Raw genomic sequence first — 55,544 nt, 5'->3', positions numbered from 1 at the left:
GCTGCCCGAGGCGCCCGGCCAGCAGCCCACCACGCTGATGGTGGAGGGCTCCACCGGCGGCGCCGGGCTACGCGGCCTGGAAGGTGAGAAGCCGACTCCGCTGTCAATGAGCGTGCTCTACTTCGACCAGCAGAAGTTGCTCCAGGCGTACGACGACATCACCGTCGGTGGCACCGGGCAGGCCCAGGTCAACCTGGAACGCCACATTGTCGAAGCCCCGGCCGTCGGGCCGTCCGCCACCCCCACCCCGACCCCGACCCGCTGAGCGCGGGGCAGGGGCCGGGGTCGGTAGGGCAGGTCAGCGTAGGGCGAGGGCGGCCAGGGCGGCGTTGACGATGCTGCCGGGCTGCAGGTCGTGCAACTCGTACAGCTCGGTCACGCTGCCGGACTGGCCGAACTCGTCCACGCCCAACGGCACCGCCGGTGCCCCGACCGCGGACCCCAGCCAGGCCATCGCGTGCGACGCGGCATCGTGCACTGTCACCACGGGCACCCGGTCGGCGAACGCGGACCGCAGGGCGCCCGGCACGCTGGGCACGGTTGCAGTGCGTACGCCCTGCCGCAGGGTGCGCTGCCAGGCCCGGTAGAGCCTGTCGAGACTCGTCACGTCGACAACGTGCGCGGCGACACCTTCCTCGGCCAACTCGGCGGCGGCGGCCAGCACCTCGGGCAGCACCGCCCCGGAGGCGGCCAGCTGCACCACTGGGGCGTCGGCCAGGTGTGGGTACGCCTGGTGCGCGTCGACAAGCCGGTACGCCCCGGCGACCACCTGTCGGCGCAGCACCGCGTCGCCGAGCCGGGCGCGGGCCGCCTCGAACGGCGACTGGTCCAGCGGCCGGGTGCTCAGTCGGAAGTAGTACGCCCCGTCCTCGGTGGGCGCGGCGGTCGCGGCCGGCGACGAACCCCCGGCGATCTGCCCGAGCGCGTCGCAGAGCAGCCAGTCGAGGCTGCCCGCGTACGCCGGTTCGAGGAATGTCACCCCGGGCAGCTCCAGGCCGACCGACGCGGTGATCGTGGACTGGTGTGCGCCGCCCTCAGGGGCGAGGGTGATGCCCGACGGGGTGCCGGCCACCACGAACCGGGAACCGGAGTACGTCCCGTACAGGAACGCGTCCAGGCCGCGCAGCACGAACGGGTCGTAGACGGTGCCCACCGGCAGCAGCGGCTGCCCGGACAGGTCCCACGACAGGCCGAGCTGACCGAGCAGCAGGAACAGGTTCATCTCCGAGATGCCCAGCTCGATGTGCTGCCCGGCGGGGCTCTCGGTCCAGCGCAGCATCCGGTCCTCGGTCCAGGAGCGCTGCTCGGTGGGGGCGAACACCCCGGTCTTGTTGATGAACCCGGCCAGGTTTGTGGAGGTGGCCACGTCCGGGGCGGTGGTGACCAGGTAGCGGCCGACCTCCCGGTCCCGCGCCAGGTCCACGAGCACCCGACCGAAGACCTCCTGCGTGGAGATCGGCTTGTTGGCGCGTACTCCGGTGCTTTCCGGGACGGTGACCCCCAACGCGCGCTCGCGGGGCGCGCGGGACAGCGCCTCACGGCGGGCGCCGGCCCGGATGCCCGCCGGCGACGCCGGGTCCAGACGGTCCCACTCGGTTTCCGGGGTCAGGCCGTGCGCGGCCCGCAGCGTGGCCACCTGCTCGGTGCTGAGCAGCGCCGAATGGTTGCGCGGGTTGCCGGCAATGGGCAGACCCCAACCCTTGACGGTGTACGCGAAGACGACGCTGGGCCGGTCGGTGACCGCGTCGCACTGGGCGTAGGCGTCGAGCATCGCCTGGAGGTCGTGCCCGCCCAGGTCGGTGACGAGCGGGCGCAGTTCCTCGTCGTCGATGCCCTCGGTGAAGGCGCCCACCTCGGCCGGCGCGCCGTCCAGGAACTGCTCGCGCAGCGCCGGGCCGGTCAGCCCGAACAGCGACTGGTACTGCTCGTTGGGCATCGCGTCGATCCAGTCGCGCAGCGCCTCGCCACCCGGTTTGGAGTACGCCTCGGCGAGCCGGCGGCCGTACTTGACCTCCACGACGTGCCAGCCGGCCGCCTCGAACTGGCCCCGCCACTGGTTGATCCGGATGCCCGGCACCACCCGGTCCAGCGACTGCCTGTTGAAGTCGACAAGCCACATCACGTTGCCCAGGCCGGTGGTGGCCGGGTCGGCGACCGCCTCCCAGATGTTGCCCTCATCCAGCTCGGCGTCGCCGATCAGCGCCACGAACCGGGAGTGCGGGCGGGCGCCGAAGTGCGCGTCGACGTAGCGGCGGGTGGCGGCGGCGAACAGCGGCGCCGCCGCGCCGAGGCCCACCGAGCCGGTGGAGAAGTCCACCTCGTCCGGGTCCTTGGTGCGCGACGGGTACGACTGGAGACCGCCACGGGCCCGCAGCCGGGGCAGGTAGGAGCGGTCCAGGTTGCCCAGCAGGTACTGGATGGCGTGGAACACCGGAGAGGCGTGCGGCTTGACGGCGACCCGGTCCTCGGCGTCCAGGTGGGCGAACCACAGCGCTGTCATCGCCGTGACGAGGGACGCGCTGGACGCCTGGTGGCCGCCGACCTTCACCCCGTCTCCGGTTACCCGGTCGTGGTTGGCGGCGTCCACGATCCGGGTGGCGAGCCACAGCACCCGTCGCTGGATCTCGTCGAGGACATCGAGGTCGTGCTGGTTCACGGTGCTCCATCCGGGCGTCGCCGTTGACGCCCTAGCAACAAGGGGTGCAGAGGTGCATGGGGTGCATGGGGTGCAAGGAAGGGCCCCTTCTTAACGCCTGGTGCATAAGAAGGGGCCCTTCCTAACCGATCAGCCCTGGACGCCGAGACGCTCCAGGATCAGCTCGCGGACGGCCTTCGCGTCGGCCTGTCCACGGGTCGTCTTCATGACCGCGCCGACCAGGGCGCCGGCCGCCGCGACCTTGCCGCTGCGGATCTTGTCGGCGATGCCCGGGTTGGCGGCGATCGCCTCGTCCACGGCGGCGGTGAGCGCGCCGGTGTCCGACACGACCTCAAGCCCTCGGTTGGTCATGACCTCGGTGGGTGAGCCCTCACCGTCGACCACGCCCTCCAGGACCGTACGGGCCATCTTGTCGTTGAGCTTGCCGGCGTCGACCAGGCCCTGAAGCTCGGCGACCTGCGACGGGGTGGCCCCGATGTCGGCCAGTTCCACGCCGCTCTCGTTGGCCCGGCGGGACAGCTCGCCAAGCCACCACTTACGGGCCGCCGCCGGGGTGGTGCCGGCGGCCACCGTGGCCTCGATCAGCTCGACCGCGCCGGCGTTGAGCACCGACTGCATGTCCAGGTCCGACAGGCCCCACTGCTCCTGGAGCCGACGCCGGTGCACCCGCGGCAGCTCCGGCAGGGCGGCCTTCAGCTCGGCGACCCAGGCCGGGTCCGGCGCGATCGGCACCAGGTCCGGCTCCGGGAAGTACCTGTAGTCGGTGGCCGTCTCCTTCGAGCGCCCCGGGGTGGTGTCGCCGGTGTCCTCGTGGAAGTGCCGGGTCTCCTGGGTGATCCGGCCGCCCGCGTCCAGCACCGACGCCTGCCGCAGCATCTCCGAACGAACCGCCCGCTCCACCGACCGCAGCGAGTTGACGTTCTTCGTCTCGGTACGGGTGCCCCACTCCTGCCCCGGCAGGTTGAGGGAGGTGTTCACGTCGCAGCGCAGCGAACCCTCCTCCATCCGCACGTCCGAGACACCGAGGGTACGGATCACGTCCCGCAGTTCGGCGACGTACGCCTTGGCGACGTCGGGGGCGAGCGCGCCGGTGCCCGTGATCGGCTTGGTGACGATCTCGACGAGCGGGATGCCGGCCCTGTTGTAGTCGACGAGCGACTCGGTAGCGCCGTGGATGCGGCCGGTCGCGCCACCGACGTGCAGTGTCTTGCCGGTGTCCTCCTCCAGGTGCACACGCTCGATCTCGATACGCACCGTCTCGCCGTTCACCTCGACGTCGAGGTAACCGTCGACGCAGATCGGCTCGTCGTACTGGCTGATCTGGAAGTTCTTCGGCATGTCCGGGTAGAAGTAGTTCTTCCGGGCGAACCGGCACCACTGGGCGATCGAGCAGTTCAGCGCCAGGCCGATCCGGATGATCGCCTCGATGGCCGCCTTGTTGGCCACCGGCAGCGAGCCCGGCAGGCCCAGGCAGACGGGGCAGACCCGGGTGTTCGGCTCGCCGCCGAAGTCCGTCGGGCAGCCGCAGAACATCTTGGTGTTCGTACCCAGCTCGACGTGGGTCTCCAGGCCGATCACCGGTTCGAAGCGCGCGACGACCTCGTCGTACGCGGGCAGTGTCGTCGTCATCTGAGCTCCAGGCGCGATCCGGACAGAACCGTTCCACCCTAATCGGCTGGTCCGGCCACCCCGCTGCCGGGCTTCGAGATCAACGCGCGAGCCGGGCGCGGCGGCGTGGGAAGACCGGCCCTGGGTCGGGCGTCACTCTGGAGTGGTGAAGCGCCGACGGTTGTAGGCCAGCACGAGCAGGATGCCGCCGATGGAGAACGCCACGACGCCCATCAGCAGCAGCACGAGGGGCGAGCCCGGTCCGGTGACCGGCAGCCACACGCCACTCGCCTTCGACTTCGACGGCGTGGGCTGGGACCCCGCAGGGCTGCTCTCCGACGGTGTGGCGGCCGGGTCGCTCGATGTCGGCGTGGCCGTCGGGCCGGTCGGGGTCGCGGTGGGGGTGCTCGGGGCCGGGGCGGCGACGATCAGCGACACCTCGCTCGTGGCGCTGGTGCTGCGCCCCTTCGCTCCGACGGTGAAGGTGAACGTGCCGACGCTGCCGGGAGTGCCGCTGAGCAGGCCCTCCTTGTCGAGGGTGAGGCCGCCCGGCAGTGCCCCGCCGGCCAGGGCGAAGGTGATGTCCGAATCACCGTCGGCGGTGAACCGGAAGGAGTAGGGCTGGCCGACCGTGCCGGCGGGCGGGTCGCCGGAGGTGAACGCGGCTGCTGCCTTGGCGACGACGATCGTGGCGTCCTGCTCGTCGAAGAGCTTGTTCTTGTCGGTCATCCGCAGCCTGAACGTGTAGGTGCCCGGCGTGTTCGGCGCGCCACCGAGCGACGTACCCACCACCAGCATCCCCGGCGGCAGACTGCCCGACACCACCGACAACGCGTACGGCCCGGTGCCACCGGTCGCCTCGACGGTATGGATCGCGTACACCTGCCCGATGTACATGAGCGACCGGGGCTCGTCCGAGGTGATGACGACCTTCTGTTGGCGTACCTCGATCGTCGCCTTCTGCTGGCCGAAGAGGCCGTTCTTGTCGGTCATCCGCAGCGTGAACGTGTAGGTGCCCGGCGTGTTCGGCGCGCCACCGAGCGACGTACCCACCACCAGCATCCCCGGCGGCAAACTTCCCGACACCACCGACAACGCGTACGGCCCGGTGCCACCGGTGGCCTCGACGGTATGGATCGCGTACGTCTGCCCGATGTACATGAGCGACCGGGGCTTGCCCGAGGTGATGGTGACGGTCTCGGCGGGGGCGGTGGCGGCGGCCGGCTGCGCGGCGCCCAGCAGCATTGCGACAGCCATCGTCAGTGCCATGACCGGGCGAAGTGTCCCCATCGCACATCCAGGTCTTGATCGGAGCCGCTCGCGGCCGCCAGCGGATCAGGTCCAGTCGATCCAGCAGACTCGGAGCTTATTCGACCAGTGCAACCGGACACTGACAATCCACCGACCGGAGATCGTCGTGTCGCCGCGACGACACAGCGCCCGGCGCGGTCGTGGTGACCGCACCGGGCGCGTGACGACTTTCGCTGAGGTCAGAGCGTCGGCGGGGTGAACGTGCCGACCGCGGACTCCAACGCGGCGGCGACCCGGTACATCCGGTCGTCGGCCATCGTCGGCGCCATCACCTGAAGGCCGACGGGCAGCCCTTCGGACAGACCGCAGGGCACCGAGATGCCCGGCCCGCCGTACAGGTTGGTCGGGATCGTGTACAGGTCGGCCAGGTACATCTGGTACGGGTCGGCGGTGCGCGCGCCGATCGGGAACGCAACCGACGGCGTGGTCGGCGAAATCAGCGCGTCGACCTGCTCGAACGCGGCGGTGAAGTCCCGCCTGATGAGCGTACGAACCTTCTGCGCCTGCCCGTAGTACGCGTCGTAGTAACCCGACGACAACGCGTACGTGCCGATCATTATGCGGCGCTTGACCTCGGGGCCGAAGCCGGCCTCCCGGGTCATCGACATGACCTCCTCCAGCGACCGGTTGCCGTCGTCGCCGACCCGCAGGCCGAACCGGACGCCGTCGAACCGGGCCAGGTTGGAGGAGCACTCGCTCGGGGCGATCAGGTAGTACGCCGGCAGCGCGTAGGCGAACGTCGGGCAGGACACCTCGACGATCTCCGCGCCCAGCTTCGCCAGGGCGTCCACCGACTCGCGGAACGCGGCCATCACACCTGGCTCGGCACCCTCGCCGACGAACTCGGAGACGATGCCGAGCCGTACGCCGGTCAGGTCGCCGGTCGCGCCGAGCTTCGCCGCCGCCACCACGTCCGGCACCGGCTGCGGGATCGACGTGGAGTCACGCGGGTCGTGCCCACCGATGACCTGGTGCAGCAGAGCCGCGTCGAGCACGGTACGGGCACACGGGCCGGGGGTGTCCAGCGACGACGAGAACGCCACGAGCCCGTAGCGGGACGTACCGCCGTAGGTGGGCTTCGCGCCGACCGTGCCGGTGACCGCGCCGGGCTGGCGGATCGAGCCACCGGTGTCCGAACCGATCGCCAGCGGCGCCTCGTACGCGGCAAGCGCGGCGGCACTGCCACCACCCGAGCCGCCCGGAATCCGGTCGAGGTCCCACGGGTTGTGCGTCGGGCCGTACGCCGAGTATTCGGTGGAGGAACCCATCGCGAACTCGTCCATGTTCGTCTTGCCGAGCATCACGGTGCCGGCGTCGCGCAGCCGCTGCACGATCGTCGCGTCGTACGGCGGACGCCAGCCTTCGAGGATCTTCGAGCCCACGGTGGTGGGTACGCCCCGGGTGGCGAGCACGTCCTTCACGGCGACCGGCACACCCGCGAGGGGGCCGAGTTCCTCACCGGCTGCCCGACGCTCGTCCACAGCACGGGCCGCGGCGAGCGCGCCCTCGGTGTCGACGTGCAGGAAGGCGTGCACCCGGTCGTCGACGGCGGCGATCCGGTCCAGGTGCGCCTGCGTCACCTCGACGGCGGAGGTCTCGCCACCGGCCACGAGGGTGGCGATCTCCGTCGCGGTCATTCTGGTCAGGTCGCTCATGCCGCCGCCTCGCTTCGCTCACCGGCGCTCTGAGCACCGAGCGCACTGAACTTGCCGATTCGCTCGCTCATGAGGCCACGTCCTCGCTCAGGATCCGCGGTACGCGGAACCGCTGGTCCTCGGCGTCGGGCGCGCCCGACAGCGCCTCCTGCGGCGTGAGGCACGGCGTGACGACGTCCTCGCGGAAGATGTTTGTCAGCGGCACCGAGTGCGAGGTCGGCGGGATGTCCGCGGCGGCGACCTCGCCGACCTGGGCGACCGCCTGGAGGATCACGTCGAGCTGGCCGGCGAACGTGTCCAGCTCCTCCTCGGTGACGGCGAGCCGCGACAGGCGCGCCAGGTGCGCGACCTCCTCGCGGGAGATGGCGGCCATCCGTGCCCCCTTCTGATGTCCTGCTGATCGGGCGGTGTGCCGGCCGCGCGGCGGGTGCAGCGTGACGCGCGGTGACCGGAGCGAGTCTATTGTTCCGCTCCCGCGCCGCGTCCCCCACTCCCCCTCCGCCAGCCGGCGTGCCGTGCCGGCAGGCGGTCAGCGGGTGTGGCGGCGCTCGGCGTCCGGTTCGACCGGACCGCCGCTCGGGCGAACCGGCCGGTACCGGGCCAGCCAGTTGATCAACTCTTCGGCGGGCATCGGGCGGGCGTAGAACCAGCCCTGCGCGGCGTCGCAGCCCGCCGCGTGCAGCATCCGCCAGGTCCGTTCGTCCTCCACGCCTTCGGCGACGACCCGCAGCCCCAGCGCGCCGGCCAGTTCGATCATCGACCGGACGATCGCCGCGTCGTCGGGGTCGTCGGCCATGCCGAGCACGAACGACCTGTCCACCTTCACCTCCGACAGCGGGAGCCGGCGCAGGTGTTGCAGCGACGAGTACCCAGTGCCGAAGTCGTCCAACGCGATTGCCACCCCGATCCGGTGCAGCCGGGAGATCGTGGCCAGCACCCGACGCGGATCGGCCATCAGGGCACCCTCGGTGATCTCCAGTTGCAGCCGCTCGGCCGGCACCCCGTACCGGGCCAGCCGGTCGGCGATCTGGTCGGCGATCTCACCGGTGTGCAGGTCGCGCACGCTGACGTTCAGCGCCGCGCGCAGCCCGATGCCGGCCGCCGACCACTTGGCGAGTTGCTCCACCACGTCGTCGACCACCCGCCGGGTGAGCAGCCGCATCACCGCGCTCTGCTCGGCGACCCGGATCAGCTCCTCCGGGTCGACCATCCCCCGGCGCGGATGCCGCCAGCGCAGCAGGGCCTCGACGCCCACCACCTCGCCTGTCGCGATGGCGATCTGCGGCTGGTAGTACATCGTGATCTCACCGGCGTCGTCGGCCTGCTCGCCGTCGTGCGCCCACCCACTCGACCCGAACGACTGGTCGGTCGAGCCCGGCCCGCTGTCGCGCCACGCACTGTCGACGCGCGGCGCCGGCCCCGCGCCGGCGTTCGGCGAACGTCGCCCCTGCACGCCAGCACGTCGGTCCCGGGACGGACCGGGCCGGGCGCCGTTGACAGTGGCGCGGGCGTTCCGGCCCCGGATCGGGTCGGCGCTTGTGGCGATTTGCTTGATCAGCTCGTCGGCGTGCGCCAAATCGGCGCCCGCCGCGCGCCGACGGCGACCCCACCAGCGCCCGCCTGTCGAGGGCGCCTCCGCGATCACCGGCGCGGTGGCCGGGTGCGGCGCGGCCTCCGCACCGGTGGGCAGCGCCGCGCCGTCACCGCCGCGCACCTCGGCCGGAGCGACAGGGGGTACGCCGGCAGTCCGCTCGGAACCCACCGACTCGACGGCGCCGGAGTCCCCGTCGCCCTGCCCCGCCGACGTGCCGTGCCCCGGAGGCACGCCCTGCCCTGGCGACGCGGCCCGACTCGTGTTGTCGAGCGGGTCGCGCTGCTCCGGTGGTGCGGCGTCGAGCGGCTCGCCCGCCGACGGGCCGGATTCGAGCACCCGGCGCAGGTCGGCGAGCAGGCCGAGACGTTCGGCCGAGTTGTGGTCGGACTCCGGGGCGTAGACGGCCACCGTGTCGTTGCGGTGCTTGGCGTCGTACATCGCGACGTCGGCGTGCCGCATGAGAGTGGCGAAGTCCTCGCCGTGCTCGGGGAAGAGGGCGATCCCGATCGAACCGCCGACGTCCAACGGCAGCCCGTCCAGCGGCACCGGCTCGGCCAGGGCACGGACCACCCGGTCGGCCAGGTCACGTGCCTGACCGACGTCGGTGAGCCCGGTCATCACGATGGCGAACTCGTCACCGCCCAGACGGGCGATCATCTGCGGACGGGGGTTCACGTCGGTGAGCCGGGCGCTGACCTCGACCAGCAACCTGTCACCCACCGCGTGCCCGAGCGCGTCGTTGACGTTCTTGAAACGGTCCAGGTCGATGAGCAGCAGCGCCAGGTGCCCGCCGGGTTCGCCGCGGGCGGTCCGCTCGGCGTGCAGGTGCACCTGCTCGGCCACCTCGGTCAACAACGCCTTGCGGTTGGGCAGCCCGGTGAGCGGATCGGAGGCGGCGAGATGCTGCTGCTCGACGGTCAACCGGGCCATCCGGTACACGGCGAAGAGTGGCACCAGCACCAGCGGGATGAGCGCCGCGCTGAGGCGTGCCGCCGCGACAAGCACTGGAGCGAGCAGCAGCAGCGAACCCGTGGAGAGCAGTTCGAAGCCGAGGCCCTGCCGGACGGTGGGCCACCACCGGTCGCCGAAGCGCAGCCGTACCGCACAGCTGACCAGCCCGTAGTTGACAAGGAACCAGGCCACCATGGCCCCGCCCAGGGCGGCCACGTCGGGCCAGTGCAGGTGCCCGCCCCCGAAGATGGTGCCGGGGCCGAGCTGGATGATCCCGTACGCGGCGGCGAGGGCGCAGGCGTACTGGCCGACGTTGAACGCTGTCCGCCACGCGGCGTGGCGCATCCGCCAGCCCGACACCACCACGCCCAGCGCCTGCACCGCCACCGCCGGGCCGAGCCCCCAGCCGAGCAGGATCGCGAACGTGAAGCAGGTGGACGGGAAGACGGCGGACGACTGCCGCCGACCCGGCGGGACGAACGGGCGCGCGTCGCACAGCACGGCGAGCGCGGCCATCGTCCAGAACGCCACCGGCAGCTCGGACAGCTCGCCCGGAAGCGTCGCGAGTGGACCGGCGGCGGTCAGCGCCGCGACCGCCAGGATGCCGACGACAAAGGCGGTGAACGGCGCCACCCGCCCAGGCGGGAGGGAGTTGCGCGGGTCGGCAACCTCCATCACACCTCCCGACCGACGGTCGACGTGCCGGTGAGCACGTCGTCACCCAATGAAACGCCCTCAGCCCCACGTTCCCCGGTATGACAGTCACGAATCGGTCGTAGTCGTAATTAAGTTGGTATGCGCGGCGAGCCGTTCGCGTCCGCTCGCGGCGAGGTCAGTCCTGCACCTGGGCAACCTCTCGCGCGGCGTCCGGGCCCGCGTCCAGCAGGACCCGAAACCCGTCCTCGTCGAGCACCGGCACCTTGAGACTGGCCGCCTTGTCGGCTTTGGACCCCGGGTTGTCCCCCACGACGACGAAACTCGTCTTCTTGGAGACCGACCCGCTGACCTTGCCGCCTCGGCTCTGCACCGCCTCGGAGGCCTGATCGCGCGAGAAACCGGCGAGCGTGCCGGTCACCACGACCGTCAAGCCCTCCAGCGGGCGCGGCCCCTCGTCGACTGCCTCCTCGGCCATCCGTACGCCCGCCTCGGCCCACTTGCGGACCACCTCGCGGTGCCAGTCCACGGCGAACCACTCCCGGATGCTCGCCGCGATTGTCGGCCCGACCCCGTCGACCGACGACAGTTCCTCCTCGGTGGCCGCGTCGATGGCCTCCATCGAGCGGAAGTGCCGTGCCAACGCCTGGGCCGCGGTGGGGCCGACGTGCCGGATGGAGAGCGCCACCAGCACCCGCCACAGGTCACGTTCCCTGGCGACGGCCAGATTGTCGAGCAGCTTGACCGCGTTGGAACCGAGGCTGCCGTCCTTGTTGACGAAGAACGGGGACCGGGACAGCTGTTCGGGGTCGAGCTGGAAGAGGTCACCCTCGTCGGCGATGATCTGCGCGTCCAGCAGAGCCGCCGCACCCTTGTAACCGAGCACCTCGATGTCGAAACCGCCGCGCCCGGCGAGGTGGAACACCCGCTCACGCAGCTGGGCCGGGCAACTGCGGGTGTTGGGGCAGCGGATGTCGATGTCGCCCTCCTTGGCCGGCGCCAGCGGAGTGCCGCAGGCCGGACAGGTGGTCGGCATGACGAACGGTCGGGCGTCGGCGGGCCGCAGGTCGACCACCGGGCCGAGCACCTCGGGAATCACGTCGCCGGCCTTGCGCAGCACCACAGTGTCGCCGATCAGCACACCCTTGCGCTCCACCTCACGGGCGTTGTGCAGGGTGGCGAGCGCGACCGTGGAACCAGCCACCCGCACCGGCTCGAGCACGGCGAACGGGGTGACCCGGCCGGTGCGCCCCACGTTGACGTCGATGTCGAGCAGCTTGGTGGTGACCTCCTCCGGCGGGTATTTGAAGGCGATGGCCCAGCGGGGCGCGCGACTTGTCGAACCGAGCCGCCCCTGGATGGAGACAGGGTCGATCTTGACCACCACGCCGTCGATCTCGTGCTCGACGGCGTGGCGGTGCTCCGCGTAGTAGGCGATGTATTCCGCCACCCCGGCCAGATCCGGCACGACGCGCCACCGGTCGCTGGTGGGCAGCCCCCACGCCTTGAGCGCCGCGTACGACTCGGACTGGGCAGTGGGCTGGAAGCCCCGGCGTGCGCCGATGCCGTGCACCACCAGGCGCAGCGGACGGGACGCCGTGACGCGCGGGTCCTTCTGCCGCAGGCTGCCGGCGGCGGCGTTCCGCGGGTTGGCGAACGGCGCCCGGCCCTGCTCGACCAGGCCGGCGTTGAGGTCGGCGAACGCGGCGACCGGGAAGTAGATCTCGCCGCGCACCTCCAGCAGCTCGGGAATGACCGGGAACTCGTCGGACGGCGTGAGCTGGCTGGGCACGTCCCGGATGCTGCGCACGTTGGCGGTGACGTCCTCGCCGGTGCGCCCGTCCCCCCGGGTGGCCGCCCGGACCAGCCGGCCCGCCTCGTAGGTGAGGTTGATGGCAAGCCCGTCGACCTTCAGCTCGCACAGGTACGGCACCGGCCCGCCGGCGTCCCGCTCGACCCGCTCGGCCCAGGCGGCCAACTCCTCGTCGGCGAAGGCGTTGTCGAGCGAGAGCATCCGCTCGGCGTGGGCGACCGGGGTGAAGTCGGTGGAGAACGTGCCGCCCACCCGCTGCGTCGGCGAGTCGGGCGTACGCAGCGCCGGGAACTCCTCCTCCAGCGCCTCCAGCTCACGCAACTGCTTGTCGAACTCGGCGTCGGCGATCGTCGGCGCGTCCAGCACGTAGTAGCGGTACTGGTGTTCGGTCAGCTCGCGACTGAGGGTGGCGTGCCGCTCCCGCGCCTGCGGCGTGGGCTCGCCGCCGGCCGCCGCCTCCTGCGCCGGGCTCACCTGCTGGCCGATCTGCTCCTCGGACACTCCCCCACCTTCGGACACGCCGCCACCTTCGGACACCTTGCAACCTTCGGACACCCTGCGACCTTCGGACACCCTGCGACCTCCCTGGTCACGCTACTAAGGCACGGTATCGGTCCGGTCGGACAATCCGTCGACCACGCCCGCCGCCACCAGCGGGTGGTTGGCGGGCGCGGTGGTGGTCGGCGTGCGAGGATCGCCGGACGACGCGGCCGGAGTGCCGCGCTGACGCGGAGGTGGCGATGCCCGAGGCACTGCTCTGGGCGCTGGCGATCCTGCTGGCGGTGGCGGCCGGCTGGGCGTGGAACAGCTGGCGACACCGCGTGGCCAACCGACGTCCGGGCACCCGGCCGGGTAAGGGCAGCACGGCACGTACCGGCCGTCGGCCCGCGCCGCCCCGGCCGCGCGGCGGCGACCGGCCGGCCACCAAGCCCCGGCCACGCGCCGCCGACCGCCAGGTGGGCACGCCGGCGCCGGGTGAGATCTGGTGGGCCGATGTGCCGTACGCCGACGGCACCGGATCTAAGGTCCGGCCGTGTCTGGTGCTGCGGGCCGACTCCCGGGGCGCCGACGTCCTGAAGATCACCAGTCAGGACAAGAGCGACCGCGACGACCACGTACGGATCCCCACCCGCGACTGGGATCCCGGTGCCGAGCACGACAGCTACCTGAGCCTCGCCGAGCCGACGAGGGTCGACTTGGCCGCCTTCGCCGACCGCGCGGGCACCTGCGACGCCGGCCTGTGGCGCAAGGTCCGCAGCCTGCGTCACCTACCTACCAGCTGACCGCCCGGCGGCGGCCCGGCCATCATCGACTCGGGTTCCTGGAAATCGGGGTGTTCCGGAATCTCGGACACCCCGATTTCCTGGAACCCGAGTCGATCAAGCCAGACGCCGACGCAGCGCCGATGACGGCGGGCCCGCGCAGGGAGAGGTCTACCACGGCGGGCCCGCGCAGGGAGAGCTCTGCCACGGCGGGCCCGCGCAGGGAGAGCTCTGCCACGGCGGGCGGCGCGGCGGAATCGGCCGCAGCTGTTCAGTCCCAGGTCGCGCCGAGCGTGACGAGCTGGTCGGCGTACTCGATCCGGTCGGCCCATCCCGACGGCCAGGCGCTCATCCCGGCGGCCGCACCCACGAAGGCCCCGGCCAGGGCTGCGATCGAGTCGGAGTCGCCTGCGGTGGTGGCACCGCGGGCCAGTGCCGCCACCGGGTCGTCGGCGTGACGTACGGCGCAGAGCAGCGCGGTGGCCAGCGCCTCCTCGGCCACCCAGCCCTCCCCGGTGGCCCGACAGGGGTCACCGCCGTCGTCGGGCTCGCCCAGGGCGGTCGTGAGTCGGCCCAGCACCGCCAGGCACTCGTCCCAGCCCTGGGCGATGAACTCCTGCGGCGTGCTGGCTCCCGCGCGTTGCCAGAGGTCGCCAAGCCACTGCTCCCGGTACACCTGGCGTTGCGACAGTGCCCGCTCGGTGAGCAGCGCGGGAAGCTCAGCCAGCGCGGCGCCCTCGCGCAGCGCGAAGACCGCGTACGCGGTGAGCTCGCTGGCCGCCAGCCCGGTCGGGTGGCCGTGGGTCAACCCGGCCTGCAACTGAGCCAGCCCGGCGAGCGTGGCCAGGTCCACATCGAGCAACCCGACGGGGGTGACCCGCATGTTGGCCCCGCACCCCTTCGAGCCGACGACTGTCGCCTCCTGCCAACGCAGCCCGCGACCCAACTCGGCGCAGGCTCGTAGGCAGGTCATCCCCGGGGCACGGTTGTTGTCGGGGCTGACCGCCCAGGCCACGAAACGCTCCCGCAGCAGCGGCTCCACCGCCTCCGGCCGGTACGACGGCGCGTCGTGCAGCGCCCAACCCACAGCCAGGGCCATCTGCGTGTCGTCGGTGACAAGGGCCGGGTCACCGGTCAGTTCACGGGGACCACCAGGCCCGTAGCGGCTCTCGATCTCGGCGACGGTCAGGAACTCCGTCGGTTTGCCGAGCGCATCGCCGTAGGCGAGGCCGAAGAGCGAACCGGAGGCGCGCAGCGCGGAGGCAGAGGTCACGGCGGCCATGATGCCCGGCCGCCGCAACCCCCGGCCGGTCAGTCCCAGCAGAGGCAGAACGGATGGCCGACCGGGTCCGCGTAGACGCGGAAGCCCTCACCCTCGCCCGGCAGCCGGCGGGCACCGAGCGCGAGTGCCGCCTTCTCGGCAGCTTCGATGTCGTCGACCGTCACATCCAGGTGGAACTGCTGCGGACGCTCCGGATCCGGCCAGTCCGGTGCCCGCAGATCGGCTGCCTGCTGGAACGCCAGCCGGGGCTGATGACCGGGCGGGCCGCCCAGCACCACCCACTCGTTGTCCTCAGAGTCGCTCTCGACCAGGTCTATGCCGAGCAGTTCGGCATAGAACGCGGCAAGTGCCCGCGGGTCCGGGCAGTCGATCACCACTGAACGTAGCTGTCCAATCATGGCGGTCATCATGCCCACCGGGTACGACAGAAAACGTCACTCCTCGATGAGTCGCCGGCCCGCGTCCCGGCAGGCGGTGAGCACGGCCCGGGCGTACTCCCCGCTGGCCCCGGCGAGTCCGCAGGCAGGGGTGACGACTACCTGCTCGGCGAGCTGCCGTCGGGGGAAGCCGAGGCGGTCCCACAGCCGACGTACCCGATCGGCCACCTGTGCGGACGTCGGTGCCGAGCCGGCCGGCGGCGGCAGCGTGGGCGCGGCCCCGGCCAGCAGTCCCAGGCCGGCGTCGATCGCCTCGCCGAGCGGGTCCAGTTCGGTGATCAGGCTCAGGTCGAGGGCGACCGCGACGGCCCCGGTGGAGCGGATCAGCTCCAGCGGCACCTCCGGGGCGCAGCAGTGCACCACCGTCGGTACGCCGACCGCGTCGATGATCGTGCGCAGCAGGGCGGCCGCGTCCGCCGAATCCACAGCCCGGTACGCGCCCAGCCCGCTCTCCGTCGGCACCCGCCCGGCCAGCACCGTCGGCAGCGACGGCTCGTCGAGTTGCAGGAGCACCGACGCCCGGGGCAGCCGTCGGGCCACCGCCGCGACGTGATCGCGCAACCCTTCGGCGAGGGAGCCGGTGAGGTCGCGCACGGCACCCGGGTCGCGCAGCAGCCGGCCGCCGATCGGTAGTTCCAGAGCTGCGGCCAGGGTGAGCGGGCCGCCGGCCTGCACCTTGACCAGCCCGGCGTACGCCTCGGCCTGCTCGCCCAACTGGTCCAGATCCCGTTCCATCAGGTCCCGGGCACGGCGCAGGTCGCGGCCCGGACGCGGGGCGACCCGCCAACGCCCCGCGTACAGCTCGACGGGCAGCTCCGCGAGCAGCCCTCCGGTGCGGCCGATCAGCTCGGCGCCGGGGCCACGCGCCGGCAGCTCGGGCAGGTGGGGCAGCGCGGGAAGCTCCCCGAGGACCACCCGCTGGGCCTCGGCGATGTCGGTGCCGGGCAGCGAACCGATACCGGTCGCCGCGCCGGCCGGCCAGGGCCACGCCTGATCTGTCACGGCCGAAGGCTATCCCGGTGGCCACGGCACGCGGGCGGCACCTCGGTAGTGGCCGCGCCTCGGTCGGTCAGCGCATCGGTCGGTCAGCGCCTCGGTCGGTCAGCCGGTGATGGTGGCGGAGCCGAGGACCACGTCGCCGGCCGGATCCGGCCGGTACGCCACCACGGCCTGCCCGGCCGCCACCCCGCGCGCCGGCCGGCGCAGCTCGACGCGGAGCGTGTCACCGTCGAGGTCGACGGTTGCCGGCACCACGTCACCGTGTGCGCGCAACTGCACCTCGCACTCGACCGGCGCGGTCGGACGGGGGCCGCCGGTCCACACCGGGCGGGCGGCCCGTATCTGGGTCACCTCAAGCGCCTCGGCAGGACCGACAGTCACCGTGTTGGTCTTCGGCGTGATCGAGAGCACGTAGCGTGGCCGGCCGTCCGGCGCCGGCCGGTCCAGGTGCAACCCACGTCGCTGACCCACCGTGTACGCGTACGCGCCGGTGTGGCTGCCGACGACCGCGCCGGTGCTGGCGTCCACCACGTCGCCGGGTGCCTCGCCGAGCCGGCCCGCGAGAAAACCACGAGTGTCACCGTCAGCGATGAAGCAGATGTCGTGCGAGTCCGGCTTGTCGGCGACCGCCAGGCCACGCTCGGCGGCCTCCGCGCGGACCTGCGCCTTCGTCGAGTCACCGAGCGGGAACATCGACCGGTCCAGCTGCTCGCGGGTCAGCACCGCCAGCACGTACGACTGGTCCTTTGCCACGTCGACGCTCCGCCGCAGCAGCCCGTCCGGGCCGAGTCGGGCGTGGTGGCCGGTGACGACGGCGTCGAAGCCCAGTGCCACCGCCCGGTCCAGCACCGCGGCAAACTTGATCTTCTCGTTGCAGCGCAGGCAGGGGTTCGGCGTACGGCCAGCGGCGTACTCGGCCACGAAATCGTCCACCACGTCTTCGTGGAACCTGTCGGCCATGTCCCAGACGTAGAACGGAATGCCGATCACGTCGGCGGCCCGCCGGGCGTCCCGGGAGTCCTCCAGGGTGCAGCAACCGCGCGCCCCGGTCCGGTAGGTCTGTGGGTTGCGGGCCAGCGCCAGGTGTACGCCTGTCACGTCGTGCCCGGCCGCTGCCGCCCGCGCCGCCGCAACGGCCGAGTCGACCCCGCCCGACATAGCTGCCAACACCCTCATCGCAACCCCCTCCCAATCCCCCACGACAACCCTATCCACCACCCCAACCCAACCCCCACCCCCGCCCCCGCCCCGTTCCGCCCCCGCTCCCGCTCCCGCTTCCGCTCCCGCTCCCGCTCCCGCTCCCGCTTCCGCTTCCGCTCCGCCAAGCCCTCACGGCCCCTCGCCCTGTTCCCGGACCCAGGAACCGCATCACACCGACCCAGGCCCCGTGCCCACCCACCCCTCTGTCGATCATGGAGTTGTGGTGCCCAAAAGGAGCCGAAAAGTGACTTAGATCCCCCACCACAACTCCATGATCGACCTGCGCCCACCGCGCGGCACACCCTCGCTCTCGCTCTCGCTCTCGCTCTCGCTCTCGCTCTCGCTCTCGCTCTCGCTCTCGCTCTCGCTCTCGCTCTCGCCCGCGCGATCTTGCACTTCCTGCCCGGATAAAGAGGCCTCAAGGGGCAAATCCGCGACCGAAAGTGCAAGATCGCGCGGGAGGGGGAGGCACGGCGCGGGAGGACACGGCGCGGCGCGGCGCGCGCGGGGTTAGCGGGGGGTGCGGGGGGAGGCTGCTCGGCGTGCTCGGTCGACTGCTGCGGGGAGGGCTGCGATGAGGGCGTCCACCTCGGCCTGGGTGCTTGTGTGACCGAGTGTGAAGCGCAGCGAGGAGCGGGCACGGTCGTCGTCGGCGCCCATCGCCAGGAGCACGTGCGAGGGCTGGGCCACCCCGGCCGAGCAGGCCGAACCTGTCGAGCAGGCGATTCCCTGGGCGTCGAGCAGGAGCAGCAGGGCGTCGCCTTCACAGCCCGGGAACGAGAAGTGCGCGTTGCCGGGCAACCGGTCTGTCGGGTCGCCGTTGTAGATCACCTCGGGCACCGCCCGGCGGACCCGTTCGATCAGGTTGTCGCGGAGCGCGGCGACGCGGGCGGCGTACTCCTGTTGGCCCTTCACCGCCGTTTCGACGGCGACCGCGAAGGCGACGATGCCGGCGGTGTCCAGTGTGCCGGACCGGACGTCGCGTTCCTGCCCGCCGCCGTGCAGCAGCGGGGTGGCCGCCACGTCCCGGGCGAGCAGCAGTGCGCCAACCCCGGTCGGCCCGCCCAGCTTGTGCCCGGTCACGGTAAGTGCGGCGGCCCCGCTGGCGGCGAAGTCGACGGGCACCTGGCCGACTGCCTGGATGGCGTCGGTGTGGAACGGTACGCCGTGTTCGGCGGCGACGGCGGCCAGCTCGGCGACCGGCTGCACGGTGCCGACCTCGTTGTTTGCCCACATGGCCGTGACCAGAGCCACCCGATCGGCGTACGTGGTCAACTCGGCTCGGAGGTCCTCCGGGTCGAGCCGGCCGGCGGAGTCCACTGGCAGCCACCCGACCTCTGCGCCTTCATGCTCGGCGAGCCAGTCGACCGAGTCCAGCACGGCGTGATGTTCGACGGCGCTGGACACGACCCGCAGGCGGTCGGGACGGGCACCGCGGCGGGCCCAGAAGATGCCCTTCACGGCGAGGTTGTCGCTTTCGGTGCCGCCACCCGTGAAGATCACTTCGGATGGTCTGGCGCCCAGCACCGCGGCCACCCGCTCGCGTGACTCCTCGACGCGGCGACGGGCATGCCGACCGGCCGCGTGCAGTGACGACGCGTTGCCGACCTCGCGGGCGGTAGCGACGTACGCCTCCAGTGCCTCGTCGAGCATCGGAGTGGTCGCCGCGTGATCCAGGTAAGCCATCACCGTCAGCCTACGGCCGACAAGGTGGCAGCCGGATGCCGGAGGGGACTCGGAACGACGGCCAGCACCGCGAGCAGCACGGCCAGCCCCGCAAGCAGCACCTGCCACCGCCGAAGAACGCCCCTCACCGCCAGCCCTGGAAACAGCGGTGCCGGGGCGGGAGGATGCTCCCGCCCCGGCACCTCGCCTGTCGTACCGATCAGGCCGGCACCGCCGTGACGACGATGTTGTCGCGGTATTTCCGGGCCTTGGCGTCGAACGGCCCACCGCAGGTGATGAGGGTCAGTCGTGCTTCGCCGTCGCGGGCGAAGTACCGGTCCAGCGGGATTTTGGTCTTGTCGTACTCCTCCCGGGCGACGACCCGGTACTTCCGTTCCTTGCCGTCGCGGCCGGTCGCGGTGAGGGTGTCGCCCTGGTCCAGCTCACGCAGCCGGAAGAACGCCCCCTTGCCCTGTTTGGCGCTGTCCACGTGACCGGCGATGACCACCGAGCCGGCGTCCGCCTCGAGGCCGGGACCGTAGCGGTACCAACCGATCTGGTCGACGCTTGGCGGTACCTCGAACTCGTTGGTTCGTTCGTTGATGCCGACCGCGTTGACAGTGGCGGTGACGTCGATCTCGGGGATCACCAGCCGCACCGGCGGGATGACCTTCGCGCCGGACGGCAGGTCACCGGTGGCCACTGGGACGTCCCCGCTGACCGGCGGGGTAGCGGTGGCGGTGGCCAGCGCGTTCGCCTCTTCCTCGCCGACGTTCTCGGCCGGCTGGGAGCCGCAGGCCACCAGGGTGGCGACGGTGAGCGCGGCAACGCCGACGGCCATGGCCGCCAGCGCGCCGCGGTTGCGCACCGTCACTGGCGACCGGTCCGCGCGGTGGCGACCCGCACCCCGCCGCCGAGCAGCAGCAGGACACCGGCGCCGGTGAGCACGTACCACCAGGTGTTCACGCCCGTACCGGCCTGGCCACCGTCACCGCTCGGCACGCCACCCGGGGCGGAGTGCAGGCCGGTGATGGTCTGAGCCACCACGTCGAGGTTCTTGCCCTCGGCGGAGCCGATCGCGTACACGATCGTCGCGGTGCCCTCCTTGAGGTTGAGGTCCGCCGGGCCGATGGCCACGGTGTCGGTGCCGGCCAGCACGACGTCCGCCTTCACGGTGCCGGCGTCGACGTCGGCCTTCGCCTCGTTCGGGTTGGTGAGGCCCTCGAAGACCGGGGTGCCGCCGGCGCGGACGTCCACCTCCGGGGCGGCGGCGGTGTGCCGCACGATGAGGCGGGCCTTGCTGGCGCCGACCTTCGAGACGTCGTTCACGAACGGGGTGATCTTCGGCGTACCGGCGGCGTCCAGGTGCGCGGCGATGCTGATGTTCGCTCCGCCCGGCACCGCGGCGTCGTCGACCTTGAGGATCGCCTTGTCGAGCGCCTCACCCGGCTTGGTGAGGGCGATGTCGTAGTCGCCTTCCTCCAGGTTCAGCGGGCCGGCCACGTCGCCGGGCTTGAAGTTGCCGAGCGTCTTCTTGCCGTTGACGTAGACGTCGACAGGGGTGTCCGGGATGCCGTGCACGACGGAGACCTTCGACGTGGCGGCGAACGCGGGGGTGGCGGTGAGCGCGCCGACACCGGCGAAAGCCAGCGCGGCGACCGCGCCGCCCGCGGCGACCCGACGGATGTACGAGAGCTGCATGTGTCTGCCTCCTGGTGATAACTGCTGATTCGTCAGGCCTGGCTTGCAGAACGGGTTACGCCGGCTGCGCGACGGCTGGATGCGCTCTGGACGCGATTTCTTTTTCGGCGGCTTTCGCATCCGGATCGGGCCCGCGGAGCGAAGAGCAGGTGACATGACATCGACCGGGGAAGTGGGGCGAAGGCTGTGGCAGCTACAGTCGGGTATGCCCCATCGAAGGCGAGCTGCCCGATGACGGCGCCACCACAGAATCCGGACCCTCCGGTGGACGACGTAGCCCTCCGGTTCCGCGCAGGTGACGAGGTGGCGCTCCGCGAGGCGTACGACCGCTATGGCCGTGCCGTGCTTCACCTGGCCACGTCCATGCTGGCCAACCGCGCCGACGCCGAGGACGTGACCCAGGCGACGTTCGTCGCCGCCTGGCTGGGAAGGGACACCTTCGACCCGGCCAAGGGTTCGTTGATCGGCTGGCTGCTCGGCATCGGCCGACGCAAGGTGATCGACCGGATGCGGGCGTCGGCCCGCGAGACCCGGGTGGTGGAGACGGTCCGGCAGCTGCCCGAGCCGGCGCAGACCGGCCCCGACCCGGATCGGGTGGTGGACCGGCTGGTGATCGCCGACGAGTTGGCCCGACTGCCCGACGACCAGCGACGCATGCTGGAGTTGGCCTTCTACGACGACCTGACACATCAGCAGATAGCGACGGTGACAGGGGTGCCGTTGGGCACCGTGAAGAGTCACATTCGACGCGGTATGGCGAGCTTGAAACGCAGATGGGAGGTGGACGGTGCAGCACCTGGACCACGACCGGCTGGTCTTTCTGGCGCTCGGTGAGAGCGAGGCGGCCAACGGGGAGAGCACCCACCTCGACACCTGTGAGCACTGCCGGGCGGAGCTGACTGCCCTTCAGCAGGTGGCCGGGCTCGGTGCGGAGACGCAGGGCCTGGCTGACCTGCCGGACCCGCCCGAGCACATCTGGCAGGGCATCGCCGCCGAGATCAGCGCGGCGCAGGCACTGCCGTCGCTTACCGGGACCCCCCGCCAGCAGAGCGTCGACCAGACACTCGGCGACACGATCGCGCAGCGGCAGATCAGCAGCCCGACACCCGAGCGGCAGATCAACGAGCCGACCGAGCGGCAGATCAACGAGCCGACCACCGAGCGGTCGATCAGCCCGACGGCCGAGCGGCCGATCAGCGGTAGGGCGACGGGCTTCGAGGGGCCGAGTGCCGGCAGTCACCGATCGAACGGCAGGTCACGGGCCCGCCGACGCGGCTGGTCGCGCTGGGCGGCCACTGCGGTGACCGCGGCCGCAGCCGCGGCGGTCGGGGTGGTGGGCACGGTGTCCGTGCTACGGCCAGAGGATCCGCCGCCTGCTCCGACGCCGGCGGTGGTGGCCCGGGCGCCGCTGGCGGCGTACGGGTCGACGCCTCCAACGGCCACCGGTGACGCCCGTGTTCTCGACGGCGGCCAACTACATCTGCATGTGGCGAATCTCCCGAGCGTGCCGGGGTACTACGAGGTCTGGCTCATCAACCCGACGACGATGCAGATGTTCTCGGTCGGCACGCTGGGTGGAGGTTCGGACGCGCTGCTCCCGCTGCCGCCCAACGTCGACCTGAGTGCCTACTCGGTGGTGGACGTCTCCGCCGAGCAGTACGACAACAAGCCCGCCCACTCCGGCGACAGCCTGCTGAGGGGCACCTTGACGGGCTGATCGGCGGGCCGGCTCAGCTCCCCGGCCCGCCGATCAGCTCCCTGAACGACGAAAAGTGGCCGCCCCCGCGAGGGGACGGCCACTTTCGTTTCGCCGGGTGTCACTTGCGCTTGCGGATCTCCTCGGCAGCCTGCGGGACGATCTTGAACAGGTCGCCGACCACGCCGAAGTCGGCCAGCTCGAAGATCGGCGCTTCGCCGTCCTTGTTGACCGCGACGATGGTCTTGGAGGTCTGCATGCCGGCCCGGTGCTGGATGGCACCGGAGATGCCGAGCGCGACGTAGAGCTGCGGGGAGACCGTCTTGCCGGTCTGGCCCACCTGGAACTGGTGCGGGTAGAAGCCGGAGTCGACGGCCGCGCGGGACGCGCCCACGGCACCGCCGAGCAGGTCGGCCAGCTCCTCGACCAGCTTGAAGTTGTCGGCGTTGCCGACACCGCGGCCACCGGAGACGACCACACCGGCCTCGGTCAGCTCGGGGCGGGAGCCCTTCTGCTCGGCGACCCGCTCGACGACCTTTGCCAGCTTGTCGGTGTCGGTGACCGACACGCTGAGCTGCTCGATCGCCGGGGTGGCAGCCGCCGGGCTCGGGGTGACCGAGTTGGGCCGGACGGTGACCAGGGGCAGGCCCTTGGTGACCTTGGACTTGACGATGGCGGAGCCGGCGAAGGCGACCTGGGTGGCGGTGCCGTCGGCGGCCAGGCCGACCACGTCGGTAAGGATGCCGTTGTCGAGCTTGACGGCGAGCCGGGCGGCGATCTCCTTGCCCTCCTGGGCCGACGCGAGCAGCACGGCGGCCGGCTGCACACGCTTGACCAGTTCGGCCAGCACTGTGGCCTTGGGGGCCACCAGGTAGCCGTCGATCTCGTCACCCTCGGCGGCGTAGATCTTCTCCGCGCCGTACTCGCCCAGCTTGGCGCTCAGCGCCTCCGCTGCGCCAGCGCCACCGAGCACGACCGCGCTCGGGGTGCCCAGCTCACGGGCGATGGTGAGCATCTCCAGGGTGACCTTCTTGACGCCGAATTCCTTCGTGGCTTCGACGACGACGAGAACCTCAGACATGTCCAGACCCGCTCTCACACGAACTTTTCGGTGGCGAGGAACTCGACCAGCTTGACGCCGCCCTCGCCCTCATCGGTGATCTTGGCACCGCCGGAGCGCGGCGGACGCTTGCTGTGCTCGACGACGGCGCTGGTGGCACCGTCGAAGCCCACCTCGCTGGGCGCGACGCCGAGGTCGGCCAGCGAGAGCGTCTGCACCGGCTTCTTCTTGGCGGCCATGATGCCCTTGAACGACGGGTAGCGCGGCTCGTTGATGGTGTCCCAGACGGAGACCACGGCCGGCGTGGAGGCGGTGACGACCTCGTAGCCCTCCTCGGTCTGCCGCTCGACGGTCAGGGTGGAGCCGTCGACGGTGAGCTTGCGGGCGCCGGTGAGCGCCGCGACGCCGAGCCGCTCGGCGATCATGTGCGGCATGACCTGGACGCGGCCGTCGGTGGACTCGGCGCCGCAGATCACCAGGTCGGCGTTCAGCTGACCGAGGGCGGTGGCGAGCACCTTCGAGGTGGCCACCGCGCAGGAACCGTGCAGGGCGTCATCCACCACGTGCACGGCCTTGTCCGGGCCCATGGACAGCGCCTTGCGGATGGACTCGGTCGCCCGGTCCGGACCCATGGTCAGGATCGTGACTTCGCCACCGTGCGCTTCCTTGATCTTCAGCGCCTCCTCGATGGCGTACTCGTCCATCTCGTTGATCACGTTGTTCGCCGAACCGCGGTCGACGGTGTTGTCGTCACTGCGCAGGTTGCGGTCCGCGCCCGAATCAGGCACCTGCTTGACGAGTACGACGATATTCATCGCGCTTCGACGACCCTCCTGTGTGGTGGTGCGATTTGGCTCGCCCGGTCTGGGCCGCAGCCTCGCGCGTCGGCTGACGCCAGGTCAACCTCGGGCTGCTGTGCAGTTGCCCACGACGCAATGTTACCTGTCAGTAGGTTGCGACCGCCGGGCACTCAGGGTGACACAGCTCACCCACGGCCGCGCCTCAGGCCGGTTCGGCCAACGCACCCCGGATCTGGTCGATGACAGCGGACTCCGCCCGAGTCACCCCGCCGTGCGCACGGGCCACCCGGTCCGCCGCTGTCAACACCACCGACCGGTACGCCTCGACGTCCGTCGGCGACTTCTCCCGCAGGATCCGCACCGCCCGACCCAGCGCGGGCAGCACCACCGACTCGATCTCCAGTTGGGAGGTGCGGGGAAGTTGGGGCAGCGGGCCGGTGGTCAACGCGTCCTTGACCAGACCGCTGGCGTCGGCAAGCGCGCCGGACGCGGCGAAGCTCTCCCGGAACAGCGCCACCACCCCCGGGTCGGCGTTGGAGACTAGGACGACGGCGCCGAAGACGCCCGTCTTGAGGGTCAGCCGCTCCTCGACCGTCAACCGCTGCTCCATGATCACGGAGTGTAGACGTACGGGGTGGTGGTCGTGACTGGGACCAGACCGAGCCGCTGGAGAATCGGCCGGCTGTCCTCGGAGGCGTCCACCTGCAGCAACGTCCGACCCCGCTGGTCGGCAAGCCGCGCCCGGTAGGTGACAAGCGCCCGGTAGATGCCCTTACGACGCCACTGCGGCAGCGTGGAGCCACCCCAGAGCGTGCCGAACCCGGTGTTCGCGGGGAAGCGCACCCAGCCGGCGCTCACCACCGTCCCGCCCGCCTCGGCCACCACCACGGTGATCGAGTGCGGGTCGGCGTCGATCTCCTTGCCCAGCCCCGTCACAAGGTGCGAGCGGTCCTCCTGCCACACCTCCTCCTCCATGGCGGCGATCCGTTCCAGGTCCTCTCGGGAGGTCACCTCACGCAGGCGTACCCCCTCGGGGGCGACAGGCAGCGCGGCGGCCAGCGGCGCGACCGGCCCGACCACTACGGTCTCCCGCTCCTGCGCGACGAACCCGGCGGCGCGCAGGCGGTCGGCAAGGTCGGCCGGCTCGTCGTGCTCGTTGAGCTTCCACTCCACCGACTGGCCGCGCTCCCGGAACAACTCCACCTGACGGGCGATCAACTCGTCGAGCGCCTCGCCGGTCAGGCCGCCGAGGTCGCGGTAGGTGAGGAACCCGCCGGCGTCGAGCCCGATGATCCGGACCAGCGGGCCGTCCCGCTCCACGGTCACGCCGGCCGGAATCGGGTCGGGGATCTCCGGGCGGAGTTGGTTGTCGTAGGCGGCACGCAGCGTCAGCACGTCGATATCGGTCACCGGCCCAGGCTAAGGCGGATGGGAAGCGGATAATCGACGGCGTGTGGCAGGCCATCAGACGTTGGTTCGACCCGGCGGATCTGCGTGCCGTCGGCGAGACACCGGACTACCGGTTCTCCCTGGCCAACGAGCGGACGTTCCTGGCCTGGTTGCGCACCAGCCTGGCGCTTGTCGGCGGCGGGCTGGCCGCGGCGCAGTTCCTGCCGCCGCTGGCCGTCGACCACCTACGGGAAGCCATCGCTGTCACGCTGCTGCTTCTCGGCGGCGCCGTCGCGGTCCGCGCTGTCGACCACTGGGCACGAACTGAGCGGGCCATCCGGCTCGGCGAGGAGCTACCCGCCTCCCGTTTCCCCGCCATCCTCGCCCTCGCCGTCGGCTCCGGCGCGGTGCTGCTGGTGATCGCTGTGCTCTCCCGGGCGGTCGGGGAGCAGTGAGCGGCGTACGCGACCCTGGGCTGCAACCGGAACGGACCCGCCTGGCCTGGCGGCGCACACTGCTGACGGTGACCGTGGTGACGGCTCTCGCCGTCCGGTTGGCGGCCGACGACGGCCCGGTCGGCGCGCTGCTCGCCGGTGTGGCGGTGCTGCTCTGGGGAGCCCTGCTCACGCTCTGCTGGCCCCGCAGCATCGGTACCGGCGCGGCGCGCACCGGCGGTCGCACACTGCCCCTGGTCGCGCTGGGCACTGTCGGATTCGCGCTGCTGGGAGTCGCCCTGACGGCTCGCGCACTGGGGTGATGCGACGCGGTGCGCCATCATAGGTGCATGGCCCGGCTGTTCATACTCCTATTCCTGGCGCAGGTTGTCCTCGCCGCCTGCGCGCTGATCAGTTGTCTCTCCGCCGAGGAGGACCAGATTCGCAACCTCCCCCGGATCGTCTGGGCGCTGATCATCTTGTTCTTCCCGCTGGTCGGGTCGATCGCCTGGTTCGTCGCCGGACGGCAGCGCACCCCCGGCGGCGCCACCGGCCTCGGCAAGATCTTGTCGGGCGGCAGCGGCACGGCCCAGCGCCGACCGTTGGCCCCCGACGACGACCCGGAGTTCCTCCGGTCCGTGCAGGACCGCGCCAAGAAGCAGGACGAGGAACTCTTCCGCCGCTGGGAAGAGGACCTGCGCCGCCGCGAGGACGATCTGCGCCGCCGCGACGGTGACCCGCCGCGCGAGGGCGAGCGACCCGAGGTTTGAGGCCGACCGCCGTCGCCCCGCTTGGGGCGACGGCGGCGGCTGCGACTCAGGCCAGGTTCGACGACCGGGGGTACGCGTCGGTCGGGTCGGTGAGCACGTTCACCAGGTACGGCACGCCTGCGTCGAACGCCCGCTGGAGCGCCGGCCCCAGGTCGGCTGCCTTGGCGACCGTCTCCCCCGCACCGCCGAGTGCGCTGACCACCGTGTCGTAGCGCAACTCCGGCTGGAGGTCGGCGGCCACGTCGTAGCCGTACATGGCTCGCATCGGGTGCTTCTCCAGCCCCCAGATGCCGTTGTTGCCGACCACGATCACCACAGGCAGCTTCTGGCGTACCAGCGACTCGACGTCCATCAGCGAGAAACCAGCCGCACCGTCGCCCATCAGCACGCAGATCTGCCGGTCCGGGTGGCTGACCCGGGCGCCCATCGCGTAGCCCATGCCGGTGCCCAGGCACCCGTACGGGCCCGGGTCCAGCCAGGTGCCGGGCTGCGCCGGCTCCAGGTAACGGCCGGCGTACGAGACGAAGTCGCCGCCGTCGCCGATGGTGATGGCGTCGCGGGCCAGTACCCGGCGCAGCTCGCCGTAGATCCGGGCCGGGCGGATCGGGTCGGTCTCGGCGGCCATCTCGGCGGCGTCGCGGGCCTTCGCCGCGTCCTCGGCGACGCGCAGGTCGGCGATCCAGTCGGAGTGGTCGGCGCGGTCACCGGCGTGGTCGGCGAGCGCGGAGAGGATCAGGCGCAGGTCACCGGCGGGGGTGGCGGCCGGCTGGACGTGCGTCGCCCGCTGGCTGGGCGCGTCGACGATGTGCACCACCTTGGCGTCGCCGAAGTCACCGAAGCTGAGCCGGAAGTCAAGCGGGGTGCCGACCACCACGACGACGTCGGCGCCGGAGAGCGCGGCGCGGCGGGCCTTGGCGAAGGCGAGGGGGTGCTCCGGCGGCAGCGAGCCGCGGCCCATCCCGTTGGTGAAGACCGGCACCTGCAACGCCTCGGCGGCCTCCCGCAGCGCGGCGACCGCGTCACCGGCGTACACGTCCGAACCGGCGATGATGACGGGCCGTTGCGCGCCGGCGATGAGCGTCGCGGCCCGCCCGACCTCGTCCGGGTCGGGCTCGACCGGGTCGACGCCTGTCGGCGCGGGTACGTCCGCCTCGGAGACCGAGAAGACCGTCTCCAGCGGGAAGTCCAGGAACGCCGGGCCGCGGTGCGGGGTGAGGGCGGCGGTGAGGGCCGTGTCGATCGCGCGCGGGATGTCGTCGGTGCTGAAGACCGTTTCGGCGTGCTTGGTGACCGGAGCGACAAGCGGGAGGTGGTCCATCTCCTGGAGGCTGCCCGAGCCCCAGCGGAACGCCGGTGCCCTGCCCCCGAGCACCAGCACCGGTGAGGCGTTGAAGAAGGCGCTTGTCATGCCCGAGATGCCGTTGGTGACGCCGGGGCCGGCGGTGAGCACGGCGAGGCCCGGACGGCGCTGGAGCTTGGCCACCGCCTCGGCGGCGAACACCGCTGACTGCTCGTGCCGTACGTCGTAGATCGGGAAGTCGCTCTTGTGCGCGGCGTCGTAGAGCGGGAAGACGTGCCCACCGGACAGCGTGAACATCTCCCGTACGCCGTGCGCGCGAAGTGCCGCCAGCGCCAACTCCCCGCCGTGACCCTCGATCCGCTCCGTCATTCGCCGCTTCCCTTCGTGCCTCATGACCGAGGGCCCACGCTACTGGCCGGTAGACAGAATGTGAACCGTTCTCGATTCACGGCTCGATCGACGATCCGCGCACCCCGCGAGGGTCAGCGACCCGTGAAGCCCGGCTTGCGCTTCTCGACGAACGCCGCCATGCCTTCGCGCCGGTCGTCGGTAGCGAACAGCGCCGCGAAGAGCTGACTCTCCCACGCCAGGCCCGAGTTCAGGTCCATGTCCAGGCCGCCGTCGACAGCCAGCTTCGCCGCCCGCAGCGCCTGAGCAGGCCCGTTGAGGTACGGCTTGACGAGCGTCACGGCAGCGTCGTACACCTCGGCAGCTGGGACGACCCGGTCGGCCAGGCCGATCCGCAGCGCCTCCTGCGCGTCCACCATGCGCCCGGACATGATCAGATCCTTGGCACGGGCCGGGCCGACAAGACGGGCCAGCCGCTGCGTACCGCCGGCACCGGGAATGATGCCGAGCTTGATCTCCGGCTGACCGAGCTTGGCGTCCTCGGCCACCACCCGCCAGTCGCAGGCCAGCGCCAGCTCGCAGCCGCCGCCGAGGGCGTACCCGGTGATCGCCGCGACCACCGGCTTGGGAATGCGGGCGATCGCGCCGAGCGCGCTGGACAGTGCAGCCGCCCGGTCGGCCATGTCCACGTAGGACATCTCGGCCATCTGCTTGATGTCCGCGCCAGCGGCGAAGACCTTCTCGCCGCCGTACACGATGACGGCGCGGACCTCGGGGTCGGCGGTGGCGTCCGTCGCGGCCGCACGCAACTCCTCCTGCACCTGGGTGTTCAGCGCGTTCATCGGCGGCCGCTCCAGCCGGATGGTGCCGATGCCGTCCTTGATCTCCAGCCGAACGAACTCGCCCACGCTGCCCTCACTTCCTCGTCGAAGTCGCGTGCCAACCTTACGACCAGGCTCGTTTGGGTAAGTAGTGTGGTGTCAGTCCCGCAGGTGGGAGTACAGCCATGGTCACGTATTACGACGACAAGTCGGTGCAGGTCACCTCCACCGCCGTCCGGGTCGACGGTCGCAGCTACCCCCTGGGCCAGATCACAATGGTGTGGCACCGCCGGGGCAGCCGTTCCTGGCGGGTCCTCGTCGGTCGGGGTGCGATCGGCGCGGCGCTGGCCGGCCCCCTTGTCGCGGCGGTGCTCGGCATCGGCGTGGCCGTCTGGCTGCACCGCTCTCCCACCGTGACGATCGCGATCGTCGGCGCCTCGGTGCTTGTCGGCCTGGCCGTCGGCCCGGTCGCCGACTTCCTCTTCGAACACCTCGACCGCTCGTACGCCAGGGGCAGCCGGCAACTGGAGATCTGGATCCGTTGGCGCGGCCATCCGGTGCGGCTGTTGCAGACCGGTGACGCGCTGCGCTTCGGCCAGATCTACCGGGCGCTGCAACGGGCCGTCGAGCACAGCCAGCCCATCCGCCGCCCCGCCGCCCGCCGCTAGCCCACCCGGGCAGGCGGGCCGCCCTAACGGCAGGCGGCTGTGACGACGACGGGCGCCTGTGTCAGCACCGGCGGTCGGCAGTCGCCAGGTGCCGCCGGCCGCCAGGCGGCGGCCACGTTGTGGACCGGGTCTTCCGGCCGGTACGCGGCCCACCGGGAAAGGTCGTTGCCGCCATTGAGCCCGCTGGCGAGCAGCACACCAGCGGAACCGGTCCGGACCGCGGCCAGCAGCAACCGCATGCCGACCGCCGGATAGCCGAGCGCGGAGCACGCCACGTCACCCTCGCGCCAGCACGTCCATGCGAGAGCCGGATCACCGATCGCCCGGTCCGGGTACGGCGCCGTGAACAGGTCGTACACCACCGCTTCGGTGCCGAGGGTCTGACCGACGCTCTGCCAGAAGTCGATGGCGTACGTGGCGTCGGGCATCGGCTTGGCGCAGACCGCCCGTTCGTCCCGGCACGTCGCACCCGGTCCGGTGTAGCGGCCGTGACTCCAGGTGAGCGCGACGACCGGCGTGATGCCGGCGGCGATCAACCGCTGCGTGTATGCCACGACCTCCTGCCGGTACGGCTCGCCGCCGTAGCGCGGGTCGACGTACGGCAGGCCGAGCCAGCAAGCCTCGTTGAGCGAGATGTACGCCGCCTGGAAGCCACGTGCGACGAGCCCGGCCACGGCGTTCGCGTCGACCGGACCGTCCCAGATGCCCTGCCCGTTCACGCATCGGGACTCGGCACCGGTACGCGCCATCGGCGACAGCGGTCGGGGGGCAACGGCGTCGACGACAGGGGAGATGCCCCAGAGACGATTCCTCACCACGCTGACGTACGGGGCCTGCCGCTCCTCGCCCGGCGTGAGCACCCGGACGAACGGGGCGGTGGCTGCCTGCTTCGCGCCCTGGTCGTCGTACGCCCAGGCGAACACGTTGTACCCGCCGGCAGGCACGTCACGCCACTGGGCGGTGTAGGGCGCCGTCGTGTCGATGCCGAGCGGGACCGGCTCCGGCGTGTTGCCGGTGCCGAAGAACTCGACCCGGGTGATCCGCCGGCCCGGCGCTGGCGTGGCGGCGGCCTCCACGGTGATCGTCGCCGGGGCGAAGAAGTGGTCACCGTTCTCGGGCCGCGTGATCCGCACGACCGGCCTGTTCGGGTCGGGCCCGGGGCTGGCCGACTGGCTCGGCGTCGGGCTGGTCGTCGGGTTGGGCGTGGCCGAGACCGTCGGGGCGGGTGTGGATGAGACCGTCGGGTTGGGCGTGGCAGAGGCCGTCGGGTTAGGTGTGGCCGAGACCGTCGGGGCGGGCGTGGACGACGGCGGCAAAATGGTCCCGCAGGTGACGCCGTTGAGGGTGAAGGCAACCGGTCCGCTGCGCTTGACCCCGTACGTCATGACGTATTCGAAGGACACCTGCCGGTCCGCCGGCAGGACGCTGCCGGGCAGGCTGCGCAGCGTGACCTGCTCGCCGCGCTGCTCCCAGCGCACGCCGTCGACGTGTTTGACCTGCTCGCTCGGGTATCGGACCTGGAACCCGAGCGTCCAGTCCGACAGCGACCGGCCCACGCTCACAACGGTGATGTCGCCGCGGACCATCGACTGGTACTGGTAACTGGTCTGCATCTGCACGGCACACCCACCGGCGGCGGATGCCGGAGGCACCACGGCGAGGGCCGCGGAGGCGGCGGCGAGCGCGGCAATTGCCGAACAGACGATGCGATTCCTCATCAACGATCCCCCGTGATCGAAGTTCATCACTGTCATCCTCGGCGTGGGCAGCGCCGCAAGTCAAGACGCCCTGGGCCGGCGATGTCGTGAACGATGCAGCTCCGGGTTGCCAGCCAATGGTTATGCTTAGTGATGACCCTCTATTACCGGGACGACGCGGTGCAGGTGACCTCCGAGTCGATCCGGGCCGGTGGTCACGTGATCGCACTGTCGGATGTGACGTTCGTCTGGCACGCGCGGGGGGCGAAGACCCTCGCGGTGCGCGGTCGTGTGCTGGGGCGCGGTGTCCTGGTGCTGCTGCTGTCGCTGCCGCCGCTTGTCGCTGTCGTGTGCGTGCTCTCGCTTGCCTGGTCGGCGCAGGACCGGGGCAACTGGCAGTTGGCGCTGATCATCCTGGCCGCCTGCGCGGTGGGGGCGCTGGCGCTGACACCGTTTCTGGAGATCCCGCTCGGCTGGTTGGATCGCTCCTACGAGCGCGGCAGCCATGTGCACGAGTTGTGGGTGCAACACCACGGTCAGGAACAGTTGCTGCTGCGTACACCGGACGCGTTGCGGTTCGGGCAGATCTACCGGGCCGTACAGCGGGCCGTCGAGCAGCAGGGCGACCACCGATAGATCGCCGGTCAGTTCAGCGGCAGGGTGGTGGCGATCGGCCAGCCCACGATGGCGGCACCCACCGTTGCCAACAGCCAGCGTGGGGCCGCGTACCGGCGCAGCACTGCCGCCCAGATGGCGTGCCAGCCGAGCAGCAGCACGAACAACGGCACCACAAGCAGCACGAAGCCCGGTGCCACGCCGACAAGCGCCGCCATGGTCAGCACCGGCACTGTGACGGCGACGACCAGCAGGTGTCGCCACGCCCGGCCGCCGGCGACCAGTTCGACGCCCAGCAGGTACAGCAGACACGCGCCCAGCACCAGCGGGAGCAGCCACCAGCGGGGGCCCACCGGCCACGCCGACGTCAGGCCCAGGTGGATCGGCAGCGCGACGGCGAGGACCGCGTACCCGGTCAGGGCCAACGCCGCGACGGCGGTCCGCGCCCCCGCCGAAGGACCTGCCGCGACGGCGGCCCGGTCCGCAGCCCTGCGACCTGCCGCGACGGCGCTTGATGCCGGAACACCTGCCGCTGGGGAGGGTGGTCGCGGCAGCCACCGATGCCCGGCGGCCACCAGCAGGCCGGTGACCAGCAGGAAGCCTGCGACGTAGCCGCCGACGGCGAGTGGCAGCCGGTTGGTGGGCATCACCGCCGCGGCTACCGCACCGGCCCCGGCGGCGAGAGTCGTCAGCCCGAACAGGGTCAGGCCACCGAGCGGAGCCCTCCGCCCGGACCGCTCCGGGCCGGCGCTCCGCCTCGGCAGGAGTAGCGCCGCGAGCGGAACCACCCCGACGCCGAACGCCAGCACCAGCAGCGCCGCCCCGGCGAGCCGGACGAGCGGCCGTGGAGCGGCCGTCCCGTCGGTGCTGGGCAGCCAGTCGACGATCTCCTGATGGGTACGCGGGGCGAAGAGCACCGAGATGTGCTCGACACCCGGCACCACCGCCGCTGGCCGTCGACTCACCGCCGCGCCCCGTCCGACGGCGTCGTCGGCCGCGCGCCGGAACGCTGGGAACTCCGCGCCGCCGACGATGAGCAGCAGCTCCGCCGGCCGTCCGGGTGGCAGCTCACCGGCGCTGGGCAGCGAGATCGCCACGGTCCGGGCGATCTCCGGGTGGTCGACGGCGTACCTGGTGACGGCACCGGCACCCATCGAGTGCCCCAGCAGCATGATCTGGTTCGGGTCCACGTCGGGCAGTGAACGCACGTGGGCGACGGCGGCATCCACGTCGGCCGCCAGAGTCGCGGAAGACATGTCGGCACCGAGTCGCGCCGGGTTGGCACCGTGACCGGCGAAGTCGAACAGCAGCGCGACGGCCCCTCGACGGGCCACGGTGTCGCCGATCGGGCGCATCAGCCGGGCCGAGCCGGCGAACCCGTGTGCGATCACCACGCCTGGCCGCCGCACGTCCGGTGTCGGCGCACCGGCGCGTACCTCGGTCATCGGCACGCCGCCGACGGTGACCTGCCGGACGGTGAGGCCGTCGTCGGCTCTGACCAGCACCAGCGTGCCGAGCGCGGCGGCGACGGCCGCGAGCACGGCGAGCAGAACTGTGGTCCGGGTGCTCGGCGGGCGGTGCGGCGAGGGTGCCGGCATGCCGGCACCCTACCGTCGAACGGGCCGCCGGCGACTCCGCCGGACGAGCGCTTGTGGCGCTACCGGCGCACACTTGATCCCATGGCGATTCCCCTCCCCACTCCAGCCGCTGTGGTCGGCCTGACCCGCTCCGCTCTCGACCAGGCGATGGGCTCGGCCGTCTCGTTCGCTGCCGTGCCCGCCCGCGCGTTCGCGGTGCTGGACGGGGTGGAGGCGCTGCTGGCTCGGATCAACGGCGTGGTGGACCGGATCGAGACGACCTTGGACCGGACCGATCAGGTGCTCACCGACGCCGAGGGGGCGGTCCGCGAGGTGGCAGTCATCAGCGCCGCCGCGACCACCGCCATCGACACCGCCACCGAGGTGGCGGCGTCCGCCGCCGTGGTGGTCCGGGAAGCCGAGCAGGTCTCCAGGGCCGCGGGCACGGTGGTCACCGAGGCCGGCACGGTGGCCGGCACCGCAGCGGTCACGGTGCGCAGCGCCGCCCAGGCGGCGACGACGGCAGCCGAACTGCTTGCGGCGTACGAGCCGGCGCTGCGCAGGGCCGCCCCGATGGCCGGGCGGTTCGTGGAGGAGCTGAGCCACGAGGAGATCACCGCGGCGATCCACCTGATCGACGAGTTGCCAAAGCTCAAGCAGCACCTGACCGCCGACATCCTGCCTATCCTGTCCACACTGGACCGGGTCGGCCCCGACCTGCACGACCTGCTGGACGTCACCCGCGACCTCAAGCTCGCCGTGGCCGGCATCCCCGGCCTGGGCATGCTGCGTCGCCGGGGCGAGAAGCTCGGCGACGACTCCGCCGGCTGAGCCCGCGCCGGGCCCGAGGGCCAGGTCAGCAGTCGCAGGTGATCGTCGCGGTGGGCGCCGTCAGGTCGTCCACCGGGCGTCGGGTCAGCCCCGTCTCCGTCACCACCGGCAGCCCCTCCCGCACCCAGTACTCGAACCCACCGATCATCTCCTTGACCGGGTAGCCGAGCCGGGTGAACTCCAGCGCCGCCCTGGTCGCGCCGTTGCAGCCCGGACCCCAGCAGTAGGTGACCACCGCCGTGCCGGCGGGGATCAACCCGGTCGCCCGGTCGGCGATCTCGGCGGTGGGCAGGTGCACGGCCCCGGGCAGGTGCCCCTGCGCCCAGGCCGCCTCCCCCCGGGAGTCGACAACCACCAGACCGGAGGTACGGGCGGACAGGTCGGCGTGGACGTCGCTGACGTCGGTCTCGACGCTGAGCCGGGCGAGGAAGTGCGCGGCAGCGGTGGCCGGGTCGGCCGCTGGGACGGCGAAGGCGAAGGTCATGCACCGATCGTGGCCGTCGTCGCCGGATCAGGGCGAGTGGCGAGAACGACAACCTGCGCTAACATCCCGCCATGCCGAACCGCGCCACTGTCACCGACCCGCGCCGGCCGTCGACGCGCCGAGCGCCGGCAGACCGTCACCGCGTCGCGGTGCTCGCGTACCCGGGGATGTCGGTGTTCGAGACCGGCATCGTCACCGAGGTGTTCGGGCTACCCCGGCCGGAGTTCGACGTCGACTGGTACGACCTGGTGGTCTGCGCCGAGCGGCCAGGACCGGTGCCGGTGGTCGGCGGCGCCAGCCTGCACACCCCGTACGGCTTGGCGGAGCTGGCGGCGGCGCGGACGGTGATCGTGCCCGGCGTGCCGGACGTGACAGCGGACCCATCACCTGCGCTTGTCGCCGCGCTGCGTCGGGCACACGGCGACGGCGCGCGGATCATGTCGATCTGCTCGGGTGCGTTCGCACTCGCCGGCGCGGGGATCCTTGACGGCCGTCGAGCCACCACCCACTGGCGGTACGCGGAACTACTGGCCCGCCGGTACCCCCGCGTCCAGGTCGACCCGGACGTGCTGTACCTCGACGACGGCGACCTGCTCACCAGTGCCGGCAGCGCGGCCGGCCTGGACCTCTGCGTCCACGTGATCAGGCGCGATCACGGCGCGGCGATCGCAAACGCGGTGGCCCGGCGGCTGGTGATCCCGCCGCACCGCGACGGCGGGCAGGCGCAGTTCGTGGAGGCGCCAGTGCCCGCCGGCACCGACGACGACCGGATCGCGGGCAGCATCGACTGGGCGCTCGCGCATCTCGCCGAGCCGCTGACCGTCGCCCGGCTCGCCCAGCAGGCGCACATGTCGCCCCGCACCTACCTGCGGCACTTCGCCCAGGCCACCGGGACGAGCCCGATCCGCTGGCTGATCGACAAGCGGGTCCGCGCCAGCCTGGCACTGTTGGAGGAGTCGGACACCCCGGTCGAGCAGGTCGCCACGGCAGTGGGGTTCGACACGGCGGTCACCTACCGCCACCACTTCGGACGACTCATGTTGACGTCCCCGACGGCGTACCGCAGGGCTTTCCGCATCGGCGGCGGGCGCTAGCCCGGGACGTACAGCTCGTCGATCTCGGCGCGTCGCGGCAGCGCCACCGAGGCGCCGAGCTTGCGGACGCAGGCAGCGCCGGCCGCCGACGCCCAGCGCACCGCGTCGACCACGTCCCGGCCTTCGCCCCAGCCCACGGCAAGCGCGGCAGTGAACGCGTCACCGGCAGCTGTCGAGTCGACCACGTCGACGGGTACCGCGGGCACGTGCGCCTCGGTGCCGTCCCGGTCGACGTACCAGGCGCCCGCGTCGCCGAGGGTGAGCACGGCGCGGGGCACCAGGTCGAGCAGAGCCCGCGGCTCCTCCCGGCCCCGGCCGGTGAACGCCTGCGCCTCGCCCTCGTTGACTACCAGCAGGTCGACGGCTGCGAGCAGCTCCGGCGGCAGGTCCCGGGCTGGCGCGGCGTTCAGGATGACACGGGTGCCGGCGGCGCGAGCGGCCACCGCTGCGGCGGCCACCGTCTGCACCGGGATCTCCAGCTGGGCGACCAGGACGTCCGCCGCGCGTACCGCGGCGAGTTCGTCGTCGGTGAGACCGACAAGCGCGTCGTTGGCGCCGGGGGTCACCATTATGGCGTTCTCCCCCTGCGCGTTGACCATCACGAGCGCCACGCCGGACGCGCCGTAGACCACGCGCAGGAGACTGGTGTCCACACCAGCCGCGGTGATCCGGGCCTTGAGGGTGACGCCGAAGGCGTCCGAGCCGATGGCACCCAGGAAGACGCAGGAGGCGCCGGCCCGGACGGCGGCGATCGCCTGGTTGGCGCCCTTGCCGCCGGGCACCATCACGAAGTCGGTGCCGAGCGTCGTCTCGCCCGGCCGAGGTAGCGAGGGCGCCATCGCGACCAGGTCCATGTTGGCGCTGCCCACGACCACCACGCGGGTCTGCGACATGGTCACCCTCCCCGGTCGGCTGTTCAGGCGGCGCGGGCGGTGTAGCGGTCGCCGGACCGCTCGACCACCAGCGGCAGGCCGAAGGTCTTGGAGAGGTTGTCGCCGGTAAGCGTCTCGGCGAGCAGCCCCTGGGCGACCACCGCACCTTCGCGCAGCAGCAGCGCGTGGGTGAACCCGGGCGGGATCTCCTCCACGTGGTGGGTGACGAGCACCATGGCCGGGGCGTCCGGGTCGTACGCCAGCTCGGCCAGCCGGGCGACCAGGTCCTCACGCCCACCCAGGTCGAGCCCGGCGGCGGGTTCGTCGAGCAGCAGCAGCTCCGGGTCGGCCATCAGTGCCCGGGCGATCTGGACCCGCTTGCGTTCGCCCTCGGAGAGGGTGCCGTAGCGACGTTCGGCCAGGCCGCCGATGCCGAGCTGGCTGAGCAGCGCCCGCGCCCGCGCCTCGTCGCTGCGGTCGTAGCTTTCCCGCCAACGGCCGACGACCGACCAGGCGGCGGTCACCACGACGTCGCTCACCTGCTCGTCGGCGGGCACCCGCTCGGCGAGCGCCGCTGTGGAGAGCCCGATCCGGGTACGCAGCTCGTTGACGTCGGTGCGGCCGATCCGCTCGCCCAGGACGTGCGCGACACCCGTGGTGGGGTGCAGGCGGCCGGCGGCGAGGTTGAGCAGTGTGGTCTTGCCCGCGCCGTTGGGGCCGAGCACGACCCAGCGCTCGTCCAGCTCGACGCGCCAGGTCAGGTCCTGCAACAGAGCGGTGCCGGAGCGGCGTACGCCGACGCTGTCGAGGCTGACCACCAGATCCGGGTCCACGGGGGCGGCGGCAGGCGCGGCGCTGACGGCGCCGGGGATCAGGTCACCAGTCACCTGTCCATCCAACCACGCAGCGTGGACGTACCCCCCATGGGCGGCGTCTGGGCCATAGGGTGAGCGCCGTGTCGTTGATCACCATCGCTGGAGGACGGCTCGTGCCAGGTCGACGTACGGAGCCGCGCGGATGAGCGCGGTCATCGAGATCGAGGGTCTGCGCAAGACCTTCCACAGCGTGCGCAACGGCCGGCGGGTGGCGGTGGACGGGTTCGACCTGCTGGTCGAGGCGGGTCAGGTCCACGGTTTCCTGGGCCCGAACGGCTCTGGCAAGACGACCACCCTGCGTGCCCTGCTCGGGCTGGTACGCGCCGACAGCGGGGTGATGAGGGTGTTCGGCGAGCGGTCGCCGGAGCTGTTGCCCCGGGTGGCCGGGCGGGTCGGCGCGATAGTGGAGAGCCCACAGTTCTTCGGCAACTTCACCGGGTACCGGACGCTGCGGCTGCTCGCCCGCGCGGGCGGGGTGCCGGTCTCACGGGTGGACGAGGCTCTGGAGCTGGTGGGCCTGCGTGACCGTGGTGACGAGCGGGTCAAGGGCTACTCGCTGGGGATGAAGCAGCGCCTCGCTGTGGCCTCGGCGCTGTTGAAGGATCCACAGCTGCTGATCCTGGACGAGCCGGCCAACGGTCTGGACCCGGCGGGAATCCGGGAGATGCGGGACCTGATGCGGACGCTGGCGGCGGCCGGGGTGACAGTGCTGGTATCCAGTCACATCCTGGCCGAGATCCAGTTGATCTGCGACCACGTCACGATCATCTCGCGGGGCCGGCGGGTTGCGGCGGGTCGGGTGGACGAGGTACTGGCCGGCTACGACCGGCACGAGTTCCTGGTCCGGGTGGCCGAGCCGGAGCGCGCCGCCGAGGTGTTGCAGGCGGTGGAGCTGACGGCGGTCGTGGACGGCGACGCGCTTGTGGTGAGCGGGGTGACCGATCCGACGGTGGTGAGTCGGACGCTCGGCGAGCAAGGGCTGTGGGTGGGTGAGCTGACTCCGCTGCGGCCGGATCTGGAGAGCGTCTTCCTGGAGCTGACCGGTGCCGGGCACACGTGGATGCCACGCCAGGTCGACGGTTCGGCGTTGCCGGCCGACGACGAGGACCGCGCGATGATCGATCTCGACGTACGGGGAGTGGACTCGTGAACCTGGTCCGGGCCGAGTTGGAGCGGCTGACCGCGCGCCGCTTCGTGCAGCTCATGGTCGTGCTGCTGGCGCTGGCGTTCGCCGTCACCGCGGCGACCACACTTGCCGGCTCACACAAGCCCAGCGCCGTGGAACTGGCCGCGGCGCGGACGCAGGCCATCGACGCGCGGCAGGGCATGGAGGCAGCGTTCCAGGAGTGCCTGGCCTGGAAGGACCGCACGGTCCCCCGCGACACCGGCGACTATCAACCCGCCGACTGCTCGGAGATCGACCCGGCCCGGCAGGACCGGTTGCCTATCGCTTCGGACTATCTGCGCGGGGTGTTCAGCTTCGCCCAGCAGGCTCGCCCGCTGCTGTACTTCCTCATCGCGTTCCTGGCGATGTTCGGGTTCCTGGTCGGCGCCTCGTACATCGGCGCGGACCTGAACTCCGGCGGTGTGGTGAACCTGCTGCTGTGGCGACCGCGCCGGCTCACGGTGCTCGCCGCCAAGCTCGGCACACTGCTCGGCGTGATGCTGGCGTTGTCGGTGGTGGCATCGCTTGTCTACCTGGCCACGTTCTGGGTGATCGGTCAGACGGCAGGGCTGGCCGGCCATCTCGACGGGGAGTTCTGGCGATCGCTCGGCGCCGTCCACGGCCGCGGCCTGGTGCTGGTGTTGCTGACCACCGCCCTGGGCTTCGCCATCGCGACGCTGGGCCGGCACACGTCGGCGGCGCTCGGCGCCGTCGCCGCGTACGCGGTGGTGTGGGAGTTGGGCGCCCGGGTGGTGCTGGAGATCGTGGACGCCCGGCGACCGGACCAGCTGATGCTCTCCAGCCACATCGGGGCATGGCTCACCGGCGAGGCACGGTTCTGGGATCCGCAGCTCTGTTACAACTCGACGGGTGCCTTCTGCGACGGCCTCTACACACTTACGTGGCGGCCTGCGCTGGCGGTGCTGCTCCTGCTCACCGGCGGGTTGACCGCAGCGGCGTTCGCCGTGTTCCGTCGCCGCGACCTGATCTGAGGCGGGCCGTCCCGCCGGGCGGCAAGAGCTTGCAGTGCGACCGTCAGCGGTGAAATATTTCTTCACATGACCGCCACTGCGGAATCAGCCGACGGTGGAGCCGAACACCTCGTCGCGGACGGCGTCCAGTGCGGTGCGCAGCGCGCCGCGCAGGATCGGCTCCTCGGTGAGCCCCGTGGGCACCACACGCGGGCGCACCAGCGTGATGGCCGCGACCTCACGCTGCACCCGCTCGGCGAGCGCTTCCCCGCCGGCCTGGCCGACCTCACCGGCGAGCACCACGAGCGGCGGGTCGAGCACCACGCAGGTGCTTGCCACACCGAGGGCGAGCCGCCGGGCCAGTTCGTCGAGCATCGGGCCGCCGGCAGCGCCGTCGGCGACGGCCGCGCGTACCGCCCCGGCGGCGTCGGTGGCCGGGTAGCCGTGTTCGCGGGCGACAGCGCGCACGGAGTCCGCGCCGATCACCTGCTGGAAGGCCGGCTTGGCGCGGCGGGAGACATCACGTGGGATGGGCGCGCCGGGCACCGGCAGGTAGCCGATCTCGCCGGCCGCGCCGCTGCTGCCGTGGTGCAGCCGGCCGCCCAGCATGATGGCGAGGCCGACGCCGGCCCCGACCCAGACGAGCACGAAGTCGGCCATTCCCTGCGCGGCGCCGGACTGCGCCTCGGCCACGGCGGCCAGGTTGACGTCGTTCTCGAAGACCACAGGGGTGTGCAGGTCGTCGCGCAGCGCGGCGAGCAGGCCGCTGTGCCAGCGCGGCAGGTTGAAGGCGAAGGTGATGTCGCCGGTGTGAGGATCGACCAGACCGGGAGTGCCGAGCACGATCCGCCGGACGCTGCTGAGCTGCGCCTGGGCGCTACTCGCGGCCTGCACCACCGCGTTGTGCACCACGCCCACCGGGTCGTCGGTGTCCCGCGTCGACTGCTCGACGCGGCCGATGACCGCGCCGGTGATGTCGGCGCAGGCGGCGACAACCCGGTCCGGCCCGACGTCCACTCCGACGACGTGTGCACTCCCCGGGCGTACCGCGTAGAGCTGGGCGTTCGGTCCCCGACCGCCGGCCTGCTCGCCGACCCGGGCGACCAGGCCGCGTTCCTCCAGCCGCTCGACGAGCTGGGAGGCGGTGACTTTGGACAGCCCGGTCAGCTCGCCCAGCCGGGCCCGGGTGAGCGGCCCGCGTTCGAGGAGCAGTTCGAGGGCCGCGCGGTCGTTGAGGGCCCGCAACAGGCGGGGGGTGCCGGGCAGCCGGGTCGCACTCATGCCACGTCCTCTAGTTTTAGTAAACTTTGCTAACTGTAAACCGACCTGCGAGCGGGTAGCCGTAGCGTATCGGCCACCCGCAGGTGGAGCGCTCGGCCGACCGTGCAGGGAGATGACCACCACGGGTACGACTTTTCGCAGCCGTGGACGGAGAAGGGGAAGATCACGTGGGGCTGGATCCAGGACTGCGCAGGCTCGCGCTGGGCACGTTGCTCGCCGCGTACCAGGGACCGGTCCCGCCGGAGTGGGCTGTCGAACTGCTAGCCGACGGGCTGGCCGGGCACACCCTCTTCGGCACCAACGTGCAGGATCCCGGCCAGGTCGCGGCCAGCACCGCCGCCCTGCGCAGCGGCCGACCCGACGCGCTGATCGCCATCGACGAGGAGGGCGGCGACGTGACCCGGCTGGCGCACGCCACCGGCAGCCCGTACCCCGGCAACGCCGCCCTCGGCGCGATCGGCGATGTGGCGCTCACCCGGCGGGTCTACCAGGCGATCGGCGCCGAACTGGCAGCGCTCGGCATCACCGTCAACCTCGCCCCGACAGTTGACGTCAACAGCGCCGACGACAACCCCGTGATCGGCACGAGGTCGTTCGGCGCGGATCCGCTCCGGGTGGCCGCCCACTCCGCCGCCGCCGTCTCCGGGCTCCAGTCCGCGGGGGTCGCCGCCTGCGCCAAGCACTTTCCCGGCCACGGTGCCACAGTCACCGACTCGCACCACGAGCTGCCAATGGTGGACGTTCCGGTGGAGCTTCTGCGCCAGCGGGACCTGCCGCCCTTCGCAGCTGTCGTCGCCGCCGGGGCGCGTGCGGTGATGACCGCGCACATCCGGGTACCCGCGTTGACCGGCGACGGCCCGGCCACCTTCAGCCGGGCCGTCCTTGTCGACCTGCTCCGCGGCGATTACGGCTTCACCGGCACCGTGATCACCGACGCGCTGGAGATGAAGGGCGCGGCGGTGGCCGCAGGTGGCGTCGGGCCGGCCGCGGTCCGGGCCCTTGCGGCCGGCGCCGACCTGCTGTGCATCGGCGCGAAGGTCGATGCCGAACTGGTCGAGCGGGTGGCCGCGCACATCGTCGAGGCGCTGACCGACGGCACGCTGGCGACCGCACGGGTCGAGGAGGCGGCCGGCCGCGCCGCAGCACTCGCCGCCTGGACCCGGGCCGCCGGCGACACGACGGCGACGGTCGACCCCGATCTGGGGTACGCGGCGGCGCGCCGGGCTGTCCAGGTGGACGGTGTGCTCACCGGGCTGGACCGGCCGCTTGTGGTGCAGCTGCACACCGAGTCCACGATCGCCGAGGGGCGGGTGCCCTGGGGCCTCGGTCCACACCTGGACGGTGTGCCCGAGATCCAGGTGGTCGCCGCCGAGACCGACCACGCGACGCTGCGCGGGTTGGCCGGTGACCGGTCGATCGTGCTTGTGGGCCGGCACCTGCACCGCCTGCCCGGCGGTCCGGAGCTGATCACCGCCCTGGCCGCGGAGCATCCGGTGACAGTTGTGGAGATGGGCTGGCCGGCACAGTGGCGTCCGTCCGGCGTACGCGCCTTCGTCACGACGTACGGCGCGAGCCACGCCAACGGCCGGGCCGCTGCGGAGGTCCTCGGCCTGGCCGACTGAGCCCTGGCGTCCTCTGTGGCGGGTTGCCCGCCGCCTGCGCGTGCCGGCCCGTGTCGGGGTTCGCCCACCGCGCCCGCTGCGCGTAGCAACCCGTGTCGTGGGTCGCTCACCACACCTACCTCTGCGCGTCCTTTGCTCTGCTTCAATCCACGCAACACTTTCGTCCCAGTTCTGTTGCGTGGGTGTAAGCAGAGCAAAGGACGCGCACCTCACCCTCATCCCGGCGCTCACCGTGCCCCAGCGCATGTCGATCCGCTCGCCGCCGGGGACCAGCTGTTGAACACGTTCAAATATTGCTCTACGCTCATGACATCACCAGTTGAACGTGTTCAAGAAGGGTCTCCGCATGGATACCAAGGTCTGGATGTACCTGATCTATCTGGCAGTGAGCGTCGGCCTGACCATCTGGGTGGCCCGTGCGCTGGCCCGCAACGGACAGGTCTTCCTCGAAGAGGTGTTCGCCGACGAGCGGCTCGCCCGCGCCGTCAACAGCCTGCTCGTGGTCGGGTTCTACCTGCTCAACCTCGGCTACGTGACGGTGTCGATGAAGCACCCCGATCCGGTGGATTCGACGAGCCAGGCGATGGAGGAGCTGTCGATGAAGATCGGCCTGGTGCTGCTGGTGCTCGGCGCGCTGCACTTCTTCAACGTCTTCGCACTGGGTCGGTACCGCCGGAATCGCCTCCGCCAGATGGCCCCGCACCCGCCGCTGGCGCCGATCGGCAGGCTCCCAATGCAATACGCGGCCGCACCGCACCAGCCCGTGCCGCACCAGCCCGTGCCACAGCCCGTCGGAGCGCCGCCCGTCGGACCGCAGCAGGGCGGGCCACACCAGGGCGGGCCGCAGCAGGGCGGCACCGGCCCGGGTACCAACCCCCAGGCCCGATGACCGTCACACCGGCCGGCGGTCCCGACCGGCCTCTGGACCCCACCGCGCACGGGGGTGGTGGGGTCCAGAGGTTCACCGTCCTGTTCGACGCGACGTGCCCGCTGTGCCGGGCCGCCCGCCGGTGGCTCGCGTCGCGCCCCCAGCTCGTACCCCTTGAGTTCGTGCCGGCCGGCTCGGCTGACGCCAGGCGGCGCTTCCCCGGCCTCGACCACGACGCGACGCTGCGTGATCTGACAGTGGTGGCCGACACCGGGGAGGTGTACGCGGGCGACGGCGCCTGGTTCGCGTGCCTCTGGGCGCTGGCCGACCACCGGTCCACTGCCGAGCGGCTGGCGCGGCCGCACCTGTTGCCGCTCGCCCGGCAGGTGGTGGCCACCGCCTCGGCGATCCGGGAGCGGATTCGCGATCCGTTGGCCGAGCCGACGGGTGACCTGGCGGGATACGGTGGCCCCGATGACCGAGCAGCCTGCGCCGACGACCACTGCGGGTGATCCCGCGACCGTCCGGGGGGAGCAGACCCGACAGCTGATCCGGGACACCGCGATGCGGCTGTTCCGGGAGCGGGGCTACGCCCAGACCACGATGCGGGCGATCGCGCAGGAGGCCGGGGTCGCAGTGGGCAACGCCTACTACTACTTCGGCTCGAAGGACCACCTGATCCAGGAGTTCTACGCCCAGTCGCAGGTCGAGCACCGGGCCGCCTCCCAACCGGTGCTCGACCGGGAGGACGCGTTCGCCGCTCGGCTCGCAGGCGTGCTGCACGCCGCCATCGACGTGCTGACCCCGTCGCACGAGTTCGCGGCCAGCTTCTTCAAGATGGCGGCGGAGCCCACGTCGCCGCTGAGTCCCTTCTCCGCGGAGTCCTCGGGCCCCCGGGAAGCGGCCATCGGGCTCTTCGCCGAGGTGCTCAACGGCTCGACGGCCAAGGTCGACCCCGAGCTCCGCCCTCAGCTGCCCGAGCTGCTCTGGCTGGCGTACATGGGCGTGGTCCTCTACTGGGTGCACGACAGGTCTCCCGGGCAGACCAAGACCCGACAGTTGATCGACGGCGCCGTGCCGTTGATCGACCAACTGGTGGGGCTGTCCCGGCTTCGGGTGCTCCGCCCGGCGACGCGACAGGTGCTTGCCCTCATCCGCACGCTACGTCACTGACCCTGCCAATCACCGCTTCAGGCTCCGCCGCAGGTCAAGTCCACAATTCGACACTCCGAGGCGACCGCTTACGCCTTGCACCACACCACTTCGATACGTAGCGTGATCGACACGGACCGGCCCGCCACGGCCGGTCGCCCGTTACCGGGACCTGGGGGGGGGAGGTTGCGGACCGTGGATCCGGCCCGGGATCCACGGTCCGCGCCCTGACGACCGACCGCAGGTCGCGCCGTTTGCCCGCTCACTGGGGATAGACCCCGTACGCCCGCCAGCCCCGATCCGGGAAGCCCGCCGCCTCCGCGACCCGAGCCGAGGCGTGATTGTCCTTCTCGTGCAGGTACGTCGGCACCGCACCCTCGTCGAGCACCCGCCGTGCCGCCTGTGCCACAAGTCGACGCGCGAGACCACGACCCCGGGCGGCAGGCACTGTGCCCACGGCCAACTCCTGCCCGTACGCGTCGTGCCGTTTGATCCCGGCCCCGGCCAGGTACGCGCCGTCCGCGTCCCGCACGACGAGCACCGGCCTGTCGAACAGTCGCAACCAGGGCGGTAGCCCCGGGGCGGTGGACTCGGTCCACTCCCCCACGTCCGGCAGCGGAGCCGGGTTGAGGCTCCACCGGAACGGGCCGTCGTGCAGGCACCAGGCAGGCAGGCCGACGGCGTCCGGTAGCGAGGCGAGCAGGCGGTCCGGTGCGCGTGCGAGCAGCGCCCGGATCGCCGCCACGCGCTCCGGCGCGACCGAGAGCACCGCGCTGTGCCCGGTGTCCACGGCGAGCGCCGGGCGCAGCCGACCGTCCCAGGCTGGCCGGGTCCGCCGGTGGGAGGCGACAACGTGCAACCCGGGCGCCGCCGGCCACTGGCCGAGCCAGGAGGCCAGGTGCAGGTGGAGTCGCCGGTCGAGCATGCGTACCTCCCCGTCACCCGGCCGTCGTGGATCACCGTACGCCGGGTGGCGCGACCGGGCGGGACGATCCGGTACGCGGAGCCGCTTCTCACGTGCGTATTCGGCCCCGGCCCTGGGTATACCGATCGAGCGTCATATGTATTTCCATATCTCGACACCTTTGTCTGGGACGGTAGGGTCATGCCGATACAGCCGAACGACCGCCACCTCCAGGACGCCGAGCGACCCTGGCGGGCAGCGGAGGCCGTGGGTCACCTCCCGGCCCAGCCACGGCACCGGGCGCCGCGCACGACGGGCGCTCTGCCCTGGGCGGCGCTGGACGCGCTGCCGGCCGGCAACTCCAGTCGGCACCGCCTCAACACCCACTGACCAGGTTCCACACCCGGGCGCACGACACACCCGGGCCGTCCAGCGGCGGCATTCGCACACCTGTCGGGTAATTTCTTGTGGTCCGGATTCCGGCAACGACAGGAGAAGCTCCGCGCATGGGCAAGAAGACGATCCACGTCTCCGATTTCACCGGCACCGTTCTGCAGCAGGACGACGAGGTGGTTCGCGTCGTCGTCCTGGAGCACCCGGACCTGGTCGCCGGGCCTGTGCAGTTGGATGCCACCCCGGGCGAGGTGGAGAACATCGACGACGCGGCCCTTGACGTCGCCGTTGTCGAGATCCACGACCAGCACGGCGGCGGCGAGCCCCGGCGGGTGGTGCTCACCGCCAGCGAGTTCGACGCGATGGCCACCGACGTGCCGATGGCGCAGTTGCTGAAGACCGCCGAGCGGGTCCGCCCGCCCAAGGCCCGCAAGAGCGCCGAAAAGGTCGACTACGGCACGTTGGAGCACGCCGGCAAGCCGCACCGGGGTCGGGTCACCGAGGAGGAGGCCCGGCTGGTGCGCGAGCACCTCGACGAGGTCAACAAGCGGCTCGCCGACGCGGGCGTACGCCAGATCGACCCGGCCGATCCGGAGCACGCCCTGCGGTACGGCTTCCCCGACGTCTCCTGAGCCCTCGCCGCCCGGGGGATCACCAGGCGGCTACGGGGTGGTGTCGCCCGAGCCGGCCGCCTTGACCACGGCGGCGAGGGTGGCGACCAGGTCGGCCTCGATCGCTGCCTTCTCCAGGCCGAGGTTGGTGAGCACACCGGCACCGTCCTCCTGCTCCAGCAGGGCGAGCAGGATGTGCTCGGTGCCGATGTAGTTGTGCCCGAGGCGCAGCGCCTCCCGGAAGGTCAGCTCCAGCGCCTTCTTGCCCCGCGCGTCGTACGGAATGAGGTCCGGGATTTGCTCGGCCCGCGGCGGGAGGACTGCGGCGACCGCCTCGCGCACCGCCTCGGGAGCGACCCCGCGAGCGGCCATCGCCCGGGCGGCAAGCGCGTCCGGTTCGGCGAGCAGGCCCAGCACCAGGTGCTCGGGGCCGATCTCGGTGTTGCCGCTGGCACGGGCCTCCTCCTGGGAGGCCATCACCACGTTGCGGGCACGAGGGGTGAACCGGCCGAAGCCGGCGTCGGGGTCGAGCGGGCCCGCGTCGGTCGCCTTCGGCACGAAGCGCTTCTGGGCGGCCTGCTTGGTGACCCCCATGCTGCGGCCGATGTCGGTCCAGGAGGCGCCGGAGCGCCGCGCCTGGTCGACGAAGTGCCCGATCAGGTGATCGGCGACCTCGCCGAGGTGATCGGCGACGAGGACCGCGTCGCTGAGCTGGTCGAGCGCGCCAGTGTGCAGCTTTTTGATCGACTGGATGAGGACGTCGAGCTTCAGGGCGCTGTTCGTCTGGCTGGGTTCCGTCATGCGTCAACCATAAGTTGACGCACCCTTATCGTCAACCCTTAGTTGACGATGCCCGGTCGTTCACACTGCCGTCTCGGCGTACTCCGGTAGGCGGCAGGCGACCTCCGCCGGAGAGGGCATGCGGGAGATCTCCTCCGCGATCTCGCGGGCAGCGTCGCGGTACGCCGCGTTGCCGTACTGCGGCAGCAACGCGTGGACCTGCTCGGCGATGGCGTCCGCCGTCACCTCCCCGGGGAGCAGCCGCAGACCCGCACCGGCGGCGGTAACCGCATCCGCGTTGGAGAACTGGTCGGCACCCTGCGGCACCATCAGCTGGGGTACGCCGGCCGCGAGCGCGCCGAGGGTGGTGTTGCTGCCCCCGTGGTGCACCACCACGTCGACGAGCGGCAGCAACTCCGCCTGCGGCACCCACTGCTGAACAGTGACGTGGCCGGGGATCTCCCCAAGCTCCTCCACCGGCACCCCGCCCGCAGCCACCACCACCTGCGCGTCCAGCGGCGTCAGAGCGGCGATGGCCGTCCTGAACAGCTCTGCCGTACCGAACGCGTTGCCGAGGGTGAGATAGATCAACGGCTGGGACGCCCGACCGCCGGCCCGCACGGGCAGCGGGGCCGGCGTGGAGAAGGGGACCGGTCGCAGCTCGATCCGGCGTTGCGTGGCGAGGAAGCTCCGGTCCTGGAGCGAAGGCGGGCAGATGTCGATGTGCGGCCGACCGCCGACCTCGGCGTTCCTGGTGGGCAGTTCGAGGCCGATGCCGTCCGGGTACATCCGGCCGAACCCGTGCCAGATGCCCGGGACGCCGGCCCGACGAGCGGCGATCGCCGCCCCCGGCACCCCCCACTCGTGCACCACCAGGTCGGGGCTCAGGCGCGCGAACTCCGGTTCGAGATCCTCGGCGTACGCCTCGTAGAACACGTCGCCGGGACGGAACGGCCGCAGGCCGTTCGCGGCGAGCGGCGCGTGCACAGCCGGGCCCGCGGCGAAGTGGACCTCGTGACCGGCGTTCCGCGCGGCGATCGCCAGCGGGATCAGCGGGTAGGTGTGACTGACTGACGAAAGGCTTGCGAACACCACGCGCATGGCCGGGACCATACCTGCCGCACCGTCGGCCGATCGGGCCCGTCGATGCGTATACGGTGGGCTCCGGTCGGCACGGGGAGGGCGGTCATGCGGCTGCACGTGGGATGCGCGATGTGGACCCACCGGGCGTGGCAGGGGCGGCTGGTGGCGCATCCACTGCCGCCCACCGAGCGTCTACGGCACTACGCGAGCTGGTGCGACGCCGTCGAGGGGAACACCACGTTCTACGCCACCCCCGCCCGGGACACTGTGGCGTCCTGGGCCGCGCAGACCGGTCCCGACTTCCGGTTCGTCCTCAAACTTCCCAAGGTCATCACGCACGAGCGGCGGCTGGCCGACGCCGACGGTCCGCTGCGCGCCTTCCTGGACGCCATCGAGCCGCTCGGCCCGCGGGCCCACGCCCTCTGGATCCAACTGCCCGGCTCGTTCGCTCCCGCCGACGTGCCGGCCCTGGGCCGTTTCCTTGGTCAACTCCCGCAGTCCCACAGGTACGCCGTGGAGGTCCGTCACCAGGCGTTCTTCACGGACACCTCCGCGATCCGGCTGCTCGAAGCAACCCTCGCCGGCGTTTCGGCCGAGTGGATCCCCTTCGACACCACAGCGTTCTTCACGAGCCCGCCGACGAGCGACGCGGAGCGGGAGGCCTGGACCAAGAAGCCCCGCCTGCCCCTGCGGTCGTCGGCGCTCACCGACCGCCCGATCGTCCGCTACCTCGGTCGCGACGACGTGACCCGGACGACCGAGGGGTGGCAGGGCTGGGTCGGCATCGTCGCCGACTGGCTGCGGGAGGGCCGCTCCCCGACGGTGTTCATCCACACGCCGGACAACGCCGACGCGCCGGTGCTCGCCCGCCGGTTCCACGACGAGGTACGCGCCCGCGTACCCGGCCTCGACGCGTTGCCCGATCCGATACCTGCCGAACCGCTGACCCTCTTCTGACCAGCGCTGCCGCGCTTCGGACCAGCGCTGGCGTGTCGATCGCGATTGCGGAACGGCATTGTCCGCAATCGTGGATAGCGTGATCGCCGACGACATCGACGAGGGGGACACGATGAGCCTGCGGGGATTCGCCACACTCAACATCTGGGCCGACGACGTGGCAGCGGCCACGCAGTGGTACGCGGAGTTCCTGGGCCAGGAGGCGTACTTCCTGCGGCCGGGCCCGGACGGGCGCCCCGCGTACACCGAGTTCCGTATCGGCGACTACCAGGGCGAGTTGGGCATCATCGACCGCAGGTGGGCGCCACCCGGGGCGACGGCGGGGCCGGGCGGCGTCGTCATGCACTGGCACGTCGACGACCTTGAGGCCACCGTGGCGCGGCTGTTGGCGATGGGCGCGACGGAGTACCAGCCGATCACGCCGCACGGGGACCAGGGTTTCGTCACCGCCTCGGTTGTCGACCCGTTCGGCAACGTGCTGGGCGTGATGACGAACCCGCACTACCTCGACGTGCTCGCCGCACGCGCGACGGCCTGACCGGGCGCTCGATGTCGGTGCCTCGTGGTGCACTGGCGCCGACATCACGGGCCAGGCGGAGGGGCTATCCATGGACACCCGAGAGGCGGCCCGGCGCTGGGCCAGGACGTGGGCCGACGCCTGGCCGATCAAGGACGCCGAGGCGATCGCCGCCCTTCAGAACGAGAGCGGCGACCACTGGGCCTCGATGTTCCGTCCCTACCGGGGGCGGTCCGGCCTGCGTGCCTATCTGACGGAGTGCTTCACCGAGGAGTCCCGCCCGGCGCAGGTGTGGTTCGCCGAGCCACGCGTCGATGGCGACACGGCGGCTGTGGAGTACTGGTCGGTGATCCACGTCGGCGACCAGCCCATGACCATCTCCGGCTGCACGGTGCTGCGCTTCGACGAGGCTGGCCTGGTGGCCGAGTCTCGGGACTATTCGCACGCCACGCAGGGCCGCCACCTGCCACCGGGCGACTTGTTCGGGTGACGTGGGGCGACGCGACTCATTCGTGCCCGTGCCAGCCCCCCGCCCGGCGCACCATCCTGGCCGCACGTTCGGTCTCCACACCGCTGGAGATGAGCAGGTCGTGCGCGGCGGTCCGGAACTCGCCCACCGCGATCAGCCCCGAATAGCCCAACCTGTGCGAGTGCGGGCTGGTGGTGATCCGCGAAACCCCACCCTGTGCCTGCCCTACCAACTCGACGCCCTTCAGGATCTGCTCGCGCGTCTCCCGCGGCTCCGTACCGGCCTGGATCGCCCAGCGCAGGGTCACCCATGCCGCGCCCAGCAGGTCGACGGCCGCCGGGAATTCCTCGGGGATCGGTTCGTCGTCTTTGAGGGCCGTTGTGAGTCGCCGCGTCAGGGACCGGGCGCTGTGTATGGAGCGTTCCAGATGACGGATCGAATCCGCGTGGAAGGCCAGGGAGTCGCGCTCACGCCACCGCAGGGGCGCCAACCGCACCACCTCCTCGGCCGCGCTGAGCCCTTCGTTCAGCGCGTTGATCTGGGAGGTGAGGCTCCGCAACATACCGAGGCTCCGTTCGGCCTCACCGAGGTTACGAATGCGCAGCGCCGCAGACAGCGAGTGCAGGGCCGTGGCCGAGGAGTTGACGACGGGCTCGGCCAGGCGCATCAGCGTCCGCTTCGGGTGGATGGGCACCAGCAGTAGCCCGACCGCAAGCCCGACCAACCCGCCCACCGCAGCGTCGACGAACCGGGGAACGGACAGCTCGTGTACGGGCGGTTCCAGGGTGGCGATCAGCACCGCGGTGCCGCCGGCCTGGGTGATCAGAGAGCCACCGCCCTTGAGCAGCACGGCCACGGTGATCGCCAGAATGACGACGACACCCGTCTGCCAGGGCCCGATGCCGAAGAACGGCATGAGGAGGTCACCGACGGCGAGCCCCAGGGTCACCCCGGCCAGCAGCTCGATCGTGCGCCGCAGGCGTGATCCCATCGAGGCTGCCACGATGCCGACCGCTGTGGTGGGTGCGACGATCGGCGAGGAATCGCCCAGAAACTGGTACGCCACGAACCACGCGATCGCCGCCGCGATGCCCGCCTGGACGATGAGCAGACCGTACAGGCGCAGCCGCCAGGCACGGGCGCGTGCCGAGCGCTGTCCCCGCTCCCGCAGGTCGGCGAGCGTCCGTTGCGCCTGGTCGCGCCCGTGTGGAGGCGGACCGGGTTCGGCTGCCGGCTGCTCGTTGGCGGGCACGGGCGCCGCTTACCCCGCCAGCCCCAAACTATCCGGTAGGTCAGCAGCGGGCGGAAAGGGCGCAACCGGGCCGGGACGGAGGTTCCCGTCCCTGCCCGGGCACCGGGTCACCTGATGGAGAAGTCAGCGATCCGCAACGCGGAGTCGAACACCAGGTACACGTCGTGAGTGCCGGCGGCACCCGCCAGCCTGGTGCTCACGCTGGCGTACCGGTAGTCGTCACCGGTGCTGGACACGGCGGCCGTGCCCAGCAACCGTCCGGTGGGCGAGCCCAGCCGGATCTGGATGGTGCCGGCGCCCGCGCCGGCCCTTGCCACCTTCGCTGTGAAGGTGTGGACGCCAGGGCGCAGAGCGGAGCCGTCGAACGAGATCCACTGACCGGCGGCGGTGGCGCCCACTGCCGTACCGCTGGGTTTCGTCTCGTCGACGAGCCGGACGCCGGCGTACCTGTCGAAGTTCTCTGCCCGGGTGGGTCGGGACAGGTCACGCGCTGGGATCGTCTCGCCGCGCACCTGGACCGCGGTCCGGCCCCGGAGGTCCCCGACGGACGCGCCGATCAGGAGATCGTAGGTGGACGACTCGACCACCCAACGGCTGCGGGTGACGTCCCAATGCGCCAGGTCGGCGGCGGGCAGCCGCAGCGTCGCGGTACGGGTCTGCCCGGCCGGGATCTCCACCCGCTGGAACGCCTTGAGCGCCCGGAGCGGGGTCTTGTCCCGCGAGGTGCGCTGGTGGGTGTAGAGCTGCACCACCTCGGCCCCGGCCCGGTCACCGACGTTGGTCACGTCGACCCGGACACCGATGGTGCCGTCGGCCCGCACCGACCGCGCGTCGACGCGGGGCTGGCCGTACCGGAACCGGGTGTACGACAGCCCGTGGCCGAACGGATAGAGCGGCTTCGCGCTGCTGTACAGGTACGTCTGGTCGGACGAGATGATGTCGTACTCCAGCAGGTCCGGCGGCAGTTGCCGGTCCGAGCGGTACCAGGTCTGGGTGAGCTTGCCGGACGGGTTGCGGTCGCCGAACAGGACGTCGGCGATGGCGTGCCCGGTCTCGGCGCCCGCGTGGGTGGTCCAGACGATTGCCGGAACGTGCTCCTGTACCCAGCCGGTGGTGACCGGGTAGCTGGTCTGGAGCACCAGCACGGTACGCGGGTTGGCAGCGGTAACGGCCTTGACCAGCGCCTCCTGGCCGGTGCTCAGCGCCATCGATGTACGGTCGTGCGCCTCGCGCCCGTTGATGAACGGGTTGCTGCCGACCACGAGCACTGCGGTGTCGGCAGCCCTGGCCGCGGCGACCGCCCTGTCGATTCCGCTGCTGATCACCTCACGGCTGAAGTGGGTGGCGTCGGCCGCCGTGGTGGCGCCGAGCGTGAGGGCACCGTCGGCACCGACGGTGATGTACCGCTCGGGGCCGAACCAGCTCTCCTTGGTCTCGTAGCCGGCGTAGCGCAGCGCGACGGTTCCGTCGGCCTGCGGCTCCAGCTTGAACTGCTGCTGCACGTACCAACCGTTCGGCTGCTCGTCGCGGGTGAGGAACGGCCCCCAGTTGTAGCCGAGGTAGCGGCCGTTGGCGGCGTTGCGCAGCGTCACCACATCCTGGCCCCAGTCCACCACGTCGAACTGGGCGGCGGCGGAGGCCGTGGTGCCGGTGGCGGCGACCGGATCGGCGTCGGTGGTGCCGGTGGCGGTGACGTACCGGCCGGCCGGGTCCTTCAGCGTGATCCGGTCGGCACCGTCGAGCCCGCTGACGCCGGCTGCGCTGCCCAGCCGTTCACGGATGCCGTCGAGCGCCGTCACCTGGTACGGCAGGTCGCCGCCGTACCAGTCGGTGTAGAGGGTGTCGGCCAGCGGGCCGAGCACTGCCACCTTGCGGGTCCGGGTCGGGTCAAGCGGAAGTGCCTGCCGGGAGTTCTTGAGCAGCACCATCGCCTCGCCGGCGGCCTGCCGGGCCAGGCGCTGGTGTTCGGGGCTGTTGATGACGTCCGGTGTGATCCCGCCGTACCGGCCGCCGCCCGGGTCGAACTCCCCCAGCCGGATCCGGATGTTCAGGGTCTCCCGGATACGTGCGTCGATGTCCCGCTCGGTGAGCAGCCCGGTCGCCAGTGCCTGCTTGATGGCGGTGACTGTCGGCTGCGCGTTGGTGTCGTCGGTGATGAAGCTGTTGGCGCCGGCCTTGACGATGGCCGCGTTCCCCTCGGGCAGTGTCGCGTAGTACCCCTGGGAGCCGATGAGGTTGTTCGGCGCCCACGCGTCGGTCACGTTCATCAGCGGCTTGTCGGTCCAGCCGCGGATCACCGTGGCCAGGTCCGGGTCCACTGTCGCGGGGCGGCCGTTCACCAGGTTGTACGAGGCCATCACCCCGGTCGCCGCGTCGGCGGCGATTGCCGGTTTGAACGCGGCGCGCTCGTACTCGTTGAGCACCCGAGGGGGCACGTTCGAGGACGTGACGTCGCGGCGTACCTCGTTGTTGTAGGCCAGATAGTGCTTGAGGGTCGGCGCGCTCTTGAGGTGGTCGGGGTCCCCGCCGGTCATCCCGGAGCCGTATGCCGTGGAGATCGCGGCGGTGAGCGTCGGGTCTTCCGAGTAGCCCTCCTCGTTGCGGCCCCAGCGGGGGTCGCGGAGCAGGTTGACCACCGGTGCCCACAGGTTGAGCCCCCAGACCCGGGGATTCTGCGCGTGGTGACCGCGCGCCTCGTCGCCGACGGCCGAGCCGACCCGCCGGATCAGGTCCGGGTTCCAGGTGCTCGCCATGCCCACCGGCTGCGGGAACGTCGTTCCCTTGGCCTTCACCACCGCGCCGTTGTTGTCGATGTCGGTCGACCAGGCGATCCCGTGCAGCGCCTCGGTGCCGGTCTTGAACAGGCCGATGCCCAGCCGTGGGATGGCCGGTTGGTACTGGTGCAGCATCGAGATCTTCTCGTCCTGGGTGAGCCGGCCGAGCAGGTCGTCGACGCGGGCGTTCACGGGCAGGTGTGGATCTCGGAACGGGTACGTGGGTTCGGCGAGTGCCGTGCCGGGGACGGCCGGCAGGGCCAGCAGGGCGAGCGCGAGCGCGGTGATTCCGCGCCGGAGGCGCCTGTTCCGCATGCGGTTCTCCTCGTGTCGTGCGGCAGACGCCCAGGAGGCGTCGAGACCGGCGTGGCCAGGCGCGACACCCGGCTGACGGGCCCGGGGATCGAGGCCGTCGAAGCGCTTCGATGACCCGGCGGCGATGCCACGGCCGCAATGTGTGGTGATGCGCGCAACTATAGACGTGCGCCTATCGATGGCAAGAGCGTGCGCGGCGTCGGCGCGTTCGCCGGGGCAGCCGGGACAGCCGGGGTTGCGCGTGCGGCGGGGGGGGGGGGGGGGGGGGCGGGCCCCCCCCCCCCCCCCGGGCGCGGACGGAAGGACAGAGA

At 71.6% G+C, this 55,544-nt stretch carries 53 protein-coding genes (1 of these 53 running past the window's edge); 22 read left to right on the top strand and 31 right to left on the bottom strand.

Annotation, left to right across the window (positions count from 1 at the left end):
- Positions 1–265 carry the 3' portion of a metallophosphoesterase gene (locus tag ACPXB1_RS28230; RefSeq protein ID WP_355593554.1) on the top strand. It extends 1,289 nt beyond the left edge of the window, so the window shows 265 of its 1,554 coding nt (coding positions 1,290–1,554); its start codon lies beyond the left edge, outside the window; its stop codon occupies positions 263–265.
- Between the two features lie 33 nt (positions 266–298).
- On the opposite strand, the gene ACPXB1_RS28225 is transcribed toward ACPXB1_RS28230, so the two are convergent.
- The 7 genes from ACPXB1_RS28225 to ligA form a co-directional block, all read right to left on the bottom strand.
- Positions 299–2,656 (bottom strand): transketolase-like TK C-terminal-containing protein, encoded by a 2,358-nt coding sequence (locus tag ACPXB1_RS28225; protein ID WP_355593552.1) that lies wholly within the window; start codon positions 2,654–2,656, stop codon positions 299–301.
- A 129-nt stretch (positions 2,657–2,785) separates the two neighbouring features.
- Positions 2,786–4,285, bottom strand: coding sequence for an Asp-tRNA(Asn)/Glu-tRNA(Gln) amidotransferase subunit GatB (gatB, locus tag ACPXB1_RS28220; RefSeq protein ID WP_355593550.1), 1,500 nt, complete (start codon positions 4,283–4,285; stop codon positions 2,786–2,788).
- Between the two features lie 132 nt (positions 4,286–4,417).
- Positions 4,418–5,554 (bottom strand): Ig domain-containing protein, encoded by a 1,137-nt coding sequence (locus tag ACPXB1_RS28215; RefSeq protein WP_355630210.1) that lies wholly within the window; start codon positions 5,552–5,554, stop codon positions 4,418–4,420.
- A gap of 200 nt (positions 5,555–5,754) precedes the next feature.
- Positions 5,755–7,230, bottom strand: coding sequence for an Asp-tRNA(Asn)/Glu-tRNA(Gln) amidotransferase subunit GatA (gatA, locus tag ACPXB1_RS28210; protein ID WP_355630212.1), 1,476 nt, complete (start codon positions 7,228–7,230; stop codon positions 5,755–5,757).
- Between the two features lie 67 nt (positions 7,231–7,297).
- Entirely contained in the window at positions 7,298–7,603 is a 306-nt protein-coding gene (gene gatC, locus ACPXB1_RS28205; protein ID WP_053659512.1) for an Asp-tRNA(Asn)/Glu-tRNA(Gln) amidotransferase subunit GatC, read from the bottom strand.
- Between the two features lie 156 nt (positions 7,604–7,759).
- On the bottom strand, positions 7,760–10,450 hold the full coding sequence (locus tag ACPXB1_RS28200; RefSeq protein ID WP_355630214.1) for an EAL domain-containing protein: 2,691 nt from the start codon (positions 10,448–10,450) through the stop codon (positions 7,760–7,762).
- A gap of 157 nt (positions 10,451–10,607) precedes the next feature.
- The gene (gene ligA / locus ACPXB1_RS28195) at positions 10,608–12,743 is read right to left on the bottom strand and encodes an NAD-dependent DNA ligase LigA (RefSeq protein WP_355630217.1); all 2,136 of its coding nucleotides are present in this window, start codon (positions 12,741–12,743) and stop codon (positions 10,608–10,610) included.
- A gap of 239 nt (positions 12,744–12,982) precedes the next feature.
- Between ligA and ACPXB1_RS28190 the strand changes: the two genes are divergently transcribed.
- Positions 12,983–13,525 (top strand): type II toxin-antitoxin system PemK/MazF family toxin, encoded by a 543-nt coding sequence (locus ACPXB1_RS28190; protein WP_355593540.1) that lies wholly within the window; start codon positions 12,983–12,985, stop codon positions 13,523–13,525.
- Positions 13,526–13,775: 250 nt separating this feature from the next.
- Here the strand turns inward: ACPXB1_RS28190 and ACPXB1_RS28185 are convergent, their stop codons facing one another.
- From ACPXB1_RS28185 to ACPXB1_RS28155, 7 genes are all read right to left on the bottom strand, one after another.
- A complete protein-coding gene (locus ACPXB1_RS28185; protein ID WP_355593538.1) occupies positions 13,776–14,786 on the bottom strand; it encodes an ADP-ribosylglycohydrolase family protein in 1,011 nt (336 codons plus the stop codon).
- 29 nt (positions 14,787–14,815) lie between these two features.
- Positions 14,816–15,184, bottom strand: a complete 369-nt coding sequence (locus ACPXB1_RS28180; protein WP_355593536.1) for a VOC family protein — start codon at positions 15,182–15,184, stop codon at positions 14,816–14,818.
- A gap of 36 nt (positions 15,185–15,220) precedes the next feature.
- A complete protein-coding gene (locus ACPXB1_RS28175; protein WP_355630220.1) occupies positions 15,221–16,225 on the bottom strand; it encodes a methionine synthase in 1,005 nt (334 codons plus the stop codon).
- Positions 16,226–16,324: 99 nt separating this feature from the next.
- Positions 16,325–17,398: a tRNA 2-thiouridine(34) synthase MnmA gene (mnmA, locus tag ACPXB1_RS28170; RefSeq protein ID WP_425736017.1), complete on the bottom strand. Its 1,074-nt coding sequence runs from the start codon at positions 17,396–17,398 to the stop codon at positions 16,325–16,327.
- Between the two features lie 534 nt (positions 17,399–17,932).
- Positions 17,933–19,108 (bottom strand): cysteine desulfurase family protein, encoded by a 1,176-nt coding sequence (locus tag ACPXB1_RS28165; protein ID WP_355593530.1) that lies wholly within the window; start codon positions 19,106–19,108, stop codon positions 17,933–17,935.
- 199 nt (positions 19,109–19,307) lie between these two features.
- On the bottom strand, positions 19,308–19,961 hold the full coding sequence (locus ACPXB1_RS28160) for a class F sortase (RefSeq protein WP_355593529.1): 654 nt from the start codon (positions 19,959–19,961) through the stop codon (positions 19,308–19,310).
- Entirely contained in the window at positions 19,958–20,788 is an 831-nt protein-coding gene (locus ACPXB1_RS28155) for a DUF4397 domain-containing protein (RefSeq protein WP_355593528.1), read from the bottom strand. Before ACPXB1_RS28155 ends, ACPXB1_RS28160 begins: the two co-directional genes overlap by 4 nt.
- A gap of 231 nt (positions 20,789–21,019) precedes the next feature.
- Here ACPXB1_RS28155 and ACPXB1_RS28150 point away from each other — a divergent pair, with 231 nt between their 5' ends.
- Together ACPXB1_RS28150 and ACPXB1_RS28145 are read left to right on the top strand one after the other, a co-directional pair.
- Complete coding sequence (locus ACPXB1_RS28150) at positions 21,020–21,622, top strand: RNA polymerase sigma factor (RefSeq protein WP_355593527.1); 603 nt, start codon at positions 21,020–21,022, stop codon at positions 21,620–21,622.
- Positions 21,576–22,505, top strand: coding sequence for an anti-sigma factor (locus ACPXB1_RS28145; protein ID WP_355593526.1), 930 nt, complete (start codon positions 21,576–21,578; stop codon positions 22,503–22,505). Before ACPXB1_RS28150 ends, ACPXB1_RS28145 begins: the two co-directional genes overlap by 47 nt.
- 100 nt (positions 22,506–22,605) lie before the next feature.
- Here ACPXB1_RS28145 and ACPXB1_RS28140 read toward each other — a convergent pair whose 3' ends face one another.
- From ACPXB1_RS28140 to ACPXB1_RS28125, 4 genes are all read right to left on the bottom strand, one after another.
- Positions 22,606–23,565, bottom strand: coding sequence for an electron transfer flavoprotein subunit alpha/FixB family protein (locus ACPXB1_RS28140; protein ID WP_355593525.1), 960 nt, complete (start codon positions 23,563–23,565; stop codon positions 22,606–22,608).
- Between the two features lie 14 nt (positions 23,566–23,579).
- Positions 23,580–24,359, bottom strand: a complete 780-nt coding sequence (locus ACPXB1_RS28135; protein ID WP_425736016.1) for an electron transfer flavoprotein subunit beta/FixA family protein — start codon at positions 24,357–24,359, stop codon at positions 23,580–23,582.
- Between the two features lie 187 nt (positions 24,360–24,546).
- Positions 24,547–24,960 carry a hypothetical protein gene (locus tag ACPXB1_RS28130; protein WP_355593521.1) on the bottom strand — a complete coding sequence of 138 codons (414 nt, stop codon included), beginning with the start codon at positions 24,958–24,960 and terminating at the stop codon, positions 24,547–24,549.
- Positions 24,957–25,754, bottom strand: coding sequence for a GNAT family N-acetyltransferase (locus tag ACPXB1_RS28125; RefSeq protein WP_355630229.1), 798 nt, complete (start codon positions 25,752–25,754; stop codon positions 24,957–24,959). Before ACPXB1_RS28125 ends, ACPXB1_RS28130 begins: the two co-directional genes overlap by 4 nt.
- 41 nt (positions 25,755–25,795) lie before the next feature.
- Here ACPXB1_RS28125 and ACPXB1_RS28120 point away from each other — a divergent pair, with 41 nt between their 5' ends.
- Genes ACPXB1_RS28120 through ACPXB1_RS28110 form a run of 3 tightly spaced genes read left to right on the top strand, consistent with a single transcriptional unit; the run spans position 25,796 to position 26,937 of the window.
- Positions 25,796–26,188 (top strand): YidH family protein, encoded by a 393-nt coding sequence (locus tag ACPXB1_RS28120; protein ID WP_355593517.1) that lies wholly within the window; start codon positions 25,796–25,798, stop codon positions 26,186–26,188.
- The gene (locus tag ACPXB1_RS28115) at positions 26,185–26,490 is read left to right on the top strand and encodes a DUF202 domain-containing protein (RefSeq protein ID WP_355593515.1); all 306 of its coding nucleotides are present in this window, start codon (positions 26,185–26,187) and stop codon (positions 26,488–26,490) included. Before ACPXB1_RS28120 ends, ACPXB1_RS28115 begins: the two co-directional genes overlap by 4 nt.
- A 27-nt stretch (positions 26,491–26,517) precedes the next feature.
- Positions 26,518–26,937, top strand: a complete 420-nt coding sequence (locus tag ACPXB1_RS28110) for a PLD nuclease N-terminal domain-containing protein (protein WP_355593513.1) — start codon at positions 26,518–26,520, stop codon at positions 26,935–26,937.
- 46 nt (positions 26,938–26,983) lie between these two features.
- Here the strand turns inward: ACPXB1_RS28110 and ACPXB1_RS28105 are convergent, their stop codons facing one another.
- Complete coding sequence (locus tag ACPXB1_RS28105; protein WP_355593511.1) at positions 26,984–28,606, bottom strand: acetolactate synthase; 1,623 nt, start codon at positions 28,604–28,606, stop codon at positions 26,984–26,986.
- A gap of 113 nt (positions 28,607–28,719) precedes the next feature.
- A complete protein-coding gene (locus ACPXB1_RS28100; RefSeq protein ID WP_355593509.1) occupies positions 28,720–29,493 on the bottom strand; it encodes an enoyl-CoA hydratase/isomerase family protein in 774 nt (257 codons plus the stop codon).
- 98 nt (positions 29,494–29,591) lie between these two features.
- Here ACPXB1_RS28100 and ACPXB1_RS28095 point away from each other — a divergent pair, with 98 nt between their 5' ends.
- Positions 29,592–30,074, top strand: coding sequence for a DUF6232 family protein (locus ACPXB1_RS28095; protein ID WP_355593507.1), 483 nt, complete (start codon positions 29,592–29,594; stop codon positions 30,072–30,074).
- Positions 30,075–30,097: 23 nt separating this feature from the next.
- On the opposite strand, the gene ACPXB1_RS28090 is transcribed toward ACPXB1_RS28095, so the two are convergent.
- Positions 30,098–31,792 carry an Ig-like domain-containing protein gene (locus ACPXB1_RS28090; protein WP_355630232.1) on the bottom strand — a complete coding sequence of 565 codons (1,695 nt, stop codon included), beginning with the start codon at positions 31,790–31,792 and terminating at the stop codon, positions 30,098–30,100.
- A 132-nt stretch (positions 31,793–31,924) separates the two neighbouring features.
- Here ACPXB1_RS28090 and ACPXB1_RS28085 point away from each other — a divergent pair, with 132 nt between their 5' ends.
- Positions 31,925–32,407 carry a DUF6232 family protein gene (locus ACPXB1_RS28085; protein ID WP_355593503.1) on the top strand — a complete coding sequence of 161 codons (483 nt, stop codon included), beginning with the start codon at positions 31,925–31,927 and terminating at the stop codon, positions 32,405–32,407.
- Positions 32,408–32,415: 8 nt separating this feature from the next.
- On the opposite strand, the gene ACPXB1_RS28080 is transcribed toward ACPXB1_RS28085, so the two are convergent.
- Complete coding sequence (locus ACPXB1_RS28080) at positions 32,416–33,984, bottom strand: alpha/beta fold hydrolase (protein WP_425736015.1); 1,569 nt, start codon at positions 33,982–33,984, stop codon at positions 32,416–32,418.
- Between the two features lie 81 nt (positions 33,985–34,065).
- Between ACPXB1_RS28080 and ACPXB1_RS28075 the strand changes: the two genes are divergently transcribed.
- The gene (locus tag ACPXB1_RS28075; RefSeq protein ID WP_425736014.1) at positions 34,066–34,794 is read left to right on the top strand and encodes a hypothetical protein; all 729 of its coding nucleotides are present in this window, start codon (positions 34,066–34,068) and stop codon (positions 34,792–34,794) included.
- Between the two features lie 25 nt (positions 34,795–34,819).
- Here the strand turns inward: ACPXB1_RS28075 and ACPXB1_RS28070 are convergent, their stop codons facing one another.
- Complete coding sequence (locus ACPXB1_RS28070) at positions 34,820–35,278, bottom strand: rhodanese-like domain-containing protein (protein ID WP_355630238.1); 459 nt, start codon at positions 35,276–35,278, stop codon at positions 34,820–34,822.
- Positions 35,279–35,349: 71 nt separating this feature from the next.
- On the opposite strand from ACPXB1_RS28070, the gene ftrA reads away from it, so the two are divergent.
- Positions 35,350–36,372: a transcriptional regulator FtrA gene (gene ftrA / locus ACPXB1_RS28065; protein ID WP_355630241.1), complete on the top strand. Its 1,023-nt coding sequence runs from the start codon at positions 35,350–35,352 to the stop codon at positions 36,370–36,372.
- Here the strand turns inward: ftrA and ACPXB1_RS28060 are convergent.
- Both ACPXB1_RS28060 and ACPXB1_RS28055 read right to left on the bottom strand, forming a co-directional pair.
- Positions 36,369–37,265, bottom strand: a complete 897-nt coding sequence (locus tag ACPXB1_RS28060) for a ribokinase (RefSeq protein ID WP_425736013.1) — start codon at positions 37,263–37,265, stop codon at positions 36,369–36,371. The genes ftrA and ACPXB1_RS28060 overlap by 4 nt on opposite strands.
- A gap of 23 nt (positions 37,266–37,288) precedes the next feature.
- Positions 37,289–38,143 carry an ABC transporter ATP-binding protein gene (locus ACPXB1_RS28055; RefSeq protein WP_425736012.1) on the bottom strand — a complete coding sequence of 285 codons (855 nt, stop codon included), beginning with the start codon at positions 38,141–38,143 and terminating at the stop codon, positions 37,289–37,291.
- Between the two features lie 118 nt (positions 38,144–38,261).
- Here ACPXB1_RS28055 and ACPXB1_RS28050 point away from each other — a divergent pair, with 118 nt between their 5' ends.
- Both ACPXB1_RS28050 and ACPXB1_RS28045 read left to right on the top strand, forming a co-directional pair.
- Positions 38,262–39,269, top strand: a complete 1,008-nt coding sequence (locus ACPXB1_RS28050) for an ABC transporter ATP-binding protein (protein WP_425736011.1) — start codon at positions 38,262–38,264, stop codon at positions 39,267–39,269.
- Entirely contained in the window at positions 39,266–40,276 is a 1,011-nt protein-coding gene (locus ACPXB1_RS28045; protein ID WP_355593487.1) for an ABC transporter permease subunit, read from the top strand. Before ACPXB1_RS28050 ends, ACPXB1_RS28045 begins: the two co-directional genes overlap by 4 nt.
- Positions 40,277–40,360: 84 nt before the next feature.
- Here ACPXB1_RS28045 and ACPXB1_RS28040 read toward each other — a convergent pair whose 3' ends face one another.
- Complete coding sequence (locus ACPXB1_RS28040) at positions 40,361–41,536, bottom strand: ROK family transcriptional regulator (protein ID WP_355593485.1); 1,176 nt, start codon at positions 41,534–41,536, stop codon at positions 40,361–40,363.
- Positions 41,537–41,703: 167 nt separating this feature from the next.
- On the opposite strand from ACPXB1_RS28040, the gene ACPXB1_RS28035 reads away from it, so the two are divergent.
- The 4 genes from ACPXB1_RS28035 (at position 41,704) to ACPXB1_RS28020 (ending at position 45,199) form a co-directional block, all read left to right on the top strand.
- The gene (locus ACPXB1_RS28035; RefSeq protein ID WP_425736010.1) at positions 41,704–43,158 is read left to right on the top strand and encodes a glycoside hydrolase family 3 N-terminal domain-containing protein; all 1,455 of its coding nucleotides are present in this window, start codon (positions 41,704–41,706) and stop codon (positions 43,156–43,158) included.
- A 346-nt stretch (positions 43,159–43,504) separates the two neighbouring features.
- The gene (locus ACPXB1_RS28030) at positions 43,505–44,047 is read left to right on the top strand and encodes a hypothetical protein (protein WP_355593481.1); all 543 of its coding nucleotides are present in this window, start codon (positions 43,505–43,507) and stop codon (positions 44,045–44,047) included.
- Positions 44,044–44,538 carry a thiol-disulfide oxidoreductase DCC family protein gene (locus ACPXB1_RS28025; protein ID WP_355593480.1) on the top strand — a complete coding sequence of 165 codons (495 nt, stop codon included), beginning with the start codon at positions 44,044–44,046 and terminating at the stop codon, positions 44,536–44,538. The genes ACPXB1_RS28030 and ACPXB1_RS28025 overlap by 4 nt, the downstream gene beginning before the upstream one ends.
- Complete coding sequence (locus tag ACPXB1_RS28020; RefSeq protein ID WP_355593478.1) at positions 44,501–45,199, top strand: TetR family transcriptional regulator; 699 nt, start codon at positions 44,501–44,503, stop codon at positions 45,197–45,199. The genes ACPXB1_RS28025 and ACPXB1_RS28020 overlap by 38 nt, the downstream gene beginning before the upstream one ends.
- 241 nt (positions 45,200–45,440) lie before the next feature.
- Here the strand turns inward: ACPXB1_RS28020 and ACPXB1_RS28015 are convergent, their stop codons facing one another.
- Positions 45,441–46,103 carry a GNAT family N-acetyltransferase gene (locus tag ACPXB1_RS28015; RefSeq protein ID WP_355593476.1) on the bottom strand — a complete coding sequence of 221 codons (663 nt, stop codon included), beginning with the start codon at positions 46,101–46,103 and terminating at the stop codon, positions 45,441–45,443.
- A gap of 180 nt (positions 46,104–46,283) precedes the next feature.
- Here ACPXB1_RS28015 and ACPXB1_RS28010 point away from each other — a divergent pair, with 180 nt between their 5' ends.
- Complete coding sequence (locus tag ACPXB1_RS28010) at positions 46,284–46,472, top strand: DNA repair protein (RefSeq protein ID WP_355593474.1); 189 nt, start codon at positions 46,284–46,286, stop codon at positions 46,470–46,472.
- A gap of 116 nt (positions 46,473–46,588) precedes the next feature.
- A complete protein-coding gene (locus tag ACPXB1_RS28005) occupies positions 46,589–47,107 on the top strand; it encodes a hypothetical protein (protein ID WP_355593472.1) in 519 nt (172 codons plus the stop codon).
- A 30-nt stretch (positions 47,108–47,137) separates the two neighbouring features.
- On the opposite strand, the gene ACPXB1_RS28000 is transcribed toward ACPXB1_RS28005, so the two are convergent.
- Together ACPXB1_RS28000 and ACPXB1_RS27995 are read right to left on the bottom strand one after the other, a co-directional pair.
- Entirely contained in the window at positions 47,138–47,887 is a 750-nt protein-coding gene (locus tag ACPXB1_RS28000; protein WP_355593470.1) for a Clp protease N-terminal domain-containing protein, read from the bottom strand.
- A gap of 60 nt (positions 47,888–47,947) precedes the next feature.
- The gene (locus tag ACPXB1_RS27995) at positions 47,948–48,967 is read right to left on the bottom strand and encodes a glycosyltransferase (protein ID WP_355593468.1); all 1,020 of its coding nucleotides are present in this window, start codon (positions 48,965–48,967) and stop codon (positions 47,948–47,950) included.
- A 111-nt stretch (positions 48,968–49,078) separates the two neighbouring features.
- Here ACPXB1_RS27995 and ACPXB1_RS27990 point away from each other — a divergent pair, with 111 nt between their 5' ends.
- The 3 genes from ACPXB1_RS27990 to ACPXB1_RS27980 all read left to right on the top strand — a co-directional run bounded on the left by ACPXB1_RS27990 (position 49,079) and on the right by ACPXB1_RS27980 (position 50,913).
- The gene (locus ACPXB1_RS27990; protein WP_355593774.1) at positions 49,079–49,906 is read left to right on the top strand and encodes a DUF72 domain-containing protein; all 828 of its coding nucleotides are present in this window, start codon (positions 49,079–49,081) and stop codon (positions 49,904–49,906) included.
- A gap of 70 nt (positions 49,907–49,976) precedes the next feature.
- Entirely contained in the window at positions 49,977–50,444 is a 468-nt protein-coding gene (locus ACPXB1_RS27985) for a VOC family protein (protein WP_355593466.1), read from the top strand.
- Positions 50,445–50,514: 70 nt separating this feature from the next.
- A complete protein-coding gene (locus ACPXB1_RS27980) occupies positions 50,515–50,913 on the top strand; it encodes a nuclear transport factor 2 family protein (protein WP_355593464.1) in 399 nt (132 codons plus the stop codon).
- 16 nt (positions 50,914–50,929) lie between these two features.
- Here ACPXB1_RS27980 and ACPXB1_RS27975 read toward each other — a convergent pair whose 3' ends face one another.
- Positions 50,930–52,144, bottom strand: a complete 1,215-nt coding sequence (locus ACPXB1_RS27975) for an FUSC family protein (RefSeq protein WP_355593462.1) — start codon at positions 52,142–52,144, stop codon at positions 50,930–50,932.
- A gap of 107 nt (positions 52,145–52,251) precedes the next feature.
- Positions 52,252–55,233, bottom strand: a complete 2,982-nt coding sequence (locus tag ACPXB1_RS27970; RefSeq protein ID WP_355593460.1) for a glycoside hydrolase family 3 protein — start codon at positions 55,231–55,233, stop codon at positions 52,252–52,254.
- Positions 55,234–55,544 lie beyond the last annotated feature (311 nt).

The organism is Micromonospora sp. DT68 (assembly GCF_049847245.1).
Lineage (GTDB): Bacteria > Actinomycetota > Actinomycetes > Mycobacteriales > Micromonosporaceae > Micromonospora > Micromonospora profundi.
This window is presented reverse-complemented; position numbering and strand designations above follow the sequence as displayed.

What these genes read in the sequence shown, in the direction of transcription:
- ACPXB1_RS28000 (WP_355593470.1), bottom strand. Translation starts at nt 47,887, where the DNA reads ATGACGGAACCCAGCCAGACGAACAGCGCCCTGAAGCTCGACGTCCTC.
- ACPXB1_RS28040 (WP_355593485.1), bottom strand. Translation starts at nt 41,536, where the DNA reads ATGAGTGCGACCCGGCTGCCCGGCACCCCCCGCCTGTTGCGGGCCCTC.
- ACPXB1_RS28070 (WP_355630238.1), bottom strand. Translation starts at nt 35,278, where the DNA reads ATGACCTTCGCCTTCGCCGTCCCAGCGGCCGACCCGGCCACCGCTGCC.
- ACPXB1_RS28215 (WP_355630210.1), bottom strand. Translation starts at nt 5,554, where the DNA reads ATGGGGACACTTCGCCCGGTCATGGCACTGACGATGGCTGTCGCAATG.
- ACPXB1_RS28050 (WP_425736011.1), top strand. Translation starts at nt 38,262, where the DNA reads ATGAGCGCGGTCATCGAGATCGAGGGTCTGCGCAAGACCTTCCACAGC.
- ACPXB1_RS28105 (WP_355593511.1), bottom strand. Translation starts at nt 28,606, where the DNA reads ATGACGGAGCGGATCGAGGGTCACGGCGGGGAGTTGGCGCTGGCGGCA.
- ACPXB1_RS28140 (WP_355593525.1), bottom strand. Translation starts at nt 23,565, where the DNA reads ATGTCTGAGGTTCTCGTCGTCGTCGAAGCCACGAAGGAATTCGGCGTC.
- ACPXB1_RS27970 (WP_355593460.1), bottom strand. Translation starts at nt 55,233, where the DNA reads ATGCGGAACAGGCGCCTCCGGCGCGGAATCACCGCGCTCGCGCTCGCC.
- ACPXB1_RS28185 (WP_355593538.1), bottom strand. Translation starts at nt 14,786, where the DNA reads ATGGCCGCCGTGACCTCTGCCTCCGCGCTGCGCGCCTCCGGTTCGCTC.
- ACPXB1_RS27990 (WP_355593774.1), top strand. Translation starts at nt 49,079, where the DNA reads ATGTGGACCCACCGGGCGTGGCAGGGGCGGCTGGTGGCGCATCCACTG.
- ACPXB1_RS28200 (WP_355630214.1), bottom strand. Translation starts at nt 10,450, where the DNA reads ATGGAGGTTGCCGACCCGCGCAACTCCCTCCCGCCTGGGCGGGTGGCG.
- ACPXB1_RS28080 (WP_425736015.1), bottom strand. Translation starts at nt 33,984, where the DNA reads ATGCCGGCACCCTCGCCGCACCGCCCGCCGAGCACCCGGACCACAGTT.
- ftrA (WP_355630241.1), top strand. Translation starts at nt 35,350, where the DNA reads ATGCCGAACCGCGCCACTGTCACCGACCCGCGCCGGCCGTCGACGCGC.
- ACPXB1_RS28135 (WP_425736016.1), bottom strand. Translation starts at nt 24,359, where the DNA reads ATGAATATCGTCGTACTCGTCAAGCAGGTGCCTGATTCGGGCGCGGAC.
- ACPXB1_RS28090 (WP_355630232.1), bottom strand. Translation starts at nt 31,792, where the DNA reads ATGAGGAATCGCATCGTCTGTTCGGCAATTGCCGCGCTCGCCGCCGCC.
- ACPXB1_RS28150 (WP_355593527.1), top strand. Translation starts at nt 21,020, where the DNA reads ATGACGGCGCCACCACAGAATCCGGACCCTCCGGTGGACGACGTAGCC.
- ACPXB1_RS28015 (WP_355593476.1), bottom strand. Translation starts at nt 46,103, where the DNA reads ATGCTCGACCGGCGACTCCACCTGCACCTGGCCTCCTGGCTCGGCCAG.
- ACPXB1_RS28060 (WP_425736013.1), bottom strand. Translation starts at nt 37,265, where the DNA reads ATGTCGCAGACCCGCGTGGTGGTCGTGGGCAGCGCCAACATGGACCTG.
- ACPXB1_RS28025 (WP_355593480.1), top strand. Translation starts at nt 44,044, where the DNA reads ATGACCGTCACACCGGCCGGCGGTCCCGACCGGCCTCTGGACCCCACC.
- ACPXB1_RS28165 (WP_355593530.1), bottom strand. Translation starts at nt 19,108, where the DNA reads ATGGCTTACCTGGATCACGCGGCGACCACTCCGATGCTCGACGAGGCA.
- ACPXB1_RS28010 (WP_355593474.1), top strand. Translation starts at nt 46,284, where the DNA reads ATGCCGATACAGCCGAACGACCGCCACCTCCAGGACGCCGAGCGACCC.
- gatC (WP_053659512.1), bottom strand. Translation starts at nt 7,603, where the DNA reads ATGGCCGCCATCTCCCGCGAGGAGGTCGCGCACCTGGCGCGCCTGTCG.
- ACPXB1_RS27995 (WP_355593468.1), bottom strand. Translation starts at nt 48,967, where the DNA reads ATGCGCGTGGTGTTCGCAAGCCTTTCGTCAGTCAGTCACACCTACCCG.
- ACPXB1_RS28020 (WP_355593478.1), top strand. Translation starts at nt 44,501, where the DNA reads ATGACCGAGCAGCCTGCGCCGACGACCACTGCGGGTGATCCCGCGACC.
- ACPXB1_RS28005 (WP_355593472.1), top strand. Translation starts at nt 46,589, where the DNA reads ATGGGCAAGAAGACGATCCACGTCTCCGATTTCACCGGCACCGTTCTG.
- ACPXB1_RS28095 (WP_355593507.1), top strand. Translation starts at nt 29,592, where the DNA reads ATGGTCACGTATTACGACGACAAGTCGGTGCAGGTCACCTCCACCGCC.
- ACPXB1_RS28190 (WP_355593540.1), top strand. Translation starts at nt 12,983, where the DNA reads ATGCCCGAGGCACTGCTCTGGGCGCTGGCGATCCTGCTGGCGGTGGCG.
- ACPXB1_RS28180 (WP_355593536.1), bottom strand. Translation starts at nt 15,184, where the DNA reads ATGATTGGACAGCTACGTTCAGTGGTGATCGACTGCCCGGACCCGCGG.
- ACPXB1_RS28085 (WP_355593503.1), top strand. Translation starts at nt 31,925, where the DNA reads ATGACCCTCTATTACCGGGACGACGCGGTGCAGGTGACCTCCGAGTCG.
- gatA (WP_355630212.1), bottom strand. Translation starts at nt 7,230, where the DNA reads ATGAGCGACCTGACCAGAATGACCGCGACGGAGATCGCCACCCTCGTG.
- ACPXB1_RS27980 (WP_355593464.1), top strand. Translation starts at nt 50,515, where the DNA reads ATGGACACCCGAGAGGCGGCCCGGCGCTGGGCCAGGACGTGGGCCGAC.
- ACPXB1_RS28075 (WP_425736014.1), top strand. Translation starts at nt 34,066, where the DNA reads ATGGCGATTCCCCTCCCCACTCCAGCCGCTGTGGTCGGCCTGACCCGC.
- ACPXB1_RS28110 (WP_355593513.1), top strand. Translation starts at nt 26,518, where the DNA reads ATGGCCCGGCTGTTCATACTCCTATTCCTGGCGCAGGTTGTCCTCGCC.
- ACPXB1_RS28155 (WP_355593528.1), bottom strand. Translation starts at nt 20,788, where the DNA reads ATGCAGCTCTCGTACATCCGTCGGGTCGCCGCGGGCGGCGCGGTCGCC.
- gatB (WP_355593550.1), bottom strand. Translation starts at nt 4,285, where the DNA reads ATGACGACGACACTGCCCGCGTACGACGAGGTCGTCGCGCGCTTCGAA.
- mnmA (WP_425736017.1), bottom strand. Translation starts at nt 17,398, where the DNA reads ATGAGGGTGTTGGCAGCTATGTCGGGCGGGGTCGACTCGGCCGTTGCG.
- ACPXB1_RS28030 (WP_355593481.1), top strand. Translation starts at nt 43,505, where the DNA reads ATGGATACCAAGGTCTGGATGTACCTGATCTATCTGGCAGTGAGCGTC.